Source organism: Trinickia caryophylli (assembly GCF_034424545.1).
Lineage (GTDB): Bacteria > Pseudomonadota > Gammaproteobacteria > Burkholderiales > Burkholderiaceae > Trinickia > Trinickia caryophylli.
On sequence record NZ_CP139970.1, the window covers coordinates 4,115,349 to 4,173,019 of the forward strand.

The following is a 57,671-nucleotide window of genomic DNA, read 5'->3' on the forward strand; positions in this document are numbered from 1 at the left end:
GATTTCGAATTCCTCAGGTTCATGAAGCCCGTGCGCCCGCACAACGTGAGCCGGTTGCCCGCGCTCGCCTCGGGGCGCACGCTGATGTCGATCTACGAGCTCGATATTGCCTGTGCGCCGGCAGGAACCGGTCCCGACGCATGGCAGCGTTTCGCGCTGTTTCACGCCGAGCACACGCGCGTGCTCGGCGCCCGGATCGCGCCGTTTCTCGAGGCCTATGCGTTCGAGTACCTGACGAAAGATGTCGATACGAACGAACGGGCCGAGGCCGCGAGCGCACGGCTTGCCGCTATCGTCGACACCGAACTGGCTTTCTGGAACGAAACGTTCGCGCGCCTCGTCGCCAACGACTACCTCGAGGAAGGGCTGCGCTTCATCATGGTGCAGCGGTGGTCGCTCGCGGTTTCGAAGCGGCGCGCACTGGCGCGCGCGGCGGCGAGCGGCTTTTTCGATTTTCTGCCCCCGCTGGAGCGTCCCACGCTGCATACCGACACACCCGGCGATGCGTTACTCGAACGGGTGGCGGCGATGGCCGGCGTGACTGGGCGTCAGCACGCGTACTGGCAGTTCTATCTGCCTACGAGCGTGGCGAAGTGCAATCTGCTCTATGCACTCGGGCGGCGTCCCGATCGTGCGTTCGGGCTCGTGGGCGCCGCGTTCGGCGCGCAGGCCGAATGGCTCGCGTTCGGCCTCGCGCTCGAGCGCGCCTGCCCGCATCTGCAGCCGGCTGGCCGGGCACCCGGCGATGCCGAGGCGTTGAAGAGCGCGCTCGTCGCGCGCTGCACGACAGCGCTGTGGCGGCTGGCCGAGCATGTCGGTGCAGCCGCGTATGGGCAGAGCGTGCAGGGCATCGTCGCGGCCGAGCGCCTCGCGGAGCGAGCGCGCTGGGACCTCGGCGAGCAACTGCGGTGGCTCTCGTCGATTCGCCATTATGTCGCGTTCGCGCATCGCATCAGCTCGCGCATCGATGCCGAATATCCCGACATCGACCGCGAGACGTTCGTCGAGCCGATGGAGATGTGTTCGACGACACACGTGCACAACGATCATCGCCTGGTGACGATCGAGGCGGGCGACATGCTCTTTTGGGGCAATGTCGGCATGCGGCTCGAGATGCACGTGGGCGACAAGGTGTTGATCCCCGATGGCCGTCTGCACGGTTCGACCGTGACTTCGTCGGAGTGTACGTATCATCAGCCGATCATCCCGAACGAATGGGTGGACGCGCTCGTTGCCGAGCTCGATCAGGCGGCGACAGCCTGACGCTCACCGGGTCATGCCCGTTATTCGAGGCGCCACATGAAAGACATCGATACGAAAGGCGTCGCTTCCCCACGACAACAGCACCGACGTTCCCGGCCGGGAGGCACGGGAAAGCCCGCGCGCGCGTCGCGCTCAACCGTGGAACAGGAAGCGAATGATGGAAGCAGGCAATGGAGGCATGTTCGGCGAGCCCTCGGGCGGCAGCGCGAAGGGCCGGCCGTTCGTGGCGGACAACTGGCGCAGCCGTGTCATCGAGGGGCATGCGACCGGTCCGGCCGCATCGATTCCCGAGTGGCTGGCCGCATCGTATGCGACGTTGCGCACGCACGTGCTCGATCCGGCGTATCCGTGCTTTTTCGGCACGATGGCCGAGCGGCGCGGCGAAATGTTCTACTCGTTCGTAAACGGCAAGGACACGCGCGGTCTCCCGGCAACGATGCAAACCTTCGCTGCGCTCGCGTCGCAGCCGCAGTACCGCAGAAACAATCTGGCTGTCTTCTTCGAGCCCGATGCGGTGCCCCTCGCGCACGACGAATACCGCGCGTTTTTCTGGCGGATACTGCAGCAGTTGCACGACGTGGACCCGGATCCTCAGGCCGACGAGCAGCCGGAACCCTCCGACGAGGCTTGGGAGTTCTCGTACTCGGGCGTGCAAATGTTCGTCGTGTGCGCATGTCCCTCGTTTCGTGCCCGGCACAGTCGCAACCTCGGGCCCGGCATGGTGCTGCTCTTTCAGCCGCGTTCCGTCTTCGTCGATACGATCACGAACAAGGTCATCGGCCGCGAGGCGCGCATCGAAGTGCGCAAGCGCCTCGATACCTGGGACGACATTCCCGCGCACCCCGATCTGGGTTTTTACGGCGATCCGGGCAATCTCGAATGGAAGCAGTATTTTCTCGACGACGCGAACATGCCCGCGGGCGATCGGTGTCCCTTTCTCAAGCGAAAGGGGCGGATGCAGACCGAAGCGTCAGTGCAAGGCGCGGCCCAGGCGGTGCCGCCATCTGCTGGCGCGCCGCGCACGCGCTTCGAAGAACCGCATTTTGCGCACGAGCGGGGTCGCGAACACGGACACCCGTCCGAGCGGGCGCAGGCGCTTGCGCCGCACGCCGGCGAAGGGGGCGCATGAGTTCGGCAAGCTGCGCGGGCTGTTCGTGCACGAGGCCGGGCTGGCTGCCATGAAACCGTCGCCTCGTCTGGTTCGCGCTCCACTTGTCATCAAAGGAAATACATGTCCTTACTTTTGCATCTGGTAAGAAAATCTCGTTGGGCCTTGGCCGCCGCGCTCGCAGCGAGTGTCGCCGGCGGCCTCGGTAACGCGGCGCTGCTTGCGCTCGTGAATCAGGCGCTCGGCGCGTCGGCCGACGCGCTCGCGCGACTCGGCTGGCAGTTCCTTGCGGTGGGCGTCGTCGTGCTCGCGATGCGCACGCTGGCCCAGTCGCTTTTCATGTGGCTCGGCCAGAAGGCGAAAGCGACGCTGCGCATGCGCACGATCCGGCGTATCGGCGAGGCGTCGTATCCGCACCTGGAGAAGCAGGGCGCGGCGAAGTCGCTCGCGGTGCTCACGCAGGACCTCGACACGATCGTCGTGTTCTTCGTGAGCCTGCCCGCGCTGGCGATGCAAAGCGCCGTGATCGTCGGCTGCCTCATCTATCTCGGCTATCTGTCGTGGCCGATCCTGGCCGTGGCCGTCGTCTCGATCGTGCTCGGCATGGCCGGCTTTCGCTATGCGCATACGCGCGCGATGTTTCATCTGCGCACCTCGCGCAAGCGCGAGGACGATCTCGTCAAGCACTTCCGCGCGCTTTTCGACGGCGCGAAGGAGCTCAAGCTGCATCGCGAGCGCAAGCGGGCGTTCATCGAGAACAAGCTCGAGACCAATGTCGAAGCGGTCCGCGTTCAGCGCACGCGCGGGTACATGCTCTATGCGGCGGCCTCGAGCTGGGGCAATTTCATTCTGTTTGCGTTCATCGGCCTCACGCTTTTCGTGTTCGCGCGCTACATCCAGGTCGACCCGCACGTGATGTCGGGCTACGCGATCGTGTTCGTCTATATGATCATGCCGATCGAGGCCGTGCTATCGGCCATCCCGAACCTCAGTTCCGCGCGCGTCGCGCTCGAGCGTATCGAGCAGGTCAACGCGGAGCTGCCGCCCGAGAAGACGCTCGAACCCGCTACCGTCCACGCGTTTTCGACGATCGCGCTCGAAGGCGCCACGCACCGGTACTTCCGCGAAAAGGAAAACGAGGTCTTCACGCTCGGGCCGATCGACCTGAGCTTCCGGCCCGGCGAGGTGGTTTTTCTCATCGGTGGCAACGGCAGCGGCAAGACGACGCTCGCCAAGATGCTCGTCGGCCTCTACGCGCCGGAAAGCGGCCGCGTGTTGCTGGACGGCAAGCCGGTGGACGAAGCGCATCGCGATCGCTACCGTCAGCAGTTTTCAGTCGTGTTCAGCGATTTCTTCCTGTTCGACGACCTGCTGGGGCTGCCTTCAACCGGCCTCGATGCGCTTGCGCAGCAGCTGCTCGTCGAATTGCATCTCGACCACAAGGTCAGCGTCAAGGACGGCGTTTTCTCCACGCTGGCGCTTTCGCAGGGCCAGCGCAAACGGCTTGCGCTGCTCGTGGCATACCTCGAAGACCGGCCTTTTTACGTCTTCGACGAATGGGCGGCCGACCAGGATCCGCTTTTCAAGGACGTGTTCTATCGGCGCCTGCTGCCTGAACTGAAGGCGAAGGGCAAAACAGTCCTCGTCATCACGCACGACGACCGCTATTTCTCGCTCGCCGACCGCTTCGTCAAGCTCGATTTCGGCCATATCGTCGAAGAAGGGCCGGGCGCCGCCATCGCGCATGCGGCGCCCGCATCCCGCGGCGCGGGCACTCCCCACCTCGGAATCTCCGCATCATGAACGCGAATCCATTCGTCGTCCCCGCGCAGCAAACCTTCGGCGATCCGATGTACGAACTGAGCGGTGTGTCGTTCGCCGCAGGCGATCGCGTCCTCCTGCATCCGCTCACGATGACGCTGCCCGCCAGCCGCGTGTGCGGCCTCATCGGCCACAACGGCTCCGGGAAGTCGACGTTGCTCAAGCTGCTCGCGCGGCAGCAGGCGGCAAGTTCGGGCTCGCTTTCGTTCGAGGGACGTCCGCTCGACGAGTGGGACAACCGCGCGTTCGCACGGCGGGTGGCCTACCTGCCGCAGCAGCAGCCCGGGGCCAACGGGATGACCGTACGCGAACTCGTCGCGCTGGGCCGCTACCCCTGGCACGGCGCGCTCGGCCGTTTCACGGACGACGATCGGGCGAAGGTGGAAGAGGCGATGGCGCTGACGGACATGGCGCGCTTCCCCGATCTGCCTGTCGATAATCTCTCGGGCGGTGAGCGGCAGCGCGCCTGGATCGCGATGCTCGTCGCGCAGGATAGCCAGTGCCTGCTGCTCGACGAGCCGATCTCGGCACTCGACATCGCCCATCAGATCGAGGTGCTCGCACTCGTGCGCGATCTGAGCCGGCAGCGCGGGCTCGGTGTCGTCGTCGTGCTGCACGACGTCAACATGGCCGCGCGCTTTTGCGACGACCTCATCGCGCTCAAGGGCGGCAGGCTGCTCGCGAGCGGGCCCGCGCAGGATCTCATCGAAGAAGCGACGCTCGCCGAGATCTACGGCGTGCCGATGGGCATCGTCGCGCACCCGCGCGGCGGCGCGCCCATCAGCTTCGCCTACTGACGCAAGACCGGCCGGCGCCCGTCGAAGGCGCCGCGCCATCGGTACGCAGGCGTTCTCGAGAAACGCCGCGCTTTTCCCCGCAATGAAGACGTAGTGCCGCTGCCCTGCCCGACAGGCGCGGGCGGCGGCACGAGTTCGCGTTCGTTTCGCCGTGCTCGCCCGCGCGGCGGACTCGGCGCGACGCGCGCCAGGTACGACCCATGGCGTAATCGAATGGCGTAATCGAGGAGGAAAGGATGACTGTGACCGATGAGCGGCGGTGCGACCGCGCCGCGGCGAATACCGACGATGCACAGTCCGGCGAGCGAGCGTTCGGCACGCGGCAGCCGGCCGGGCACGATCTCGTCTCGGCATTGAGCAGCCGTGTGGAGCAGGACCCGGAGCAGGTGGCGGTGCGCTTTCTCGCCGATGGCGAAGCGGACGCGCGCGAGTTGACTTACGCGGCGCTCGACGCCGGCGCGCGCCGCCTCGCGGCCGTGCTGCGCCGGCATGGCGGCGCCGGCGATCGCGTCTTGCTGATGCTGCCGAGCGGGCTCGACTATGTGGTGTCGTTCTTCGCGTGCCAGTACGCGGGCATGATCGCGGTGCCTGCCTATCCGCCCGAGGCACAGCACAGCGCGCACATCGAGCGGCTGCGGCGCATGACATGGGATTGCGCGGCGCGCATCGCGGTGCTGGACGCGTCGTCGCGCGCGGGGCTGGCTGCCGTCGTAGCCGGCAACGGACTCGGGGATGCGGTGCTCGTCGATGCGTCCGCGCGAGACATCGAGCCGGGCGAGGGGTTTTGCGTCGAGTGCGTGGAGCCCGATGCCATTGCGTTTCTCCAGTACACCTCGGGTTCGACTTCGTCACCGAAAGGCGTGATGGTCGGGCATGCGAACCTGTGCGCGAACGTGGCCGTGATGGCGCGCGCGATGGACTGCCGCCGCGGCGACCGCATGTTCTCCTGGCTGCCGCTCTATCACGACATGGGCTTGATTGCCGGAGTGCTGATGCCGGTGCTCTGCGGGTTTCCAGTGACGCTTGCTTCGCCGCTGCATTTTCTCGAGCGCCCGTCGCGCTGGCTCACAGGCGTGGCGAAAGAGCGCGCAACGCACACAGGCGGCCCCGACTTCGCGTTTCGCCTCTGTGTGGACCGCGTGCGCGACGCGCAACTCGCGGGGCTCGATCTCTCTTCGCTGCGCGTGGCGTTTTGCGGATCGGAGCCCATCCGCCAGGCGACGTTCGATCGTTTTGTCGAGCGCTTTGCACCGCATGGCCTCGATCGGCACGCCATGTACCCGTGCTATGGGCTTGCCGAAGCGACGTTGTTCGTTGCGGGCGTCGGGGCGGGCGCCGGTGCGCCCGAGCGGCGCTTTTCGGCGTCGGCACTGGCGCGCGCCGTGCCGCAGGCGTTGCCGCCGCTCGGTGTGGCCGATGGCAAGGCCGTGGTCGCCTGCGGGGAGCCGGCGCAGGATCATGCGTTCGCCATTGTCGGGCCCGACACGTGCGAGCGGCTGCCCGACGGCTGCGTCGGCGAAATCTGGTGCAGCGGTGCGAGCATCGCTCATGGCTATTGGCGCAACGATCAGGCGACGGCTGCTGCGTTCGTCGATGGCGTTTCCGGCTCGCCGGGGCTCGCGGGCCGATGGCTGCGCACGGGCGACCTCGGTTTCGTGCAGGGCGGCCAGCTCTTTGTGTGCGGGCGGCGCAAGGACATGATCGTGTTGCGCGGCGAAAACGTCTATCCGCAGGATCTGGAGGGCGTGCTGGCCGAGCGCGTCGAGTGGCTGCGGCGCGGCCGTATTGCCGCGTTCCCGGTCGAAGGCGCCGATGGGGCGGAGATGATCGGCGTGGCTGCGGAAGTGCCTCGCGGGCGGGCCCGGCGGATCGCGCATCAGGCCGTTTTCGCGGCGGTTGCGGGTGCCGTCGGTGAAACGTTCGGCTACGAGGTGGGCCTGATCCTGCTGCTCGAGCCCGGCGATCTGCCGCGCACGTCGAGCGGCAAGCTTCAGCGCAGTGCCTGCCTGGAAGCGTGGCGCAGCGAGGTGCTGACACCGTTTGCCGTGTACGACGCGCGTGGTGCCGCGGCCCGTGAGGGCGAAGCGACCGCCGTCGCGTTCACGCCGACCTCGCGCGCCATCGCCGAGATCTGGTGTGACGTGCTCGACGTGCCGCTGCCCGGGCCGTCCGACGATTTCTTCGCGCTCGGCGGCCGGTCGCTGCTTGCCTTGAAGGTGGCCTCGCGGTTGCGGGAGCGGTTCGCGCGAGAGGTGCCGCTCGGCTTGATGTTCAGCTACCCGACGCCCGCGAGCCTTGGCGCCGCGCTCGATGCGCGATGGGCCGCGCCGTTGCGCGACGGCGCGCGCACGCCGGGGCCCGAGCTTGCGTGCCGCGGTGCCCGCGAGGCGCCGCTCGCGTTGCCGCAGGAGCGGCTGTGGATACTGTGGCGGCTCGATCCGGACAGCCCGGCTTACAACGTACCGGTGACGCTCTCGTTCGACGGGCCGCTCGATCCCGATGCGGCGCGCGCGGCGATAGACGCACTCGTGCGGCGGCACGAAGCGCTGCGTACGCGTTTCGTCGAGATCGACGATGTGCCGCATCAGGTGATCGTGCCGCGCGAGCAGGCGGCCTCGGCATGGCACTGGACCGCCGTCCGGTTGCACGGCGCGGGCCGCGAAGCGCTTGACGCCGCGCTGCGCGAACACACGCGTGCGCCATTCGATCTCGTGCGCGGTCCGCTCTTGCGCGCCACGTTGTTCGCGCTTTCGCCGCAGTCTCATCTTCTGCACTTCGCGATCCACCATATCGCGGTCGACGGCTGGTCGGTCGACATCCTGCTGCGCGAGTTCGCCGCGGCCTACAGGGCGGCGCGGCGTGGCGAGGTGCCGGCATTTCCAGCGTTGCCGGTGCAGTACGCCGACTACGCGGCGTGGCAGCGCGAGCGTTTTGCGGGCGGTGGCCGCGCGGCGCTCGATGCGCAACTCGATTATTGGCGGGAGCGCCTTGCCGGTTACGACAAACCCATCGATTTGCCGACTGAGCATGAGCGCGGGGCGCCTTATGATCCGCGTGCCGTGCGTATGCGCGTGCGCATTCCAGCGATGCTTGCCGAGCGCCTCGAAGCGCTTGCGCGCGCCGAGCGCGCGACGCTCTTCATGGTGCTGCTCGCGGCGTATTACGCGCTGCTTTATCGCTACAGCCGAGCGCGCGACATCGTCGTTGCCGTGCCGGTGGCCGGGCGGGACAGAGTCGAGACCGAGGATCTCGTCGGCTTCTTCGTGAACACGCTGCCCATGCGCGCATCGGTGAAAGGCTCGCAGCCGTTCGCGACGCTGCTGCGCGCGGTGCGCGACGACAGCATCGACGCCCAGGCAAACGCCGATGTGCCGTTCGACCGGCTCGTGGCCGCGCGGCACGCGCATCGGCACACCGGCGTTACGCCGGGCGTGAGCCCGCTCGCGCAGATCAAGTTCGTGCTGCACGACGAATTCGCCACGGCGCTCGAGCTCGACGGCGTGCGCGGCTCGCTTCTCGATGCGGACGCGAGCGCCATCGAGGCGCGCTTCGAACTTGCCCTCGATGTCCTGCGACTCGGTGAGCAGGGGCTCGACTGCGTGTTTGCCTATGCGGCGGCACTCTACGACGAGGCGTTCGTCGCGCAGTTTGCGCGGCACTACGTGGCGCTGCTCGAGGAGGCCGCTGCCGCGCCCGGGCGCGCGATCGGCGAATTCGATCTGGACGACGAAGCGGCCGCGGAGGCACCGCCTCTTGCCGGCACATCCATCCATTAGGAACTGGGCGCTATGCAAGCCAATCATTTCGATATCGACTACCTGCCGGCACGCGTTGCCCGGTTCGCCGCGACGCGGCCCGATGCGATCGCCGTCGTGGATCGCGACGGACCGCTGACGTGGCAGGACCTGTGGGCATGGTCCGAGCGTCTTGCCGCAATGCTCGCCGAGCGGACGCGGCCAGGCGATCGCGTGGCCATTGTGTCCGCGCGCAATGCCGCGTTTGTGGCGAGCGTGCTCGCCATATGGCGCCTGCGCGGCTGTTATGTGCCGCTCGATGCGGCGCAGCCTGCGGCGCGTCTGCGCTGGCAGGCGCAGGACTGTGGCGCGCGCGTCGTCGTTGCGACGGGTGCGGGCCCGGCGCAATGGCTTCCGGAGGGCGTGGCGCTCGTCGATCCCGATGCGTCGCGTTGCGCGGACGCGACCTTCGGCACGAGTATGAAGGCGCCGCCGTCTCCACGCGGCGATGAGCTTGTCTGGCCGGCCTACGTCATCTATACCTCGGGCTCGACCGGCCGGCCCAAGGGCGTCGTGCTGAACCATGCAGCGCTTGCCGCCTATCTGCGCGGAGTTGCCGGACGGCTGCCCGACGATATTGCCAGCGCGGCCTGGATTTCCACGCCTGCCGCGGACCTGGGCCATACGTCGCTCTTCGGGGCGCTCTGGCACGGCTGGACGCTCCACGCGATCGACGCGGAGGTGGCCGGCGATCCCGACGCGTTCGCCGCATACATGGACACGCACGCGGTCGATCTGCTGAAGATCGTGCCGAGCCATCTCGATGCGCTGATGCAGGGCCGCTCGCCCGCAGCCGCGTTGCCCCGCCGGTGCCTTGTCGTGGGCGGTGAGCCGATGCCGGCACGTCTCGCGACGCAGGTCGAGCGGCTGCGGCCAAACTGTGTCCTGATGAATCATTACGGGCCGACCGAGACGGCGGTGGGTGTCCTTGCGCGCACGGGCGACGTGGGGCGCGCGAGCACGCTGCCGCTCGGCACGCCGCTCGCACATGTCGATGCGCGCATCGTCGACGAGGACGGCAATGCCGCACCCAGGGGCGTGGCCGGCGAGCTTTGTATCGGCGGCGCGAGCGTGGCCAGCGGTTACCTGAACCGGCCTTCGTTGACCGCGGAGCGGTTCGTGCCCGACGCGGCGGGGCATGGCGCGCGGCTCTATCGCACGGGAGACCGAAGCCGCCGCCTGCCGGGCGGCGAGTTCGCCTTTCTGGGTCGCCTCGACGATCAGGTGAAGATCCGCGGTTTTCGCGTCGAGCCCGAGGAAGTCGCGGCGCGGCTGCGTACCGAGGATGGCGTGCGAGACGCGATCGTCGTCGCGCGAGCGGACGAAGAGGGCGCGCCGCTCAAGCTTGCCGCCTATCTGACATCGGCCGTGCCGCTGGACGTCGATGCGATTCGGGCGCGGCTCGCCGCGCATCTGCCCGATTACATGGTGCCGGCGTCGCTGCGGGTGCTCGCGTCGCTGCCTTTGACGGCGAACGGCAAAATCGACCGCGCCGCGCTGCCTGCGCCCGATCGCGCCGCGGGGCAAAAGCGGACCGCGCGCGTCGAAGCGCGCAGCGACGCGGAACGCACGCTCGCCGGGATCTGGCAGCAGGTGCTCAAGCGCGACGACATCAGCGTATCGGACAACTTCTTCGAGATCGGCGGCGATTCGATATTGAGCCTGCAGATCATCGCGAAAGCGCGTCGCGCGGGGCTCAAGCTCACGCCGAAGCTGATGTTCGACTATCCGACGATCGAAGCGGCCGCGCGCGTGGCGGTTGCGTCGGGCGCCGGTGCGTTGGGCGCGGATGTGCCTGCGGCGCCTGTCGTTTCGCCGCAGGCGGCTTCGACACAGGGCCGCAGCGGGTCCGCCGACGGGAAGGCACGGGCCACGGCCGCGTCCGCCGACGAAGCCAGGGCGGCGGAGGAAGCGCTGTGGTTCGCGCAGGCAGGCGTGACGCGCGAAACGGCGGAAGCCGTTTATCCGGCCACACCGATGCAGCAAGGGCTCCTCTTTCACGGCATGCTCGACGGCGAACCGGGTCTCTACGTTTCGCAGTTGCGCCTGACGATTGCCGACTTGCGCGTCGAGATCATGCGGCGCGCGTGGGACGTCGTGATCGCCCGCCATGCCGTGCTGCGCACGCGGTTCGTCCGCCCCCCTGGCGCCGAGCCCCTGCAGGTGGTCCAGCGGCAGGTAGTGCTGCCGTTCGATGTTCATCCGCCGTTCGCAGTGCCGCCGAGCGCCGGCCCGGATGCTGGCCCGGATGCCGGGGACGCCGCCTTCGAAGCCGCTCGCCGTTCCATTGCCGCACGGGGCTTCGATCTCGACGCGGCGCCGCTCATGCGCGTCGACATATTCGCCCGGGCCGATGGCGCACGCGATCTGCTGTGGACTCACCACCACGCGTTGACCGATGGCTGGAGCACTGCGCAAGTCGCATCCGAGGTGCTGCGCACATACGCCGCGCTCGTTGCGGGCAGCGGATTCGACGTGACGCCGGGGCCGCGCTTTGCTCGCTATGTGCACTGGCTGCGGCGGCAGCCCGTGGCGAGCGCGCTATGGCAGGAGCGGCTCGCGGCACTCGGGACGTCCGCGCGCCTCGCCGATGCGCTCGGCAGCGGTGCGTTCTTCGAGCGCGTGTCGGAGCGCGCGGGCTTGGCCAACGATGCAGACGACACGAAGCGCCTCGTGCGCGAAATCGATGCGGCCGGCTATGTGCGCGCGCAATGCGCGGCACGACGCGCGCAAGTGACGCTCAATACGCTCGTGCAAGGGGCATGGGCGCTCGTACTCGCCCATTTTTCGGGGCGGGCCCAGGTCGCCTTCGGCACGACGGTGTCGGGGCGGCCAGCGGAACTGGCCGAGGTGCAGTCCACAGTCGGCCTTTTCATCAACAGCTTGCCGCTCGCGGTCGAGGCGGACCCCGCAGCGCCCGTGGCTGGATGGCTGGCCGCGCTGCAGCGCAGCCATGCGGCGTTGCGCGAACTCGAACATACGCCGCTCGCCTCACTGCAGCAGTGGGCGGGCGCAAGCGGCGGTGCGCTGTTCGACAGCCTGCTGGTGTTCGAGAACTATCCGCTCGACGAAGCATTCCGTGGCGAACGAGCGGCGCTCGGCTTGCGGGCGATCGATGCTTACAGCCGCACTCATTTACCGCTCACGCTCGTCGTCGCGCCGCGCCATGGTATGGGCGTCGATGCCGGTTCGGGCGGATCGGGGGCCGACGCGCTCCGGCTGGAATGGCACTGGCGCACGGGGCGCGTATCGGCCGACGGAGTTGCGAGGCTCGCTGCACATTTCGAGCGCGTGCTGGACCGGCTTGTCGGGCTGATTGAGAAGAACGGCGATGCGCGGTTGCGCGATGTCGCGCGCGACGAAGCACCCGCGGCCGAACCCGGCGCCACGGCGGTGTTGCCGGTTCCTTTCGAGCCCGTGACCGCACGCATCGACGCGCAAGCGAGCGCCCGCCCAAATGCGGTCGCGATCGCCTTTACGGGCGACGATGGCACGCGCACCGCATTGACCTACCTCGAACTGGCCACATGGTCGGCGCGCATTGCACACGCCTGCGGACCGGCGCTTGCGCATGGCGGCGAACGCCGCATCGGCGTGGCGATGACGCGCACGCCCGCGCTCGTTGCCGCGATCCTCGGCGTGCTGCGCGCCGGCGCGGCCTACGTGCCGCTCGATCCCGCCTATCCCGACGACCGGTTGCGCGACATCGCGCTCGACGCGGGTCTCGATGCGCTCATCACCGAGCCGTCGGCAGCATCGCGGTTCACCGCGATGCTGCCGTGGCTGCCCGTCATCGACGCCAACGCGCTGCGTGTCGCGGCCGGGCCATCGGTGATAGCGGCGGCGAAGGTGCCGCTGCCACGCGTGCACGCGGAGCAACTGGCCTATGTGATTTATACGTCGGGCTCGACGGGGCGTCCCAAGGGCGTGGGTGTGACGCACGGGAACGTGGCGCGGCTGTTCGATGCGACGCGGGCGCGCTTCGGCTTCGACGAGCGCGACGTGTGGACGCTTTTTCACTCGTACGCGTTCGACTTCTCGGTGTGGGAGCTGTTCGGTGCGCTCGTGCATGGCGGACGCCTCGTGATCGTGCCGCACTGGACGGCACGCGAGCCTTCGGCCTTGCACGCGCTGCTGGTGCGGGAAGGGGTGACGGTGCTGAACCAGACGCCGTCGGCGTTCGTGCAGCTCGCGCAGGTGGACGGCGAGTACGAGCTGAAGACGCTGCGCGCGGTGATTTTCGGCGGCGAGCGGCTGGAGCCGGCATCGATCGCGCGCTGGGCGGAGGGTGCACGGGCCAAGGGGGTGCTGCCGGCGCTCGTGAACATGTACGGGATCACGGAGACGACGGTCCACGTGACGTACCGGGAGCTGGACGAAGCGGCGTTGAGGGCGGGGCGCAGCGTGATCGGCGCGCCGCTGGCGGACCTGACGCTGCAGGTGCTGGACGGGGATCTGAACCGGGTGCCGGTGGGGGCGGTGGGCGAGCTGTGCGTGGGGGGAGCGGGTTTGGCGCGCGGGTATCTGGGGCGGCCGGGACTGACGGCGGAGCGGTTCGTGCCGGATCCGGGCGGTGCGCCGGGTGCGCGGCTGTACCGGTCGGGGGATCTGGCGCGGCGTTTGCCGGATGGGGATCTCGAATACCTGGGCCGCAACGACGATCAGGTGAAGATCCGAGGATTCCGGATCGAGTTGGGCGAGATTCAGGCGGCGCTGTTGGCGCACGAGTCGGTGCGCGAGGCGGCGGTGGTGGTGGCGGGTGGAGCCGTTGGCGAAGGGGGGGCGGGCGATCGGCGGCTGGTGGCGTACGTGGTGCCGCAAGGGGGCGCGGGCCGATCGAACACAGAATCGGACGCAGAATCGGACGCAGAATCGGACGCGGGGAGATGGCAGGCCTGGCTGAGCCAGCGCTTGCCGGCGTACATGGTGCCCACGTCATACGTCGAGTTGGAGCGTTTGCCGCTCACACCGAACGGCAAGCTCGACCGTCGGGCGCTGCCGGCGCCCGAAACGGCAAAAGCGGCGAATGCGGCCGCGTCTTCACGGGCGTCCTTCGTTGCCCCGCGCGACGAGACGGAGGCCCGCGTCGCCGCGATCTGGCAAGAAGTGCTCGGCGTGGAGCGCGTTGGCGCACGCGACGATTTTTTCCGGCTTGGCGGCCATTCGCTGCTGGCCGTACGCGCCATTTCCGCCGTGCATGCGGCGTTCGGCGAAGCCCCCCCGCTAAGGGCATTGTTCGAACATCCGACGCTTGCGGATTTCGCGGCCATTGTGCGCGGCGCGCCAGCGATGGCGCCAGGCCGTTCGCCAAGCGATGGCCGCGAAGATCGTTCGCGCGAGCAGGCCATCGAATTCGCGCCCGGCGAGCCGATGCCGTTGTCCGCATCGCAGGAAAGCCTCTGGTTCATGTGGAAGCTCGATCCGCGCAGCACCGCCTACCACGTGAGCGGGGCTTTGCGCTTCGACGGGCATCTCGATACCGACGCGCTGCGCGCCGCTTTCGCCGCCCTGAGCGTTCGTCATCCGGCGCTGCGCATGCGCTTCGGGGAGACGGCCGGCGTACCGTATCAACGTGTGGACACGGAAAGCCGTGCCGACATTCGCCCGCTCGATTTGAGGCCGGCGCATAACATGGACGAAGCTGCGCTCGCCGCCCGTCTGGTCGAACTTGCGCGCGTGCCGTTCGATCTCGTTGCCGAGCCGCCGGTGCGGGCAACGCTCGTTTGCCTGACCGACGAGTGCCACGTGTTGCATCTCGTGCTGCATCACATCCTCGGTGACGATTGGTCGGTGGGCCTGCTGTTCGCCGATTTTTCCCGGCTATATCGGGCGTTCGCCGCAGGTGAGGGGCAGGCCGAAGCATCCTTCGATGCCGCCGCGGCATGGGCTGCCTATCGCGATGTGCTCAATGCGCGTGCTGCATACCTGACGCCGGCGCGCGAGGCGGCGCAACTTGCGTGGTGGCGCACCGAACTCGCGACCGATGCTCACACGGCCCCCTTGCTTGCCCTGCCGTTCGACCGAGTGCGCGGCAACGCGCGGCGTGCACCCGGTGCCCGGCTCGGCATGCGCGTGCCGGCAGCGAACACCCGAGCGCTGCGCGCGCTTGCGGACAAACGCCAAGCCACGCTCTTCATGACGATGCTCGCCGCGTTCGATGCGCTGCTCTATCGCTACACGGGGCAGCGCGACATTCGGATCGGCGTGCCGCTTGCGGGCCGCGACCAGCCGGGGGCGGAGGCCGTCGCTGGATTCTTCGTCAACACGGTGGTGATCAGAACGGCCCCGCACGGCGCGATGCGCGTCGGAGAACTGATCGACGCGGTGCGCGAGCGGCTTCTCGGCGCACATGCGAATCAGGACGTGCCGTTCGCACGCGTGGTGAAGGCCGTGCAGCCCGAGCGCGATCTTGCCCATACGCCGCTTTTTCAGGTGCTCGTCAACCAGCAGCAGCGCCATGACATCGGTGCCTCGTTCGGCGATGCGGTGCGTGTGACGGTGCAGCCGACGGGCAACGGGGAAGCGCAGTTCGATCTGATGCTCAACATCGCCGAGACCGCCGATTCGGCGCTCGATCTCACATTCACCTATGCTGCCGACGTATTCGATGCCTCTACGATCGAGCGGCTTGCGCGTAATTTCACGGGATTGCTTGGGCAGTGGGGCGAGGATGACGCGAGGCCGCTCGCCATGCTCGATCTTGCCGAAATTCGCGACGAAGCGCCGCCGCGCCCCGAGGCTTGCTGGCACGAGCCGATGAACGTCGCCGCTCGCGTGGCGATGCAGGCGGCGCGACGCGGCGATGCCATTGCCCTTGTCGATGGCGCACAGCGCGTCACCTACGCCCAACTGGATGCATGGTCCCGTGCGATCGCTGCCGAACTCCTGCGGCGCGGCGCCAAAGCGGAAACCCGCGTCGGCGTGGCGATGCAACGCTCTGCCGGACTCGTCGCCGCGCTCTTGGGCGTGCTGCGGGCCGGCGCGACGTATGTGCCGCTCGATCCGTCGTATCCGCACGAGCGGCTTTCGCACATCGTCGACGATGCGCGGCTCGGCCCCATCGTCGCCGATACCGAGAGCCTGAAGCAGCACGAGTCGCTTTTCGCGTGGAGGCCTGTGATCGACGTGGGGGCCTTGCGCGACGTTTATTCCGACGCGGCGGCGGAGGTGCCGCTGCCGCGCGTGCACGCGGAGCAACTGGCGTATGTGATTTATACGTCGGGCTCGACGGGGCGGCCCAAGGGCGTAGGGGTGACGCACGGGAACGTGGCGCGGTTGTTCGATGCGACGCGGGAGCGTTTCGGCTTCGACGAGCGCGACGTGTGGACGCTTTTTCACTCGTACGCGTTCGACTTCTCGGTGTGGGAGCTGTTCGGTGCGCTCGTGCATGGCGGACGCCTCGTGATCGTGCCGCACTGGACGGCACGCGAGCCTTCGGCCTTGCACGCGCTGCTGGTGCGGGAAGGGGTGACGGTGCTGAACCAGACGCCGTCGGCGTTCGTGCAGCTCGCGCAGGTGGACGGCGAGTACGAGCTGAAGACGCTGCGCGCGGTGATTTTCGGCGGCGAGCGGCTGGAGCCGGCATCGATCGCGCGCTGGGCGGAGGGTGCACGGGCCAAGGGGGTGCTGCCGGCGCTCGTGAACATGTACGGGATCACGGAGACGACGGTCCACGTGACGTACCGGGAGCTGGACGAAGCGGCGTTGAGGGCGGGGCGCAGCGTGATCGGCGCGCCGCTGGCGGACCTGACGCTGCAGGTGCTGGACGGGGATCTGAACCGGGCGCCGGTGGGGGCGGTGGGCGAGCTGTGCGTGGGGGGAGCGGGTTTGGCGCGCGGGTATCTGGGGCGGCCGGGACTGACGGCGGAGCGGTTCGTACCGGATCCGGGCGGTGCGCCGGGTGCGCGGCTGTACCGGTCGGGGGATCTGGCGCGGCGTTTGCCGGATGGGGATCTCGAATACCTGGGCCGCAACGACGATCAGGTGAAGATCCGAGGATTCCGGATCGAGCTGGGCGAGATTCAGGCGGCGCTGTTGGCGCACGAGTCGGTGCGCGAGGCGGCGGTGGTGGTGGCGGGCGGAGCCGTTGGCGAAGGGGGAGCGGGCGAGCGGCGGCTGGTGGCGTACGTGGTGCCGCAAGGGGGCGTGGGCCAATCGAACACAGAATCGAACACAGAACCGGACGCAGAATCGGACGCGGGGAGATGGCAGGCCTGGCTGAGCCAGCGCTTGCCGGCGCACATGGTGCCCACGTCATACGTCGAGTTGGAGCGTTTGCCGCTCACACCGAACGGCAAGCTCGACCGCCGGGCGCTGCCGGCGCCCGAAACGGTGCGCGCGGCGGCCGCCGTCGGGGCATCGAGCGCGGACGAGCAAGCGTTGCTGACGGTGTGGCGCAGCGTGCTTCGTCGCGACGATCTCGGGGTGACCGACAACTTCTTCGTCGTCGGGGGCGATTCGATCCTGAGCCTGCAAATCGTTGCCAAGGCGCGCGATGCCGGCTTGCATCTGACGCCGCGCATGGTATTCGAGACACCGACGATCGAAAGCCTCGCGCGCGCGGCGCGCGCAGGCGCGCAGGCCATGGAGCGGGAGCAAGGGCAGCCGGCCGGTGCTGGCGGCTTCGACTCGGCGGACCTCTGGCGCGCGCTTGGCCTCGCACCTGAACACATCGAGGATGTTTATCCAGCTACGCCACTGCAAAGCGGGCTGCTTTACCACTCGCTCGCGGCGGAGCCGGGGCAGCATGCATACCTGAACCAGATGCGCGTGACGTTCGCGGGAGAGATCGACTGCGACGCGATGCGCGCGGCGTGGCAGGCGGCACTCGAGCGGCACGCGATCTTGCGCACGCGCTTCGCCTGGGCGCATGGCGGCGCGGCGATGCAGATCGTCCACAGGCGGCTCGCATTGCCGTTCGAGACTTACGACTGGACTGAGGCAGGCGATTACGATGCCCGTCTTGCCGCGTGGCGTGAACACGATCTCGAGCTGGGCATGGCGCTCGATACGGCGCCGCTGATGCGCGTGGCGCTATTCCTGCGCGACGCGCGTACGGCCGATCTGGTCTGGACTCACCATCACGTGCTGCTCGATGGCTGGAGCGTGGCCCTGCTCGTCGGCGAGATTCTGAGGGACTATCGTGCGCGCTCCTCGGTGGGATCGGAGAGAGCGGGCGAATCTGCGAACGCCGCGACGTTCGACGTGCCGCCGCCGTACCGGCGATACGCCGACTGGATTCGCACGGCGGCCAGCGATCCTGGAACGGAATCCTGGTGGCGCGGGCGCATTGCGCAGGCGCTCGGCTCGGACGATGCCGCCACGCTGATGCCGAGCCTTCCGGCGCAAACCGGAAGCGAACCGGGCGCGCATGCGCGGCGGCAGGTCCTGGACGCGGCGTTGAGCGTGCGTTTGCAGGAGACGGCGCGCCGTCACGCAGTCACGCTCAATACGCTGATGCAAGCGGGCTGGGCCGTGCTGCTCGCACGCCACGGGCATCGGCGCCGCGTCGCATACGGCACCACGTTCGCGGGGCGGCCGGCGCATTTGCCGGGCATCGAGCGGATGCTCGGGCTTTTCATCAACACGTTGCCGGTGTGGGTGGAGGTGGACGCAGGCGCGGACGTTGGCGTATGGCTGCGCGAACTGCAAGGCGCGTTCGCGACGTTGCGGCAATACGAACACACGCCGCTCGCGCAGGTGCAGCAGTGGGCGGGGCGTAGCGGCAATGCGCTTTTCGACAGCCTCGTCGTGTTCGAGAACTATCCGGTGGATGGGGCGCGCGATGGTAGCGGCGGGCTCGAAATCCAATCCGTCGAATCGGTCGATCCAACGCATTACCCGCTCGCGCTCGCGATCATCCCTCGTGCGCAGACGCTCGCGCTCGAATGGGCGTGGGATGGTGGGCGCATGGACCGGCCAACGGTGGAGCGATTGGCCCGGCAATACGAGGCGGTGCTGGGGCAGTTGGCGGAGGACGGCGCGCGGCGCGTGGGGGAGTTGAAGCTGCCGGGCGAGGCGGGGCCGCATGCCGATGCGCCCATGGTGCGGTACCCGTTCGAATCGCTGGGCGCGGCGCTGGTGGCCCAGGCGCGGCGCACGCCGGATGGGGTGGCGGTGCGCTGCGAGGACCGCGCGCTCAGCTACGGGCAATTGGAAGCGTGGTCGGCGTCGGTGGCATGGGAGCTGTCGTCGCGCGGGGTGGGCGCGGAGCAGCGGGTGGGGCTGTGTGTGCGGCGCGGGCCGGAGTTGATCGCGGCGCTGTTGGGGGTGATCCGTTCGGGCGCGGCGTTCGTGCCGCTGGACCCGGAGTATCCGGCGGCGCGGCTCGAGCAGATGATCGAGGATGCGGGCATCGAGCGAGTGGTGGCCGATGCGCACAGCGTGAAGCGGATGGGGCAGGTGCTTGCCGGCTGTGAGGTGGTGGACGTGGGGCAGGCGTTCGACGCTGCTGCCGATGTTGATGCCGATGTAGCGGATGCGGCGGATGCAGTGGCGGCCGGGGCGGGTGCAAGGCGGCGCACCGCACAGGGCTTCGCGGCGGCGGTGCACCCCGAGCAACTGGCGTACGTGCTGTACACGTCGGGCTCGACGGGTCGCCCGAAGGGCGTGGCGGTGAGCCACGGGTCGCTGTGGACACACCTGTGCGACTTTCTGTCGACGTACGGCATTGTCGAGGCCGACACGGTGCTGCACTCGTCGACGATCAACTTCGACGTGGCGCTGCACGAGACGCTGCCTGCGCTGCTGGTGGGCGCGACGGTGGAGATGCGCGGCGAGCAGCCGTGGGACCTGCAAAGCCTGAGCGATCGGCTGGTGAGGCGGCGGGTGACGTTCGCGCGGATTCCGACGGCGCTGTGGCAGCAGTGGCAGCGGCATGCGCCGGCGCGCGAGACGCTGAGTTTGAGGCAGGTGACGGTGGGCGGGGAGGCGTTGCCGGGCGATGCATTGGCGCGGTGGCGGCAGGGGCCGTTGTCGGACATCCGGCTGGACAACCTGTACGGACCGACGGAGACGACGATCGCGGCGCTGTACCGCCAGACCCAGGCGTCGGACGGGCAGGAGGTGACGGTGCCGATCGGGCGGCCGTACCCGGGGCGCACGGCGCGGGTGGTGGATGCGTTCGGCGACGAGGCGCCGGTGGGCGGGCTGGGCGAGCTGTGCATCGGCGGGCCGACGGTGGCGCGTGGGTACCTGGGCCGAGCGGGGCTGACGGCGGAGCGGTTCGTGCCGGACGAGCGTGGCGAGCCGGGGGCGCGGCAGTACCGAAGCGGGGATTTGTGCCGCATGCGGGAGGACGGCACGGTGGCGTTCCTGGGTCGGCTGGACCAGCAGGTGAAGCTGCGTGGGCAGCGCATCGAGTTGGGGGAGATCGAGGCGGTGCTGCGTCGGTGCGAGGGGGTGCGCGAGGCGGCGGTGATCGTGGCGGGCGAGGGGGAGAAGCGCCGGTTGGCGGCGTACGTGTCCGGGCAGGTGGAGGAGGCGGCGGTGCAGGCGGAGTTGGAGAGCCGGCTGCCGGGGTACATGGTGCCGTCGTCGTTGACGGTGCTGGAGAGGCTGCCGTGGATGCCGAACGGCAAGCTGGACAAGGCGTCGCTGCCGGGGCCGCGGGAGGGGAGTCGGGAGCGGGTGGAGGCGTCGAACGAGACGGAGGCGGTGCTGCTGTCGATCTGGTCGGCGGTGCTGGGTCGCGACGATCTGGGGGTGACGGAGAACTTCTTCGAGGCGGGTGGGGATTCGATCCAAAGCCTGCAGATCATAGCGAAGGCGAGGCAGGCGGGGCTGAAGCTCACGCCGCGGCAGGTGTTCGAGCATCCGACGGTGGCGGCGCTGGCGCAGCGAGCGCAGCGGCTGGCGCCGCAGGCGGAGGAAGCGGTGGAGGAGGAGGGCGAGGCGCTGCCGCTGACGCCGATTCAGCAGTTGTTCTTCGAGCGCTACCCGCAAGGGGAGTCGCACTGGAACCAGTCGGTGCTGTTGAAGGTGCGGGGGCGGTTGGAGGTGAAGGCGCTGGAGGCGGCGGTGGTCTCGCTGAGCGCGCGGCACGATGCGCTGCGGCTGAAGTTCGAGAGACAGGGCGAGGGCTGGAAGCAGGTGGCGCGCGGGGTGGGGGAAGCCCGGGCTCGGGCGCAGACGGAAGCCCCAACGCAAGCCTCAACGCAAGCCCCACGCCCAACCACAGCGGGGCTGGTTCGCCACGAGCGGTTGTCGTCGCTATCGGAGCTGGAAGGGGCGTGCGAGCGGATCCAGTCGAGCCTGGACATCGAGCGCGGCCCGATCTGGCGCGTGGGCTACTTCGAGGCGCCGGAGGGAGAGACGCGGCTGCTGATCGCGATTCACCATCTGTCGGTGGACGGGGTGTCGTGGCGGGTGCTGCTGGAGGAACTGCAGACGGCGTACGAGCAGGCCGAACGGGGCGAGGCGGTAGTGCTGCCGGCGGGCTCGACGCCCTGGCGCGCGTGGGTACGCGCGCTCACGCGCTATGCCGGTTCCGAGCAGGTGCGATCGGAAGCATCGTGGTGGGAGCGCGCACTTTGCGCGCTCGATTCCGCAGTCGAGCTTCCGTTCCGGCCGGCGGTGGGCACGCGCATGGCGCAAAGCACGACGATCGACTGGACGCTCGATGCTGCCCGCACGCGCGAGCTGCTGCAAAATGCATCACGCGCCTATCGCACGCGTGTGGACGAATTGCTGCTCACCGCGCTCGCCCGCTCGCTCGGTCGCTGGAGCGGGGCGACCGAGATCCCGGTCGAACTCGAGGGCCACGGGCGGGAGGACGTGATTGACGGCGTGGACCTGAGCAGGACAGTCGGATGGTTCACCACACGCTTTCCCGTGGCGCTGCCGGCCGCATCGGCAGAGCTTGCCGATGCGCTCGTCGCCGTGAAGACCCGCGTGCGGGCGGTGCCGTGCAAGGGATTGCATTGGGGCCTGCTCGAAGCGAGCCGCACGCGTCGTCGTCCGGCGGTCAGCTTCAACTACCTGGGCCGCTTCGACCAGTCGCTCGACTCCGATTCGCGTTTCACGTTCAGTGCCGAGGCGGCGGGTGCGACGCATGGCGAGGGCGCGCGGCTCGACTACGCGCTCGATCTCAACGGCATTGTCACGGGCGACACCTTGCTGGTGCGCTGGCGTTTCGATCCGGCGAGAATCGGCCGAGACACCGTCGAGGATCTCATCGTCGACTTCGATCGCGAGGTCAGCGCGTTGATTGCGCATTGCGTTGCCGCGCCGGCGGGCGCGACAGCATCGGACTTCCCGCTTTCGGGCCTCGATGACAGCCAACTGCGTGCGCTCGGCCTGCAGCTCGGCAGCGTTGCCGATATCTACCCGGCCACACCGTTGCAACAGGGTCTGCTTTACCACAGCGAGCTCGAGCACGGACAGGGCGTCTACGTGAACCAGCTTCAACTGACGCTCGCGGGCCCCTTCGATGCGGCAGCGCTGCGAGCCGCGTGGCAGGCCGCGATCGCGCGGCACGATGCGCTGCGTACGCGTTTCGTCTGGCATCCTGATGGAACGGCTCTGCAGATCGTCGAGCGCGAGGCCGCGCTGCCGTTTGTCGTGCACGACTGGCGCAACATGAGCAACGCGGGTTCGGCCGAGTACGATGCCCGCCTCGCAGCATGGCGCGAGGGCGACCTCTCGGCAGGGATCGATCCATCGCGCGCGCCACTCATGCGGGTCAACGTTTTCCTTCGTCCCGACGGACGATTCGATCTCGTTCGCACCCATCATCACGTGCTTACGGATGGCTGGAGCGGCGCGCGGCTCCTGACGGAAGTCTTCGGCGATTACGAGCGCGCGCTCGGTGCAAGACGCGCGCAGGCTCGTGTAACGAGCGTGCCGCCGCCGTACCGCCGGTATGTGGAATGGCTGGCGAAGCAACCCGATCCGCGCGATTGGTGGATGGAAAAGCTCGCGTCGCTCGACGATCCAGGCACGCTCACGGCGAGCCTCGGCTCGCCGCGCGACGCGGGTTCGAGCGACCCGCAAAAACTCGTGATGCGGCTCGACGCCGAACTCGATCAACGCCTGCGCCGCGCGGCACAGCGCTACCGCGTGACGCTCAATACGCTGATGCAAGGCGCATGGGCGGTACTGCTCGCGCGCCTGAGCGGAAAACGGTCTGTCGCATTCGGCGTCACGGTATCGGGCCGCCCCGCCTCGCTCGACGGAGCCGACGAGATGTTCGGCCTGTTCATCAACAGCTTGCCCGTATTCGTGCGCGTGCCCGGTGATGCCGCGCTTGCGCAGTGGCTCGGCGAGGTTCAGGCCTGGAACACGCAGATGCGCGAAGTCGAGCACACGCCGCTGGCTGCGCTGCAGCAGTGGGCGGGCCGCAGCGGCGATGCTCTGTTCGACAGCCTCATCGTCTTCGAAAACTACCCTGTCGCATCGCGTGCGTCGGGCGAGGAGGCAGGCGTGTTGCGCGTGGAGCGGGTCGATGCCCTCGAGCGAACGCACTATCCGCTGACGCTGACGATCTTGCCGGCGAGGCAGCTCGAATTGCATTGGGGCTGGGACAACCGGCGTTTCGACCGTGTCCGCATAGCAGCGTTGGAGCAGCAGTATCGGTCGCTGCTCGATGCGCTCGCCGACGAAGGCGAGCATGCGGCGCGATTCGTCGGCGAACTGGCGGCTCGGCGTGGCGCGACGCGCGCCGAGGCGTTGCCCGCCCCGATCCTGCGCGCGTGCCACGAACGGTTTGCCGCGCAAGCGGCACGCGTGCCGGAGCGCATCGCGGTGCGCCAGCGCGGCGAGGCGTTCGACTATGCCACGCTCGAGCGCTGGGCTGCCGCGATCGATGCCCGGCTGCGCGAAAGCGGCGTTGCCCGTGAAGAGCGCGTCGGCGTCTGCATGCGCCGCACGCCCGCGTTGATTGCGAGCATGCTCGGCGTATGGCGCAGCGGCGCTGTTTATGTGCCGCTCGATCCATCGTTTCCGGCCGAGCGTTTGCGTTTCATGCTCGACGATGCGGGCATTGCGCGTGTCATCGCCGACGAAGAGGGCCTGACGCGCCTCGACGGCGGGCTCGACGGCCGAATCGTCATCGGGGCCGGGGAAGCCGCGCCGACGAATGATGTCGCGCCGCCCGCGCGCTGGGTGGATGCGGCACAGCTCGCCTATGTCATCTACACATCGGGGTCGACGGGGCGGCCCAAGGGGGTTGCCGTGTCGCACGGCGCGCTCGCCCGATTGCTCGCGAGCGTGGGTATCGTGCCGGGGCTCACGGAGGACGACGTGCTGCTCTCGGTGACGACCGCGTCGTTCGACATTTCACTGCTGGAGTTCTGCCTGCCCCTCACGAAAGGTGCCTGCATCGAGCTTGCCGATGCGGCGACGGCCGGCAACGGCGCGGCCCTTGCGGCGCTCATCGATGCGAGCCGGGCGACGGTGGTGCAGGCGACGCCGAGCGGCTGGCGCCTCCTGCTCGAGGCGGGCTGGCGCGGGCCCGCGCACGGACCCTTCGCGGGCCTGGCAGGCGGGGAGCCGTTGCCGCCCGACCTGGCCGCCCAACTGATGCAGCGCGGAGTTTCGCTCTGGAATCTCTATGGCCCGACGGAAACGACGATCTGGTCGAGCTGCGCGCGCGTGTCGCCTCATGAGTCAGTCACGATCGGCCGCGCGCTTCATGCGAACGCGCTGCGCATCGTCGATGCGAGCGGCGCACTCACGCCGCAAGGCGGCATGGGCGAACTGTGCATCGGTGGCGACAATCTCGCGCGCGGCTATCTCGGCCGGCCGGGGCTGACTGCGGAGCGCTTCGTGCCCGATCCGTGGGGCGCACCGGGGGCGCGGATCTATCGAACCGGCGATCTCGTGCGCGAGCGTCCCGACGGCGAAGTCGAATGCCTTGGCCGTATCGATCAGCAAGTGAAGCTGCGCGGCTACCGCATCGAGCTCGGAGAGATCGAGGCGGCGCTGCGCGAAGGCCACGGTGTGCTCGATGCGGCCGTGGCGCTTGTGCCCGGTGCCGGCGAAGCCGAGCCGCGGCTCGTCGGCTATGTGGTCGCGGGCGCCGGGCACACGGTGCCCGCGCAATGGCGTGCCGCGCTGCGCGCGCGTCTGCCCGCCTACATGGTGCCGGCTGCCGTGCACGTCGTCGAGGCGCTGCCGCGTACCGCGAACGGCAAGCTCGACCGCAATGCGCTTGCGCGCTTCGGCGACGCCGGTTCGGGCGAAGCCTCCTGGGTCGAACCGTCGGGTGAGATGCAGGTGCTCGTGGCCCAGGTCTTCGGCGAGGTGCTGGGTGCGGCACGCGTCGGGGCGGACGACGACTTCTTCGCGATCGGCGGGCACTCGCTCGCGGCCGTGCGCACGATTGCCCGGCTTTCCGAGCGGCTCGGCCGCAAGGTTGCGCTCGCAACGCTGTTCGACGCGCCCACGCCGGCGCGGCTCGCCGCGACGCTCGGCGGGGATGGCAGCGCAGCAGGCCGCGACGAGGCGCGGCGCGACAAAGCGGATGATGCGTTGCAGGCGCTCGACGGGCTGTTCGATGACCTCGATTGATTCTTTCGACTCTTTCGATTCTTTTGATTCTTCTGACTCCTGGGGCACGACGGACGACATGTCGACCACGATCAAGAACGATGCGCCGGCCGGCGCGGCGAGCCAGGCACTGGCGATTTCGCTCAAGTACGCAGCACTACCGGCCGAGCGGCGCCGCCGATTTCGCGAGAGGGCACGCGAGCAGGGTATCGATCCATCGCGCTTGCCCATCGTGCCGCTGTTGCGGGATGGGGGCGAACGGGCGGACGAGGGGCTCGCTTATCCGCTTTCCGCCGCGCAGCAGCGGCTTTGGTTCTTGTGGAATCTGGACCCGTCGAACCCCGCCTATCATCTTTCGCGCGCGCTCCGGTTGACGGGCCAGCTCGACGTGCGGGCGTTGCGACGCGCTTTCGATCAGCTCGTGTCGCGGCATGGCGCGTTGCGCGCGCGCTTCGTGGAGCAAGGCGGCGTTCCGTTCCAGCGGATCGCGAACGAAGCGCGCTACGGCTGGCGCGAGCGCGTGCTCGACGATGGCGCGGCGCTCGCCGAAACATTGCGTGCCGCCGCGCGCGAGCCGTTCGACCTGACGGCGGGGCCGCTCCTGCGCGTCGAGCTTATCGCGCTCGGTGCCGGGCTTCATGTGCTGCACATCGTCACGCATCACATCGTCTCCGATGGTTGGTCGCAGTCGTTGCTCGTTCGCGAATTGGCCGCATTGTATGGTGCGGGGCTCGAAGGCGAAGACGCCGGGCTTCGCCGGTCGTTACCTCCCGTCGGGATGCATTTCGGCGACGTGACGGCATGGCAGGACGAGTGGCTTGACGGCGTTGCCGACGAAGCGCTTGCGTACTGGACGGCGCGGCTCGGCATCGAGCGGCCGGCGCTCGAACTTCCTTTCGATCGTCCGCGGCCGGCCGTGCGCGGTGCCGACGGCGGCCGCTGCAGCGTGGAGGTGGGCGCCACGCTTGGCGCAGCGCTGCGGGCGCTTGCGCGCCGGCGCGGCACGACACTTTTCACACTGATGCTGGGCGTCTATGCGGCGCTGCTTTACCGGTATGGCGGGCAAACCTGCATACGCATCGGCGTGCCGTCGGCCGGCAGGCAGCGGCGCGAGACCGAGCCGCTGATCGGCTACTTCGTGAATACGCTCGTCATCGAGGCGGACGTCTCGGGCGCCATGCCGTTCGACGTCTTGCTCGCTTCTTTGCACGCGCGCGTGCTCGAAGCCCAGGAGCATCAGAGCGTGTCGTTCGGGCGCGTGCTCGACGCACTTCACATCGAGCGCGATCTGGGCCGTTCGCCGTTGTTCCAGGTCATGTTCAATCTCGAACAGGCGACGAGCGAGGCATCGGTGGCCATGCCAGGGCTCGTCGTCCACGCCGAGAGCAGCGGCACCGGCACGGCGCGTTTCGACCTCGTGTTGAACGTGGTCGACGACGGACAAGGGCTCAGGCTGATGTTCAATTTCGCGACGGACGTGTTCAACCAGTCGACGGTGGAGCGATTGGCCCGGCAATACGAGGCGGTACTGGGGCAGTTGGCGGAGGACGGCGCGCGGCGCGTGGGGGAGTTGAAGCTGCCGGGCGAGGCGGGGCCGCATGCCGATGCGCCCATGGTGCGGTACCCGTTCGAATCGCTGGGCGCGGCGCTGGTGGCCCAGGCGCGGCGCACGCCGGATGGGGTGGCGGTGCGCTGCGAGGAGCGCGCGCTCAGCTACGGGCAATTGGAAGCGTGGTCGGCGTCGGTGGCATGGGAGCTGTCGTCGCGCGGGGTGGGTGCGGAGCAGCGGGTGGGGCTGTGTGTGCGACGCGGGCCGGAGTTGATCGCGGCGCTGTTGGGGGTGATCCGTTCGGGCGCGGCGTTCGTACCGCTGGACCCGGAGTATCCGGCGGCGCGGCTCGAGCAGATGATCGAGGATGCGGGCATCGAGCGAGTGGTGGCCGATGCGCACAGCGTGAAGCGGATGGGGCAGGTGCTTGCCGGCTGTGAGGTGGTGGAGGTGGGGCAGGCGTTCGACGCTGATGTCGATGTTGATGCTGCTTCCACTGCCGCTGTTGGCGTCGATGCCGATGCCGATGTAGCGGAAGCGGCGGATGCGGTGGCGGCCGGGGCGGGTGCAAGGCGGCGCACCGCATCGGGCTTCGCGGCGGCGGTGCACCCCGAGCAACTGGCGTACGTGCTGTACACGTCGGGCTCGACGGGTCGCCCGAAGGGCGTGGCGGTGAGCCACGGGTCGCTGTGGACACACCTGTGCGACTTTCTGTCGACGTACGGCATTGTCGAGGCCGACACGGTGCTGCACTCGTCGACGATCAACTTCGACGTGGCGCTGCACGAGACGCTGCCGGCGCTGCTGGTGGGCGCGACGGTGGAGATGCGCGGCGAGCAGCCGTGGGACCTGCAAAGCCTGAGCGATCGGCTGGTGAGGCGGCGGGTGACGTTCGCGCGGATTCCGACGGCGCTGTGGCAGCAGTGGCAGCGGCATGCGCCGGCGCGCGAGACGCTGAGTTTGAGGCAGGTGACGGTGGGCGGGGAGGCGTTGCCGGGCGATGCATTGGCGCGGTGGCGGCAGGGTCCGTTGTCGGACATCCGGCTGGACAACCTGTACGGACCGACGGAGACGACGATCGCGGCGCTGTACCGCCAGACCCAGGCGTCGGACGGGCAGGAGGTGACGGTGCCGATCGGGCGGCCGTACCCGGGGCGCACGGCGCGGGTGGTGGATGCGTTCGGCGACGAGGCGCCGGTGGGCGGGCTGGGCGAGCTGTGCATCGGCGGGCCGACGGTGGCGCGTGGGTACCTGGGCCGAGCGGGGCTGACGGCGGAGCGGTTCGTGCCGGACGAGCGTGGCGAGCCGGGGGCGCGGCAGTACCGAAGCGGGGATTTGTGCCGCATGCGGGAGGACGGCACGGTGGCGTTCCTGGGTCGGCTGGACCAGCAGGTGAAGCTGCGTGGGCAGCGCATCGAGTTGGGGGAGATCGAGGCGGTGCTGCGTCGGTGCGAGGGAGTGCGCGAGGCGGCGGTGATCGTGGCGGGCGAGGGGGAGAAGCGCCGGCTGGCGGCGTACGTGTCCGGGCAGGTGGAGGAGGCGGCGGTGCAGGCGGAGTTGGAGAGCCGGCTGCCGGGGTACATGGTGCCGTCGTCGTTGACGGTGCTGGAGAGGCTGCCGTGGATGCCGAACGGCAAGCTGGACAAGGCGTCGCTGCCGGGGCCGCGGGAGGGGAGTCGGGAGCGGGTGGAGGCGTCGAACGAGACGGAGGCGGTGCTGCTGTCGATCTGGTCGGCGGTGCTGGGTCGCGACGATCTGGGGGTGACGGAGAACTTCTTCGAGGCGGGTGGGGATTCGATCCAAAGCCTGCAGATCATAGCGAAGGCGAGGCAGGCGGGGCTGAAGCTCACGCCGCGGCAGGTGTTCGAGCATCCGACGGTGGCGGCGCTGGCGCAGCGAGCGCAGCGGCTGGCGCCGCAGGCGGAGGAAGCGGTGGAGGAGGAGGGCGAGGCGCTGCCGCTGACGCCGATTCAGCAGTTGTTCTTCGAGCGCTACCCGCAAGGGGAGTCGCACTGGAACCAGTCGGTGCTGTTGAAGGTGCGGGGGCGGTTGGAGGTGAAGGCGCTGGAGGCGGCGGTGGTCTCGCTGAGCGCGCGGCACGATGCGCTGCGGCTGAGGTTCGAGAGACAGGGCGAGGGCTGGAAGCAGGTGGCGCGCGGGGTGGGGGAAGCCGGCGCTCGGGCGCAGACGGAAGCCCCAGCGGAAGCCCCAGCGGAAGCCCCACGCCCAACCACAGCGGGGCTGGTTCGCCACGAGCGGTTGTCGTCGCTATCGGAACTGGAAGGGGCGTGCGAGCGGATCCAATCGAGCCTGGACATCGAGCGCGGCCCGATCTGGCGCGTGGGCTACTTCGAGGCGCCGGAGGGAGAGACGCGGCTGCTGATCGCGATTCACCATCTGTCGGTGGACGGGGTGTCGTGGCGGGTGCTGCTGGAGGAACTGCAGACGGCATACGAGCAGGCCGAACGGGGCGAGGCGGTGGTGCTGCCGGCGGGCTCGACGCCCTGGCGCGCGTGGGTACGCGCGCTCATGCGCTATGCGCGGTCCTCCGAACTCACGCACGAACTGGCGTGGTGGCAAACCGCGCTCGACGCGCCGGCGCTGCGTGCCGGTCCGCTTTTTCCGGCCCGATCGCCGCGTCCGCAGCCGCAAAAAACATTGCGCACGAATCTTTCTGCCGATCTCACGGCGGCGCTGCTGCGCGAAGCGCCTCGTGCGTACCGTCTGCGCGTCGACCAGGTGCTGCTCGCCGCGCTGGCCCGTGCCGTGTGCGATGTCGCCGTGCGCGACGAGGTGCTGATCGAGCTGGAAGGCCATGGCCGTGAGGACCTCATCGAAGGCGTCGACCTGAGCCGCACGATCGGATGGTTCACGACGCAGTATCCGCTCGCGGTGCCGGGCGCCTGCGCCTCGCCGGCCGACGCACTGCGGCGTGTGCACGAACGTCTTGCGACGGTACCCCGGCGAGGGTTCGGCTGGGGGCTGCTGAGCCGATGCGCGGACGAGCCGGCCCGGGCGGCGCTCGATGCCCTGCCGGTGCCGGAGATCGGGTTCAATTATCTCGGCCGCTTCGAGCAGACGTTTCGCGCGACCGCGCGCTTCAGCTTCGCGAGCGAACCCTCGGGCGCGACGATCGCCGAGCACGCGCGCATGCCCGATCGCGCGCTCGACATCAACGGCTGGGTAGCCGGCGATTCGCTCTCGCTCAGTTGGGGTTACGCGCCGCAATTCGTCAGCGACATGCTGGCCGAGCGCATCGTGGCCGCCTTCGAGCGAACGCTTTCCGAGTTGCTCGATCATTTGAGCGTGGCGCAGACGCCGTCTCTCGACGCGGCCGACGCCAAGGTCAAGCTGCCGGCGGTTCCCGCCACCCTCGAAGCGCAGGCGGTGCGCGACGACGTGGCCGCGAGCTGGGCGGCGCGCGCCGTCTATGAGGCCGCATTGCCGGCGCCTTCGGCTCATGCACTCGCGAGCTGGTTCGCACGCCGACGTGCGGCGATCTCCTCCAACGCGGCGCAGCCCGTCGTGCCGGCACAATCGGACCTCCTGCTGCCGGCCGTCCCGCTCAATGCGCTGGGGGCGCCCGTGACGCTCTTCGGACTGCCTCCGGGCTACGGGATGGTGGGGGAATACCGCTCGCTGGCGCAGGCGCTCAATGGACGCGTCACGCTCATCGCGCTGCAGGCGCCCGCCTTGCGCGGCGCGCCGTGGCATGGCGGAACCTTCGAGGCGCTGGCCGAGTACTTCGCCGGCTGCATCGACGCACTGCAGCCGGGCGGGGAATGCGCGCTCATCGGCTGGTCGTTCGGCGGTCGGCTCGCGGTGGCGATCGCCGAGCATTTCGAGCGTCGAGGCCGGCGCCTTTCGTTCGTCGGGATCGTCGATACGGCCACGTCCTGGGACGACGGCCCGGAGCCGCCGGCCGCCGCGCACGACGCCCAAGGTGCGTTCGACGAGACGGCGGTGACGCACGCCGGACCATCGCTGCTGAGTGCGGCGTTCGCGGCCGATGCGATGCATGCCGCACTGATGGCCCGCCACACGCTGCCTCGCATCGCTGCCGACCTGCACGTCTGGCGCGCGTTGCGCACGAGGCATACGCGGCGCCGGATGGACTGGGAGCGGCACACGGCCGGGCAAGTGGGCTGGTTCGACGTCGACGCGACTCATACAAGCATCGTTCACCACCCCGCACTGAGCGCGCAGATTCTGCGCGCGCTGGGCGCAGACCGGGCGCGATAACGAAGCGCCATGCCTACAAACCGCTGACATCGGAGATTTCATTGATTTAATGAGAGTGATTTGCGTTTACATTCTTATTTGATTTTGAGAATATTTCGCGACTATCAAGATCGCGGACATCGAACGGGGATCGACGAGTAATGGAACCAGGAAGAAACGAGCAGGGCTCGCGGGCATCGGCCGGGCGCGAAGCGCACCATCGTCCGCGGCTGCGGCCTATTTGCGCGGCGCTGATGCTGGCCACGGCTGCTGCCGGCGCGCAGGCGCAGGGCGAGGGGGCGGCCACCGCCGAGGCATCGTCCGACGCGAAAGTGCTGCCGGCCGTGACCGTGCGGGCGCAGTCGTTGCAGGCGCCGGACGGTCCGGGCGTGGGCTATGTCGCCAAGCGCTCGAAGACGGGTACGAAGACCGATTCGGATCTGCTGACGAACCCGCAGAGCGTGTCCGTGATCACGCGCCAGCAGATGGACGACCAAGGCGCGCAAACCGTCGATCAGGCGCTGCGCTACACCCCCGGCGTCTATACGCAGGATGGCACCGATATCCGCTTCGACCAGATCTACGGGCGCGGTTTCGCGCTCGACTCGTACCTTGACGGGCTGCGCCTTTACCAATCGCCGCGCTTCGCCACGCCGCGCATCGATCCTTACTTCATCGAGCGAATGGAGGTGCTGCACGGCCCGGCATCGGTGCTGTACGGCCAAGGCAGTCCGGGCGGCCTCGTGAGCTACGTGAGCAAGCTGCCGACCGAGACGCCTTATCACGAAGTGATGATGCAGATCGGCAACCACGGCAACTACCAGCTCGGCTTCGATTTCAGCGGTCCCGTCGACAAGGACGGCAAGGTCCTCTATCGGATCACGGGGCTTGGCCGCACCTCCGAAACGCAGGTGAGCGAGATCAAGGACCAGCGTATCGCCATCCAGCCGTCGGTCACGATCCGCCCTGACCGTAACACGACGTTCACGCTGCAAGGCAGCTTCCAGCGCGATCCGAACGGGGGGCTCTTCAATCCCGTGCCGGCGGGCGCCACGCTCTTTTACAACCCGAACGGCCGTCTCGGGCCCGATCGATACTTCGGCGATCCCGACCGGGACGGCATGCATCGCACGCAATACTGGTTCGGCTATCAGTTCGAGCATGCGTTCAACGACACGTTCAGCGTGTCGCAGCATGTGCGCTACCTGCATATCGACGATCACTACTACCAGACCTCGGTCACGAGCGCGCTCGCGGCCAACCGGCGCACCGTGTCGATGTGGGCGAACGTCGACAACGAGCATTACACGCAGTTCGAAGTCGATACGCACGCCCAGGCAAAATTCGCGACCGGCAGCGTGGCGCACACGGTGCTTTTCGGCGTCGACTATCAGCGTTCCATGCTGGGCGACACCGAAGGAAACGGGGTGGTCGGCACGGTCGATCTCTACAACCCGAACTTCGCGGCGCTGCCCACTCAGCAGGCGAATACCCGGCTCGATTATTCGTTGAGCCAGGTCGGCGTCTACGCGCAGGACGAGGCGCGCTGGCGCAAATGGGTACTGACGTTCGGCATACGCGAGGATTGGACGGGCGGCAACCAGCAGACGCGGTCGCTGACGACCGGCAGCTCCACGATCTATCACTCGAACAACCATGCGTTCACGTGGCGGGCAGGCCTTGCCTATCAGTTCGACAGCGGTATTGCGCCGTACGTGAGCTACGCGAAGTCGTTCCAGCCCGTGCTCGGCGCTACCTATGCGGGCGCGCCATTCTCGCCGACGACGGGCAAGCAGTTCGAAGTAGGCGTGCGCTATCAGCCGCACTGGTTCGACGGCTACTTCTCGCTTGCCGCCTTCAACCTGACGCAGAACAACGTCTCGGTGGTCGATCCGGCGCACGCGGGCTTCGTCGTTCAGACGGGCCAGATCCGCTCGCGCGGGATCGAGTTCGAAGCCCATGCGAACGTGACCGAAGAGCTGAAGCTCGTGGCTTCGTACGCGTTCATCAATCAGGTCGTAACGGCGAGCACCGCCTCGACGGGCAACTACGGCAAGCGTCCGACGATCGCCCCGCGCAACACGGCGGCGCTTTGGGCCGACTACACGTTCCATCGCGGGCCGCTGCGCAACTTCGGGCTCAGCTCGGGCGTGCGCTACATGAGCAGCTCGGCCGGCGATGCGGCCAACACGTTTACGGTGCCTGGGCGCGTGCTCTTCGATGTCGGCGCGCATTACGACATCCAGAACTGGCGTCTGTCGCTCAACGTGGCCAACCTCTTCAATCGCGAGTACATCTCGTACTGCACGTCGTCGTCGGTGTGCTATTGGGGGGCTACGCGTACCGTGCTCGGAACGGCGCGTTACCAGTGGTGATGGAGCGCTCGGAGTTCGTCGCGGCGCACGGCGCCGATGCGCCGGCTGGGCCGTCTTCTTCGATGGCGCCGGCCGGCGCCGGCTTCAGTCGCCGCAGGCGCGAAGCGCTCGTGCGGCTGGCTGCAACCGCCGCGGCGCTCGCCACGCCCGCGGCTGCCGGGTGGGCGCGCGCCGCCGGGCTCGCTTCGCCCGGCAGCGACGCCGCGCCGGCCCGATCCTACGGCGCCTCGCCCATCGCTTCGCCGCAGCGAATCGTCGTGCTCGACTGGCCGCTCACCGAAGTGGTCCTGTCGATCGGTGTGGTGCCGGTGGGCGTTTCCCGGCCGCCGTGGTACAGAATGCTCGCTGGCGATCCTCCGCTGCCGGCTGCCGTCGTCGATACGGGGCTACTCTATCAGCCGAACTTCGAAGTGATCGCGGCGCTCGAGCCCGATCTGATCGTCGTGACGCCGTGGCACGCACCGCTCATGGGCCTGTTGCAGCGGATCGCGCCGACTTGCGTCGTGCCGCTTTTCGCGCCGGGCCGCGATGTCTATGCGGCCGTGCGCGCCGGTACGCACGAGCTGGCGCAGCGGCTCGGCCGGACTGCTGCGGCCGATGCGCTCGTCGCGCGCGCCGATGCGAGCGTGCGGGAAGCCTCGCGGCGGCTGGCGGGATTTCGCGCGACGCGGCGGCCCGTCTATCTGCTGCATCCGGTGGACGACCGCCATCTCTCCGTATTCGGTCGCAACAGCCTTTTCGGCGGCGTGCTGGCACAGCTCGGTATCGAGAACGCATGGCAGGGCACCGCCGATGCGCAAGGTGCGGCCAGCGCGGATCTCGCGTCGCTCGCCCGCAATGCGGATGCCGAAGCCGTCGTCATCGGGTTGCCGCCCGGACTCGCGGCACAGCTCGCCCAAAGCCCGCTCTGGCGGGCACTGCCGTTCGTGCGGCACGGCCGGGTGCGGCAGATCGCGCCGCTGCCGGCCCTCGGCGGCCTCGTGACGTCCATGCGCTTTGCAAGCGGTCTCGCGCAGGCCCTACAGGGAGTCACTACTTGAACCGTTCCACGACGGCCATGGGCGCGAGCGGCACGCCGCGCGCCTGGTACTTCGCCACGCTGCTCGTAATTGCCGCGGTCGCGCTCGGCGTCCACACGCTGTCGGCGCAATTGCCCCTTGCTCAGTGGCCCGGGATCGTCTTCGCTGGCGACGGTGCGTCACTGGCGCAACTCGTAGCCCGCTACGGCTGGCTGCCGCGCCTTTTCGTCTCGCTGATCGCGGGCGCCTCGCTGTCGCTTGCCGGCGTCGTTTTCCAGCAGGTGCTGCGCAACCCGCTCGCCGAGCCGTTGACGCTCGGAGTCTCGGCCGGCGCTTACCTCGCGCTCACGGTGGCGTCCATCGTCGTACCGGCGCTCGCGTTCGACGTGCGCTTCGCCATTGCGTTCGGCGGGTCCGCGCTCGCCATGCTGACGACAGTGGCACTGACATGGCGCAAGGGCTTTGCCGCGGTGTCGGTCGTGCTCGCGGGCATGATCGTGAATCTCTATTGCGGCGCGCTTTCCGTGCTGCTCACGATCGTCTTCGAGCGTTCGCTCACCTCGGTTTTCATCTGGGGCGGCGGGTCGCTCGTGCAAGGCGGCTGGAGTACCGTCAACTGGCTCGCGCCGCGCGCGCTCGCGTGCGGCGTCGGCGCAGCACTGCTCGTTCGGCCGCTTACGTTGTTTTCGCTCGACGATCGCAGCGCACGGCAACTGGGCCTTTCGATCGCCTGGGCGCGTTTCGCGGCGCTCGGCATTGCCGTGTTGACGAGCGCGTTCGTGACGAGCGCCGTCGGCGTCATCGGCTTCATCGGACTCGGCGGGCCCGCGCTCGCGCGCGCGATGGGCGCGCGCACGCTGCGCGAACAGTTGCTCTGGGCGCCGTTCGCGGGCGCGATGCTGCTCACGCTCGCCGATCAGATCGTGCAGTGCCTGCCGGGGTTGCTCGGCGAAGTGTTGCCCACGGGGGCCGTGACCGGACTGCTCGGCGGCCCGTTGCTGCTCTGGATGCTGTATCGCCTGCGCGTGCACGGGCCGCGTCCGGCGTCCGCCGAGAGCGAGCCGAAGCGTCGCTCGACACGCGCGGCCGCGTTGATGCTCGGCGGCCTGTTGGCGATCGCCGTCGTGGCCTCCTTGCGATTTTCCATGTCGATGCATGGTTGGGAATGGAGCAGCGCTGCGCAATGGGCACACGTTGCGTTTTGGCGCGTCCCGCGGCTTGTCGCTTCGCTCGGGGCGGGCGTGATGGTCGCGCTCGCGGGCACGCTGTTGCAGCGGGTGACGGGCAACCCGATGGCGAGCCCGGACCTGCTCGGCGTGAGCGGCGGGGCGATGCTCGGCATGCTCGTGGCGGCGGTGGCGGTCGGCCCGTCCACGCCGGCGTTGCTCGCGGGCGCGGCGGCGGGCGCCGCGATTTGCCTGGTCGCGCTCTTCGCGCTCGGCCGGCGCAGCGGTTTCGCGCCCGAGCATCTGTTGCTGGCGGGCATTGCGATCAGCGCCCTGTCGCAATCGGTCGTGGTGCTGGCCACCGCCAGCGGCGGGGCCTACGCCAGCGTATTGCGCGCCATGCTGTACGGCTCGACGTACGCCGTTTTGCCGACGACGGCTATCGCCGTCACCGCGAGTGCGGTTCTCGGGACCATTGCAGCATTCCTGGGGGCGCGATGGCTCGATATCCTGCCGCTCGGCGCGAACGTCTCCGACGCCCTCGGCGTGCGCACGCGCGACGTCCGGCTCCTGCTGCTCGCCATCGCGGCGGGCCTGACCGCGGGCGCTACGGTCGTGATCGGGCCGATGTCGTTCGTCGGACTCATGGCACCGCATCTGGCTCGCCTCATGGGATTCTCGCGGGCCCGCGCGCAGATGCTCGTCGCCGCGCTCCTCGGCGCGCTGCTGATGGTGCTTTCGGACTGGCTCGGCCGCAACGTCGTGTTTCCTCAGCAGATGCCGGCCGGCATTCTCGCGACCCTCATCGGCGGCCCCTATTTGATGTGGCTGCTGCGGCGCCATTGAGGCTGCGTTGCCGCCAGGTTGCCCAAGGCAACACCGGCGTCCCGCGTCGCTCGAGGCAGCGCGAATCATGCACGCATCAGGCACGCATCATGCACGCATCAAGCACGTTCTTCGATCGCGCCCGACACTTCGCTGCCGTGGTGGCGGCGTGTGTCGGCGCGCATGCCGGTGACCCCGGCGTGTCCGGCAATGCAGGGAGCCGAGCCCGGCAGCGGCCTGCGGGCCGTTTCGCGCAGCGTCAGCACGGAGACGATCCCGATCGCGGATGCCCCCATCAGGTAATAGGCCGGCGTCATCAGGTTGCCGGTGCGATCGATCAGCCACGCGGTGACGAGGGGCGTCGTCCCGCCAAAAAGCGACACGGAAACATTGAACCCGATGGCGAGTGCGCTGTAACGGATCCGCGTGGGAAAGAGCGCCGGCAACGCAGCCGGCATCGCACCCGTGAACGTCGAAAGCAGCGCGCCGAGAATCAGCATGCCACCGAACACCGGCACTACCGACGCCGTGCGGATCAGTTGCAGTGCCGGAATCGACAAGAGCAGAAAGCCCACGCAGCCGAGCAGCAATACCGGTTTGCGTCCGATTTCATCGGACAGATGCCCCGCGAAGAGCGTCATCGGCATCATCAATACCATCACGAGCAGCACGAGAAAGAGGCCATGTGCTTCGTTGAAGCGGAGCGTGGCCGAGAGATAGCTCGGCAGATACGACAGCGCCATATAGTCGGCCACGTTGAAGATCAGCACGAGGCCCACGCACTGGAGCATGGGTTTTTTCTGCCGCGCGAGCAACTCGACGAAGCCTTGCTTTGGCCGTGACCGCTCTTCCGCTTCGCGGGCCAGTGCTTCCTTTTGGAAGGCGGGCGTTTCCTCCAGCTTCGTCCGGATATATAGGCCGACGAGCCCGAGCGGGCCCGCAACGAAAAACGGCACGCGCCAGCCCCATGAGAGCAGTGCGTCTTGAGGCAGCAGCGCCGTGAGCGCCGCGACCGTGCCCGCGCCGAGCACATAACCGATCAGCGTGCCGAATTCGAGAAAGCTGCCGGCGAAACCGCGACGGCGATCCGTCGCGAACTCGGCGATGAACGTGGCCGCGCCGCCATACTCGCCGCCGGTCGAGAATCCCTGTACGAGTCGGGCGACGAGCAGCAAGGCCGGCGCGAGCACGCCGATTCGCTCGTAGCTCGGGATCAGGCCGATCGCGAACGTACCCGAGGCCATCAGGATCATCGTCATGGCGAGCACGCGCTGGCGGCCGATCTTGTCGCCGAGCGGGCCGAATACCATGCCGCCGATCGGGCGCACCAGAAACGCGGCGGCGAACGTGCCGAACGTGGCAATCAACTGCGCCGAGGGGCTGCTCGACGGAAAGAACACTTTGCCGAGGGTGACGGCGATATAGCTATATACGCCGAAGTCGAACCACTCCATGGCGTTACCGAGCGCCATCGCACCGACAGCGCGCTTGAGAAGCGTGCTGTCGACGATGGTGACGTCGGCCGCGCGGGTGCGCGAAATGGAAGACGGGTTGTGACTTGCGATGCTCTTGTGCGAACGAGGCAATCGATACTCTCCTGAAGTTGCACGGCGAAGCGCCAGAGTGGGAAAGGCACCGGGTCGGACCTGCAAATGAGCCGGCGTGCGGGGCAGCAGAGGGCGGGGGGAGGATGCCGTGCCGCGCGGCGCGGACGGCGGGAGATCGCCGACGATGGAGGCCGGCGTGCCCTGCTGAGCGAAATCGTTCGGCGCAAGTTTACCGATGCACGGCGCAAAAGGCTACCTTTGGCGCGCCCGGACACCAGTCGCGGACCGCAACGGCGTAATCGGGGAGCAATGAACGGACGGCGAAAGGCCCGCGCGCTTGCGGCGCCGCTTTTCACGCGCGAGACTGGCGAACGCCGGACTGGGCGCCGCCCCGGCGTTCGCTCCGATGGCCCCGGGGGGCGTCGGCACACCCGGATCGCGGGGAGCGCGTATCGGACGATTCACTTATGCAAAATGGACGCGGATGGCGGAAATAGAAAAGAACGCGTCTCTATTCGTACATCGGCACGATTTCCGGAAGACAAGAATAGAGGGGTCGGCAGCCATGGTCTGGCGCCGCTGAAAGCCAGACCAGGCGGGTCTTTGCACTCGACACAGCTATCCCCAATCGTCACGGACGCCCTATGTCGAATACTCAGGATTTCTTCTCGCAGCCCTTGGCGCAGCGCGACGCGCCGGTCAAGAGCGCCATTCTCAAAGAGCTCGAGCGGCAGCAGTCGCAGGTGGAGCTGATCGCGTCGGAAAACATTGTTTCGCGCGCGGTGCTCGAAGCGCAGGGCTCGGTGCTGACCAACAAGTATGCCGAGGGCTATCCGGGCAAACGTTACTACGGCGGCTGCGAGTTCGCCGACGAAGTCGAATCGCTCGCGATCGAGCGCATCAAGCGGCTCTTCAATGCCGGATTCGCGAACGTGCAGCCGCATTCGGGGGCACAGGCGAACGGATCCGTCATGCTGGCGCTGGCCAAGCCGGGCGATACGGTGCTCGGCATGTCGCTCGACGCGGGCGGTCATCTGACGCACGGCGCGAAACCGGCGCTGTCCGGCAAATGGTTCAACTCGGTGCAGTACGGCGTGAGCCGCGACACGATGCTGATCGACTACGATCAGGTCGAGGAACTCGCGCAGCAACACAAGCCGAGCCTCATCATCGCCGGCTTCTCCGCCTATCCGCGCAAGCTCGATTTCGCGCGCTTTCGCGCGATCGCCGACAGCGTGGGCGCCAGGCTCATGGTCGACATGGCCCATATCGCCGGCGTGATCGCGGCGGGGCGGCATTCGAATCCGGTCGAGCATGCGCACGTCGTCACCTCGACCACGCACAAGACGCTGCGCGGCCCGCGCGGCGGGTTCGTGCTGACCAACGACGAAGACATCGCTAAGAAGATCAACTCGGCCGTCTTCCCGGGCCTGCAAGGCGGCCCGCTGATGCACGTGATCGCGGGCAAGGCCGTGGCCTTCGGCGAGGCCCTCGAAGACGGCTTCAAGACCTACATCGACAACGTGCTGGCCAACGCGCGGGCACTCGGCGAAGTGCTCAAGGACGGCGGTGTCGATCTCGTGACGGGCGGCACGGACAACCACTTGCTGCTCGTCGATCTGCGGCCGAAGGGGCTGAAAGGCACGCAGGTCGAGCAGGCGCTCGAGCGGGCCGGGATCACCTGCAACAAGAACGGCATCCCTTTCGACACCGAAAAGCCGACGGTCACGTCGGGCATTCGTCTCGGCACGCCCGCTGCAACCACGCGCGGCTTCGGCGTGAGCGAGTTCCGAGAAGTGGGGCGCCTGATTCTCGACGTGTTCGATGCGCTGCGCACCCACCCCGAGGGCGACCACGCTACCGAGCAGCGCGTACGCCGCGAGATCTTCGCGCTTTGCGAGCGCTTTCCGATTTACTGACCCGACCGACCACGCGCGCTGGAGCGATCAATGAGCACACTGCATCAGGACAGCATCATCATCGACGGCCTGAACATCTCGAAGTTCGAGCGGTCGGTGTTCGAAGACATGCGAAAGGGCGGCATCACGGCCGCGAACTGCACGGTCTCCGTCTGGGAAAACTTCACGAAGACCGTCGACAACATCGGGCTGATGAAAAAGCAGATTCGCGATAACGGCGAACTGCTCACGCTCGTGCGCACGACCGACGACATCCTGCGTGCAAAGAAGGAAGGCAAGACCGGCATCATTCTCGGATTCCAGAACGCGCATGCGTTCGAGGACAACCTCGGCTATATCGAAGCGTTCGCCGACATGGGCGTGCGTGTCGTCCAGCTTTGCTACAACACGCAGAACCTCGTGGGTACGGGCTGCTACGAGCGCGATGGCGGGCTTTCCGATTTCGGACGCGAAGTGATCACAGAGATGAACCGGGTCGGGATCATGGTCGACCTGTCGCATGTGGGTGGCAACACGTCTTCCGAGGCCATCGCCTTTTCGAAGAAGCCCGTTTGTTACTCCCATTGCCTGCCCTCGGGCCTCAAGGCGCACCCGCGCAACAAGAGCGACGAACAGCTCAAGGAGGTCGCCGATGCAGGCGGCTTCGTCGGCGTGACGATGTTCGCGCCGTTCCTGAAGCGCGGCATCGACGCCACCGTCGAAGACTACATCGAAGCGATCGACTACGTCGTCAATCTGATCGGCGAAGACGCCGTGGGCATCGGCACCGACTTCACGCAGGGCTACAGCGTGGACTTCTTCGACATGCTCACGCACGACAAGGGCCGCTACCGGCGCCTCACGAATTTCGGCAAGGTGGTCAACCCGGAGGGGATTCGCACGATCGGCGAGTTTCCGAACCTGACCGCGGCCATGGAACGCGCCGGATGGAAGGCGTCGCGCATCCGCAAGATCATGGGCGAGAACTGGGTGCGTGTGTTCAAGGACGTCTGGGGCGCGTGAGCCACGCCCGAGCCATATCCGAGAGCCTGCGCATAGAAGGCATAGAACGACAACGAGCCGCGCGACGATACGCGCGGCAGGTCCCCCCCACGGAGAAATCACCATGCAACCGCAACTGCCGATCGACGTCGACCCCGATACCGGCGTCTGGACCACGGACGCATTGCCCATGCTCTACGTGCCGCGGCATTTCTTCACGAACAACCATGTAGCCGTCGAAGAGGCGCTGGGCCTGGAGGCGTATGCCGAGATTCTTTACAAAGCCGGCTACAAGTCCGCGTATCACTGGTGCGACAAGGAAGCGAAGCTGCACGGCATCGGCGGGATGGCGGTCTTCGAGCACTACCTGAAGCGCCTGTCGCAGCGTGGCTGGGGGCTCTTTTCGATTCGCGAAGCGGATCCGTCCACGGCGCGCGCACGCATCGAGCTGCGCCATTCGTCGTTCGTGCTCGCGCAGCCCGGCAAGGAAGGCAAGCTGTGCTACATGTTCGCGGGGTGGTTCGCAGGCGCGATGGACTGGGTCAACGATACGACGCCGCAAGGCAAGGGCGCGCCGCGCGCCCAATCGAAGGAAGTGCAGTGCGCAGCCGAGCACCACGATTACTGCGTCTTCGAGGTTTCGCCGATCGCTCACTGACGGCCGCCGATATTCGCCACACGAGACATACGAACGCCAGAGGTCGTCTGCGATGCGCTACCCCCATTTGTTCAAGCCCCTTCAGCTCAATCAGCTGACGCTGCGCAACCGCATCGTCAGTACCGCGCATGCGGAAGTCTATGCCGAGCCGGGCGGTCTGCCGGGTGACCGCTACATTCGCTATTACGAAGAGAAGGCAAAGGGCGGCGTGGGCCTGGCCGTGTGCGGCGGCTCGAGCCCCGTGTCGGTCGACAGCCCGCAGGGCTGGTGGAAATCGGTGAATCTGTCGACCGACAAGATCATCGACCCGTTGTCGCGCCTGGCCGAAGCCATGCATCGTCACGGCGCGAAGATCATGATCCAGGCGACGCACATGGGGCGCCGCTCGGCGTTTCACGGCGAGCACTGGCCGCATCTGATGTCGCCGTCGGGCGTGCGCGAGCCGGTGCACCGCGGCAACGCGAAGATCATCGAAGTGGAGGAGATCCGCCGCATCATTGCCGATTTCGCCGCCGCGGCGAAGCGCGTGAAGGAAGCGGGGATGGACGGCATCGAGATCTCGGCCGCGCACCAGCATCTCATCGATCAATTCTGGAGCCCGCGCACGAACTTTCGCACCGACGAGTGGGGCGGCAGCCTGGAGAACCGGCTGCGCTTCGGCGTGGAGGTGCTCAAAGCGGTGCGCGAGGCCGTGGGCCGCGATTTCTGCGTCGGCCTGCGGATGTGCGGCGACGAATTTCACGAGGACGGTCTGGATCACGAACAACTGAAGGAGATCGCGCAGGCGATGTCCGAGACGGGCCTCATCGATTATCTGGGCGTGATCGGCTCCGGGGCCGATACGCACAACACGCTCGCGAACTGCATGCCGCCGATGGCGCTGCCGCCCGAGCCTTTCGTGCACCTCGCGGCCGGCATCAAGTCGGTCGTCAAGATTCCGGTCATGCACGCTCAAAGCATCCGTGATGCGGGGCAGGCCGAGCGACTGCTCGCGAACGGCATGATCGACCTCGTCGGCATGACGCGTGCGCAGATCGCCGATCCGCACATGGTCATCAAGATCCGCGACGGCCGCGAAGACGAAATCAAGCAGTGCGTGGGCGCAAACTACTGCATCGATCGCCAGTACAACGGCCTCGACGTTCTTTGCGTGCAGAACGCGGCAACCTCGCGCGAGGCGACGATGCCGCACGTCATCGAGAAGTCGCGCGGCCCGAAGCGCAAGGTGGTGGTGGTCGGTGCGGGCCCCGCGGGCCTCGAGGCGGCGCGCGTCGCGCGCTCGCGCGGCCATGACGTCGTGCTGTTCGAGAAGAACGCCGAGGTGGGCGGCCAGATCATGCTGGCCGCGAAGGCGCCGCAGCGCGAACAGATGGCCGGTATCGTCCGCTGGTTCGACATGGAGACGAAGCGCCTCGGCGTCGACCGGCGCCTCGGCGTTGCCGCCGACGAAAAGGCGATCATGGCGGAAAAGCCGGATATCGTCGTCCTCGCAACGGGAGGGCGCGCATTCTCCGATCAGGTGCCCGGCTGGGGCGTGGCCGACGGGCTTGCCGTCAGCTCGTGGGATGTGCTTTCGGGCCGGGTCGAGCCGAAGGGCAACGTGCTCGTCTACGACGGCGTCAGCACCCATGCGGGCGCGGGCGTGGCCGACTTCATCGCGAGCCGTGGCTCGAAGGTCGAGATCGTGACGCCCGACGTCAAGGTGGCCGACGATTGCGGCGGCACGACGTTCCCGATCTTCTATCGGCGCCTTTACGCGCAGGGCGTGATCCATACGCCGAACTACTGGCTCGATCGCGTCTACGAGGAAGACGGCAAGAGGATCGCTGTCCTGCGCAACGAGTACACGGAAGAGATCGAGGAGCGTGCCGTCGATCAGGTCGTGATCGAAAACGGCTCGACGCCGAACGACGCGCTCTACTGGAAGCTCAAGCCGGAATCGGTGAACCGCGGGCAGGTGGACGTGCACAAGCTCTTCGCGGCCGAGCCGCAGCCGTGCCTCTCCGAAACCCTCGGCAATGGCCGCTTCCTGCTGTTCCGGGTGGGCGACTGCATCTCGATGCACAACATCCATGGCGCGATCTACGACGCGCTGCGCCTCGTGAAGGATTTCTGACGATGAATCCGGCCTTTCTGATCACCGCGTTGCTGTGGCTGTCAGTGGCGGGCCTCGCCTTCGCCGTGGCGAAGCGCTCGTCGTACTGGCGTCTCGGGCGGGCGACCGCACCCGGTGCTTTCGGCATGTCGAATCTGTTCGCCATTCCGAAACGCTACTTCGTCGATCTGCATCACGTCGTCGCGAGAGATCCCTACATCGCGAAGACGCACGTGGCCACGGCCGGGGGCGCCATTGCGGCGCTGGCGCTCGTGTTCGTCAACTATGGGCTGGCGGTGTATTCGCCGCTGCTCGACAAGCTGATTTTCCTGGCCGCGCTCGCGATGTTGGTCGGGGCCGTCTTCGTCTGGCGCCGCCGTCACGCGAAGAACGTGCCTGCGCGGCTCTCGCGCGGCCCCTGGAACACGCTGCCCTGGCTGCTCGGCTCGTTTGCGCTCGGCCTCGTGCTGTTCACGCTCGTGCCGGCCGCGACGATGTCGGGCGCGTTCGCTGTGCTTTGCGCCGTGCTGATCGGCGCAGGGGCGTTCGCAATGACGTTCGGCGCCGCGAAGGGCGGGCCGATGAAGCATGCGGTCGCCGGCCTGCTGCATCTCGCCTTTCATCCGCGCCAGGAGCGCTTTGCGGCCGCGCGCGATACCGGCGCCCGCACGGGCACGGCCACGCCGCCGACGGCGCTCAAGCCGGCCGACGTCGAGCACGACGAGTATGGCGTCGCCAAGCCCGTCGAGTTCCGCTGGAATCAGTTGCTGAGCTTCGACGCCTGCGTACAGTGCGGCAAGTGCGAGGCGGCGTGCCCCGCGTTCGCGTCGGGCCAGCCGCTCAATCCGAAGAAACTCATTCAGGATCTCGTCGTCGGCATGGCCGGCGGCACCGACGCGGCGTATGCGGGCAGCCCGACGCCCGGCATTCCCGTCGGCCGGCATGGCGGCGAGCCGAACGGTCCGATCGTCTCGGGTCTCGTCGAAGCGCAGACGCTCTGGTCCTGCACGACCTGCCGCGCCTGCGTGCAGGAGTGCCCGATGCTGATCGAGCACGTCGATGCGATCGTCGACATGCGCCGCAACCAGACACTCGTGCACGGAACGGTGCCCGGCAAGGGCCCCGAGGTGCTCGCGAATCTGCGCGAAACGGGCACGGCCGGCGGCTACGACAAGGCGGCGCGCTACGACTGGTCGGTGGATCTGAACGCGCCCGTCGCACAACCGGGCAAGGCGGTCGATGTGCTGGTGGTAGCCGGCGAGGGCGCGTTCGACATGCGCTACCAGCGCACGCTGCGCGCGCTCGTCAAGGTGCTCAACAAGGCCGGGGTGGACTACGCGGTGCTCGGCGGCGAGGAGACGGATACGGGCGACGTGGCGCGCCGTCTCGGCGACGAGGCAACGTTTCAGCGCATGGCCCGACAGATGATGGGCACGCTGTCCGCCCTGAGCTTCAAGCGCATCGTCACAGCCGATCCGCACGTGATGCACAGCCTGCGCAACGAGTACCGCGCCCTCGGCGGCCGTTACGAGGTGCTTCACCATACGACGTTCCTTGCGGAACTGGCCGCGATGGGCCGCATCGCGCCGAAGGCCGTCGAGGCGCTGCGCGAGAAGCGCACGACCTATCACGATCCGTGCTACCTGGGCCGCTATAACGGGGAGACCGACACGCCGCGCAACCTGCTCAAGACGATCGGCATTCAGGTGGTGGAGATGGAGCGCCACGGCATGCGTGGCCGATGCTGCGGCGGGGGAGGCGGCGCGCCGCTCACCGATATTCCCGGCAAGCAGCGCATTCCGGATATCCGCATAGCCGATGCGCGCGCGATCGGCGCCGAGGTGGTGGCCGTCGCGTGTCCGAACTGCACGGCGATGCTGGAGGGCGTGGTCGGCCCGCGTCCCGACGTTCTCGACGTGGCCGAACTTGTGGCCGCCTCGCTGGAGTGAATCGATGAGCACGATAAAACGAATCGATCCGCGCCGTCCGTTCGTCGTCACGGCAGCGGGTATCAAGCGCATCACGCTCGGTGAGATCGGTGAGATCGGCAACGCCGACGATGCGGGCATGGCGCACTCGTATGCGCAAGGTCATGCGGCGGCAGCGAAGCCGCGCCGGTTGACCGGCGCGTGCCGGCATCTCGCGCTCGTCGTCGCGCACAGCGAGCGCGGCTCGCTCGACGAACACACGCGTCAGACGATCGCCGCCGCCGCGTTGCTGGCCGATGCCGAGACCGGGGTCGCCTTGCTCGTCTTCGGCGAACTGAAGGACGACGCGGCGGCGCTCGGCGTCGACAGATTGATCGAACTGGCCGAGTTCGACCGTCGTATGTTCGCGCCGGAAAGCGAACTGCAGGCGCTGCTCGCCTGCGCGTCGGCGCTCTCGCCCACGCGCGTGTTCATGCCCGACAACGCGACCGGGGACGGCGATCTCGGCCGTCGTTACGCAGCCGCCGTGGGCGCGAGCGCGGCGACCCACGTTGTCGAGATCGATGCGCGGCATGTGAGTGCCTACGTGTATGCGAAGCGCGCGTTCGCGAAGCGGGCGCTGCCCGACGTGATTCTGCTCGCGCAGAATGCCGTCGAGGCGAAGCTGCCCTTCGTCGGGGCAGGCGAGCGTCTCGCCGCGGATTTCGTGCGGCCTGCGAGTCACGCCGCGCAGCGCTGCCGGGATCTGGGCATCGAGGAGATCGATGCCGCACAAGTGGCGCTCGAGGAAGCCGATTTCATCGTCTCGGCCGGCAACGGCGTAACCGATGTCGCGGCGTTCGAACGGCTCGCGGGTGCGTTCGGCGCGGCCATCGGCGCGAGCCGTGTCGCCGTGGACAATGGCCACTTCACGCGCGACAAGCAGGTCGGCGCGACGGGAAAGACGGTTGAGGCGAGCGTCTACATCGCGTTCGGCATTTCGGGCGCGGTGCAGCATTTGCAAGGTATCAAGGATTGCCGGCACGTGATCGCGGTGAACCTCGACGGCAGTGCGCCGATCGCCAAGCGAGCGAACCTGACCGTCGTCGGCGATGCGCAGGCAACGATCGCCGCCCTGATCGACGCGGTGCAGGCCGCCCGCTCGACACGCGGGCAAACGTCACAGGTTGCCGAGGTACCCCATCTCGCAGGAGTTGCCGCATGAACAGCCCCCCCCGCTTGCAGCGTATCGCCGTGCTTGTCTCGACAGGGCGGCATCCCGTCAGCGGTGCGCCGCGCTACAGCCGAAACGATGCGGCGGCGCTCGAAATCGGCCGGGACCTTGCCGAGCGGCAGGGCGCCCGGCTGGAGGTGATTCATGCCGGTGACGCCCGGGACCCGGCGGTGGCGGAATATCTGGCGCTCGGCGCGAGGCAAGTCGATGTGATCGCCTGCGGCGAGGGCGACGATGCGGCCGCCATGCTGGCCGCGCGCGTGCAAGGTTACGACCTCGTATTGACCGGAACGCGGGCCGAGGGTGCATTCGACAGCGGCATGCTGCCGTACCGTGTGGCCGCCGCGCTCGGCTATCCGCTCGTCTGTGCCGCGGTCGACGTCGGTACCGACGCGGCAGCGGGCCGCGCCCAGGTTCGTCAGTTCCTGCCCAAGGGCTTGCGGCGGCGCGTCGAGGTGGTATTGCCCGCGGTCATCGCCGTGCATCCGCTCGCGAGTGCCACGCCACGCTACGCATACGCGCGCCTGCGCGCGGGGGCGGTGCAGCCAGTACAAGCCGAGCGCCGTGCGGATGCGGACGCGGACGCGACGGCGTGGACGGTCGGCCCGATCGAGCGCAAGCCCGTGAAACTGGTGGCCGCCGAGAAGCGCTCGGGGCACGCCCGGATGCTTTCGGCGACGACGACCGAGAGCCGCGGCGGACAACTCGTCACCGAGGGTGGCCCGGTCGAAAAAGCGCAGACGATTCTTGCCTATTTGCGCGAACACCAGCTCATCGACTATTGAGCGGCTGACGGCGGCGCGCCGAAGCGAAAACTCGACGCCGTGAGTCCGCCCATGAAATCGGTCTGGTGATAGGTGGTCGCGCCAGCCTCGTGCCATGCAGCGCCCACGACGACCATGAGCGGAAGCAGATGGTCCTCACGCGGGTGCGCGAGGCGCGCGCACGGCGCGTCCTGCCATGCGAGGAGGCGCTGGGCACGCTCGTCGGGCGACGCGTGAACCAGCGTTTGCTGCAGCCACGCGTCGAATTTCCGGGACGGCTCGTATCCGCTCGTGCCACGCATGATCCGCAGATTGTGAAAGCTGAGGCCGCTGCCGAGGATCAGTACGCCTTCGTCGCGCAGCGGCGCCAACGCCCGGCCGGCCTCGAGATGCAACATGGGATCGAGCCCGGTGTCGAGAGACAGTTGAACCACGGGAATGCTTTCGTCCGGATAAAGCGGCTTTATCACGCTGAAGGTGCCATGATCGAAGCCGCGTGCCGGATCCGGCCGGGCATCGATGCCGCCCGCGCGGAGCAGATCCTGTACGCGCCGCGCAAGCTCCGGCGAGCCGGGAGCGCCGTACCGGATGTGATAGAGATACTCGGGAAAGCCGTAATAGTCGTAGACCATCCCCGGGTTCGCGCCCGACGAGACGGCAAAGCCCGTTTCTTCCCAGTGGCCTGAAATCACGAGCACCGCTTTGGGCGCATCGCCGAGTTCGGCGCGCATTTCGGCCAACGATCGTTCGAGTTCGGCGAAATTGTTGCGAAACTCGCCGGTCATGTAGGGCCACGGGCCGCCGCCGTGGCTGATGAAATAAGTTGGAAGCCTGGATTCGGTCACTTTTCGGTCCACCTGTGCGTTCCGGTTGGCAAGGCGCTGCGCTTCTCGAAGCGCCGGCACGGGCCGGCCTGTGTGTACGCAGCCTGTTTCCGGAAGCATCGCGGTTTTCTGCGGGTTGATCAACGCGCGTTGAGTTGATGCGTCGTTTCGTATATGTTGACGAACCATGGATACGATGACGAGCTTGCGCGTGTTTTGCACGGTGGCCGAATTGAAGAGCTTCTCCGCCGCGGCGAAGCGGCTGGATCTCTCCACGGCGATGGTGAGCAAACATGTGATTCATCTGGAAGGGCGTGTCGGCAACCGGTTGCTGAACCGGACGAGCCGCCACGTGAGTCTGACCGAGGCCGGCGCGCTTTATTTCAACCAGGCGAAGCAGGCGCTCGAAGGGCTCGACGAAGTCGAGGCGGCCATCAGCAACGTCACGATGACGCCGCGGGGCACCCTCAAGCTCAGCGCGCCGGTGTGGGTGGCCAGCACCCGCTTCATCCGGAAGCTGGCCGAATATAACCGGCGCTATCCCGATGTCTGCCTGGATATGGATCTGAGCGGGCGCATCGTGAATCTCGTCGACGAGGGATTCGATCTGGCCTTGCGCGCCATGACCAGCGACCGGCTCGATCCCGGCCTCGTGGCGCGCCCACTGATGCCGATCGAGTTTTGTCTCATGGCGTCGCCCGAGTATCTGAAGCGTACCGGTCGCCCGAAAAGCGTTGCCGACCTCAATGGCCATGCATTGCTGCGCTACAGCGCAATGGGCGGCACCAGCGGCATGACGCTCGACACGCAGGAGGGCCGGCAGACCGTGACCTTCCGCACCGTGATGCAAAGCGAGAACGAAACGATCCTGCATCTGGCGGCGCTCGAAGGCATGGGCCTCGTCTTTCTGCCGACATGGATGGCTCAGCCCGATGTGGCGGCAGGGCGGCTACAGATGGTGTTGCCCGAGACGCTGAAGATCGACACGATGCTCCACGCCGTCTATCCGAGCCGGAAGTTCCTGTCCGCCAAGGTCCGCACGTTCGTGGACTTTCTCGCTTCGCAGGCGCCGTCGGACGTCGGCGCCTGATCGGGCCCGAGCGTCAGGACGGCCTTGTTTTCGCGTTTCCGGCGCCGGCACGTTCCGCAAAACGCTCGACGATGACACCGCGCAGCCACGAGAGCCCCACGTCCGCTTCGCTTCGTCGATGCCAGAAGCAATGCGTTTCCAGTTCGGGAAGCCGCAGTGGCGGACGAACGAAGCGCAGCCCCATCGGTTCGCAAAACTGCTCGGCAAGTTTGTAGGGAACCGTTGCGACGCGGTCCGAATTCGCGACGATGAAAAGCGCGGTAAGAAAACTCGACACCTGATCGTGCGATGCAATGCGAATGCCGGCTTTCTCCAGGCGTTGCTCGATATCGACATACGGGCTCGCGGGATTAGCCACGAGCACGTGCCTTGCTTCGCGGAAGGCGGCGAGCGAGGTGGGCGGCTGCGAGGCGAACGGGTGGCCCGCCCGGAACACGCTTACGCAGTGCTGCTTGAAGAGGCGCGCGTGCAGCAGCCCGCCGGCCAGATCGTCGTGAGGGCCGAGCGCAAGATCGATGCGGCCTTCCTGCAGGCCGTCGCGCAACGCGGCGCCACTCGCATAGGACGCCTCGATGTGCACATGAGGCGCGTGCTGCGAACAATAGGCGAGCAGCTTCGGCAGAAAGTACACCTCGCCCACGTCGGTGACGGCAATGACGAAACGGCGCGAGTCGACGGCCGGGTCGAATGTTTCACGGCGGTCCAGCGCGGCCTGCAACAGCGCCATGCCGTGATCGATGTCCTGCGCGATCAGCGCCGCGAGCCGCGTGGGCTGCATCGTGTGTCCCGAGCGCACGAGCAGCGGATCGTCCAGCGTCGCGCGCAGCCGCGCCAGCGCATTGCTCGCGGCCGGTTGCGACATGTTCAGGCGCCGTGCCGTGGCCGAAATATTGCGCGTTTCCATGATGTCCTTGAATACGACCAGTAAATTGAGGTCGATGTCCCGGAGCTTGCGGGTGCTCATGAGATTATTCACATAGTGAATGGATGGTATTCATTGTATCTCGTTGCCGTGATAGTCCGCGGCGACGACAATCTGCTCCATGCAGTGCCGGGGCTGACAATGCGATCGCCATGAATTGCCCTGGCCGCGCAATCAGGAGGGGACAACCAATGGCTCATCAGGAAACGCAGCGCCGCTATCTGACCGGCTTCGCCAACGAATGGGCAACCGAAGCACTGCCCGATGCTTTGCCGGTCGGGCGCAACTCGCCGCAGCGCGCGCCTTACGGTCTTTACGCCGAGCAACTGTCCGGCACGGCTTTCACTGCGCCGCGTCACAGCAACCGCCGCTCGTGGCTGTACCGGATCCGTCCCGCTGCCATGCACGAGCCTTTCGCGCCGCTGCCGGGCAAGCGATGGCTGAGCCGTTTCGACGAAGTGCCGCCGACGCCGAATCAATTGCGCTGGGATCCCCAGCCGTATCCCGATGTGCCGGCCGACTTCGTCGACGGCATGATCACGATGGCCGGCAACGGTGGACCGGAGGCGGGCGCTGGAGCGGGCATCCACATCTACGCGGCCAATCGTTCGATGACGGACCGCTTTTTCTATAACGCCGATGGCGAGCTGCTGATCGTGCCGCAGGAGGGGCGCCTTTTCATTGCCACCGAACTGGGCGCGCTCGAAGTCGAGCCTCAGGAAATTGCCGTGATACCGCGCGGCGTGCGCTTTCGCGTCGAACTGCCCGACGCGAAAGCGCGCGGCTATGTGTGCGAGAACTACGGTGCGCTTTTCAAGTTGCCGGATCTCGGCGTCATTGGTTCGAACGGGCTTGCCAACCCGCGCGACTTCGAGGCGCCGGTGGCGCGCTACGAGGACGTCGAGGGCGATTTCGAGTTGATCGCGAAATTCCAGGGCAACTTCTGGCGCGCGAAAATCGGCCATTCGCCGCTCGACGTGGTGGCCTGGCACGGCAACTACGCGCCGTACAAATACGATCTGCGCCGCTTCAATACGATCGGCTCGATCAGCTACGACCATCCGGATCCGTCGATCTTTCTCGTGCTCCAGGCGCCGAGCGATACGCCGGGCGTCGATACGATCGACTTCGTCATTTTCCCGCCGCGCTGGCTCGCGGCCGAGAACACGTTCCGCCCACCCTGGTTCCATCGCAACATCGCCAGCGAATTCATGGGCCTCGTTCATGGCGCGTACGACGCAAAGGCCGAGGGCTTCGTGCCGGGCGGCGCGAGCCTGCACAACTGCATGTCGGGCCACGGTCCCGATGCCGAGACCTTCGAGAAAGCCAGCGCGTCGGATACGACGAAGCCGCACGCGATCCGCGACACGATGGCTTTCATGTTCGAGACGCCGGCCGTGCTGCGGCCGACGCGCTTCGCGCTCGAATCGGCTCAGTTGCAGCACGAGTACTACCGGTGCTGGCAGGGCCTGGCGAAGCACTTCAACCCGTCGAAGGCCTGATGGCCAACGCCGCTGACATCCGGTTTGCACTCGCAAAGGCAAATCGCCTCACGTGAAGGAACAGATGCATGTCGATGCTCAACGAAACTCACGACCCGCAACTGCAAAGCTGGGTACCCTCGGCCAACACGACCGACAGTGACTTCCCGATTCAGAATCTGCCGTTCGCGGTGTTTCGCCGCAAGGGCACGCAGGAGGCGTTTCGTGGCGGCGTGGCGATCGGCGATCGTATCGTCGATCTCGGTGTTGCGGCAGGATGCTTCGACGGGCTCGCCGCTCAGGCAGCGAAGGCGGGCGCGGGCAGCAGCCTCAACGTACTGATGGCGCTGGGTCAGCCGGCGTGGTCGGCACTGCGTCTCGCGCTGTCGCGGGCACTGCGCGAAGGCGCGCCGCAGCGCGCCGCGCTCGTCGATACGCTCGTCGCGCAAAGCGACGCCGAATACGGTGTGCCTGCGCGCATCGGCGATTACACCGATTTCTATACGTCGATTCACCATGCGACGAACATCGGCCGGCTCTTTCGACCCGACAATCCGCTGATGCCGAATTACAAGTGGGTGCCGATCGGCTATCACGGCCGTGCCTCGTCGATCGGCGTTTCGGGGCAGACATTCGCGCGTCCGGTCGGGCAAACCTGCCCGCCGGGTGCCGACACGCCGTCGGTGGGGCCCAGCAGGCGGCTCGATTACGAACTCGAGCTGGCCGTCTACATCGGGACAGGAAACGACTTGGGCACACCGATTCCGATCGATGTGGCGGAGTCGCACGTATTCGGCATCAGCCTGCTCAACGACTGGTCCGCGCGCGATATTCAGGCCTGGGAGTATCAGCCGCTCGGGCCGTTTCTTTCCAAGAACTTTGCGACGACGGTTTCTCCGTGGATCGTCATGCTGGAAGCCCTTGCGCCGTACCGCGTGCCGTTTGTGCGCCCGCAAGGCGATCCGCAGCCGCTGGCGTACCTCGATTCGGCGCAGCAGCGCGAGCGGGGCGGCTTCGATATCGAACTCGAGCTCGGCATCGAGACGGCGAAGATGCGTGCCGCGGGGCAGACCGCCTCGCGTGTATCGCGCACGAACTATCGTCATGCGTACTGGACGGTTGCGCAAATGGTCGCGCATCACACGGTGAACGGCTGCAACCTGCAGCCCGGAGACCTGTTCGGCACGGGCACGCTCTCGGGCCCGACGCTCGATCAGGCAGGCGCCCTGATCGAGACGACGAGCGGCGGCAAACATCCGTTCGCGCTTGCCAACGGCGAAACGCGCACGTTCCTGGAAGATGGCGATGCGGTCGTGATTCGCGGCTGGTGCGAGAAACCGGGCGTGGCGAGAATCGGCTTCGGCGAGTGCCGGGGTTCGATCGTACCGGCACGGGAAGCGGCATGAAGCTTTACAGCTATTTCCGCAGTTCGGCGTCGTATCGCGTGCGCATCGCGCTCAATCTGAAAGGGCTGCCATACGACTATATGCCCGTGCATCTGCTGCGCGACGGCGGCGAGCAGCTTGCACCCGCCTACCGGGCGCTCCATTCCGACGGGCTGGTGCCGACGCTCGTTGATGGCGGCGAGCCGATCCAGCAGTCGCTCGCGATCGTCGAATATCTCGACGAGACGCATCCCGAGCCGCCGCTGCTGCCGCGGGGCCCGGCCGCGCGCGCCTATGTGCGTGCGCTCGCGCTGCAGGTGGCGTGCGAGATCCATCCGCTCGACAATCTGCGTGTGCTCAAGTACCTGACGGGCGCACTCGGCGTAAGCGAGGAGGGCAAGACGGCGTGGTACCGGCACTGGGTGGAGACCGGCTTCGCATCGCTCGAAGAGCGGCTCGCGAACGATGTGCGCAGGGGCATGTTTTGCCATGGCGATCAACCTACGCTCGCCGATCTATGCCTGATTCCGCAGGTGTTCAATGCACAGCGCTTTCAGATTGATATGCAGCCTTACCCGACGATCATGCGGATCCACGATGCTGCGATGACGCTTGACGCTTTCGTGCGAGCTTCGCCGGGCCGGCAGCCCGACGCGCAGTAGGCGCGCGGCGCGCTTCGTTCGCAGACCCTCGATGGTCCTGAGCGTTGACCGGTCGGCCTTGCGTGAGATCGCCGCGCGTGCCTGTACCGAAGGCTTCACGCAACAGTCGATGCCGGCAGTGCCAAATTGGAACGCCGGCGGCTTGCGGATGGCGAAGCCGATCCACGCGATTGGAACTCCTCTGGCGGGACAATTTATCGCTATTTTTTTCTCTGGCCCATTGATTGCGATCAAGCCGCGTCGATGATCCGCTGACCGACGCCACGAGGTTGATTCAAATCAAAGCAACCGCCGATCGATCTCGCGAAGCTGTGTGGCGAGGAGGTTGCAAGCATGCAATGGGATACCACCCGCTATCCGGTGTCGATGCGCAACATGGAACCGTGGATCCGCGATAAGGCAATCGAGATTGCCAATGCGCTGCTCCGGGAAGGTGTTGCCGAAGACAGCGCGATTCGCATCGCCATCGCACAGGCGAAGCGTTGGGCCGCGAGGTCGATACGGCGGGATAGGTGCGATGAGGCGCTCGCGCCGATGAAGCGTCCATCGCGCGTCCGAGGCGATGCCCATTCTCGAAAAGCGCCATTCGGAGCGAATTCCTGATGACAGGACGCGAACCCCTGTTTGCAAAATCGCCCGAATTCCCGAACGATCCGCAGGAGGTCGATTACCTGCTGATCGGCGGCGGAATTGCCGGCGCCACGGCGGCCCATACGCTTCGCAGCGAGGGCGCGCAGGGACGCATCTTGATGCTCTGTGCGGAAAACGTTGCGCCCTACAACCGACCGGCGCTGGTCAGGCGCTTTCTCGGAGCCGGACTCGAGCCCCAGGGCTTCGCATGCTATCCAGCGTCGTCCTACGCCAGCAATAACATCGAACTGCGGCTCGGTTGCAAGGTCGAGCGGATAGTGCCCGCCGACCGGCTCGTGGAGATCGAGCAAGGGCCCGCGCTCCACTATCGAAAATTGCTGATCGCGACCGGCAGTGAGCCGAGGCGGCTCGACGTACCCAATGCCGCGCTGGCGGGGATCCACAGTCTTCATGACGTCGCGGATGCGGCTACGCTACGCCGATCGGCAAAGACGGCACGGCGCGCGGTGATCGTCGGAGCGAGTTTCGTCGGCCTCGAAGCCGCCGAGTGGCTGGTCGGTCTCGGGATCGAGGTGACGATGCTGGAGAGCGCCAATGGGGCTTTCCCAGCCCTGCGCGCGCAACAGTTGTCTGATCTGTTCTACGAACGATGTGCTGCCCGCGGCGTGACGATTCGTCTCGAGACGAGCGTCGCTCGCTTTGACGGAGACGAACGGGTAGAGCGCGTCGTCACGACGGCGGGCGATGCGGTTGAATGCGATCTCGTCCTGATAGCCATCGGCGTGACGCCTCGCATGGGTTTGGTTCGTGACAGCGGCATCGAGACGGGAGACGGCATCGTTGTCGACGCATTCCTGCAGACGAGCGTGCCCGACGTGTTCGCGGCAGGCGACGTGGCGCGCTTCGAAGACAACGTGCTGGGTATGCAGCGCCGTATCGAGCATTGGGACAATGCGGTCAGGCAGGGGAGAATTGCCGCGAAGAACATGCTGGGCCAGCGCATGCCGTATCGCGAGGTCTCGATGTACTACGGCGACATATTCGGCGTGGGCTTCAATCTGCTCGGCGCGGACGATGACGCTTCGGAGGTTGTCGCGCGCGGCAGGTTCGGCGGCGAAAGCTACGCTCTTCTCTACGTAAAAGGCGACGCGCTGCGCGGTTGCTTCTCGGTCGCGCGTCCGGCCGAGGAAACGCACGCGGCCGAGATGCTGATCCGCTACCGGACGAGCCTCGCGCCGTATCGAGCAAGGCTTGCCGATCCCGATTTCGAGCTGGCGTCGATCCCATCGCAAACGGTATTGATTCTGCAGGGCGGCGGGGCGCTAGGTGCTTTCGAATGCGGCGTCGTGCGGGCGTTGGAGGAGCATGACGTGGTACCAGACGTCGTCTCGGCCGTGTCGATCGGCGCATTCAACGGAGCGATCATTGCGAGCCATCCTGGCGCGGCCACGCAAGCGCTATCCGCCTTCTGGCGCGAATTGACCATTCATTTGCCGCGTATGCCGGCGCAGGTCTATACAGATGCTCTGCTCGCTTCGTATGTCCTGTGTTTCGGCGTGCCCAACTTTTGCGTGCCTCGCTGGGTGCGGATGCCGCTGTCGCCACTCGCCTACCTTGGCTGGAGCTCGAGTCTTTACGACACGGGCCCGGCCATCGAATTGATCGAGCGCTATGTCGATTTTGCGCGCCTGAAAACAAGTCCGATACGCTTGCTCGTGAGTGCCGTCGACGTGAGCAGCGGCGAGTTGAAGATATTCGACAGTTACGTGGACGAACTGACGCCCCAGCACCTGTTGGCGAGCGGCAGCTTGCCGCCGAGCTTTCCGTGGACCTGCGTCGACGGCCACGCTTACTGGGACGGCGGCATCGTCAGCAATTCGCCGCTCGATCTCGTGGTCGAGCGTTGTGGGTCGATGGGCCGTCACGCATACATCGTCGATCTTTTCTCGGGTCCGCGGCCATTGCCATCAAACCTGCTTGCGGCCGTGATGCGGCGCGACGAAATCGTGTACACGGACCGGGTGCGCAATGACATGCGCGTGAAAGAGTACGCTGACGATGCGACCGCATTCGTTGCGGAGCTTGTTCGCCTGCTCGGTGAGGACGAGGCGCGCAAGCTCAGGCAGCATCCGCTGTATGTTCGTCTGATGGCCGGCGCCTCCCCGACCCGGATCACGCGCATCGCATTGGATAACGGTAAAGTCGGGCCCGCATTCACGAAAGACTATGATTTTTCGGATGCGACGGTGCGGCGCCTCCAGGATGAGGGCTATAGGACGGCTCTGGCTGCACTTGGCGCAGGGGGGGCGAAGGCACGAGAGGCGGCTGGTGCACCGATGGCCGAGGTGTCAGCATCGGCGGGCCGGTAGCGACGGTTCGCTTGCGCCCGCCCGAGACGTGCCCGAGCGGTTCACTGCATGCTTGGCCGGCAGCTGGGCAAAATCGGATGCCTAGCAAGCGTTTGGCAGTGTTTAGTCGGTCGAATGGCCGGCGCCGTTGCCTTAAACGCGCGTGCACCTTACACTATCCATTGACGGATATGGTACGAAATGCGTTAAATGGGGGCGGTGATGAGCTTACGAGCGTGTGATGTGGTGCCGATTAGCGAAGCGCGTGCACGGCTAACGGAGTTGGCCGACGAAGTCGTAGGCGGTGCAGAGAAGGTTCTTACCAAAAACGGAACGTCCTTTGTTGCGCTCGTCGATGCCAAGAAGCTCGACTACTACCACGCGCTGGAGATTGAGCACGCGAACCTCGTGCTGCTCGATGAGGCGGAAGCAGGCTTGCGCGAGTTGCTGGACGGGCAGGTGGTCGGCAACGATGAGTTGCTGCGGGCGTTGACAACGTCGACGAAGCTGTGACGGCCCGGGCAGTCGTCGAGGCGGCGCCCAACTTCCTTGCGACGCTCGATGAAGCGCGACGTTTCCTTGTCGAGCAGGATGTGGACACGGCCGCGGCGCACTATGCGCGGCTCCAGGCGGAGCTCGTTGAGATGGTTCAGATGCTCGGTTGGTCGCCGGGGTGCGGTCGTCATGCGCGGTTCTTGGCGGCATGCTCGGCCCAGGCGAGGTTGCGCTTGGCACGCGTGCAACGTCTTGCGGCCGAAGCCGCGTTGCCCGATCTGCGTGAATTTGTACTAGGGCAGTACGTGGTGCTCTATGCGCACTCATCGGAGCGCGTCGCGC

Annotated in this window: 29 protein-coding genes (2 of these 29 cut by a window edge); 26 read left to right on the top strand and 3 right to left on the bottom strand. The window is 67.3% G+C overall.

Annotation, left to right across the window (positions count from 1 at the left end; translation table 11 throughout):
• The 10 genes from U0034_RS18620 to fhuB form a co-directional block, all read left to right on the top strand.
• On the top strand, window positions 1-1,263 hold the 3' portion of the coding sequence (locus tag U0034_RS18620; RefSeq protein WP_085229609.1) for a cupin domain-containing protein. Its footprint begins 174 nt before the window's first position; only the last 1,263 of its 1,437 coding nucleotides appear in the window; the start codon falls outside the window, past its left edge; the stop codon is at window positions 1,261-1,263.
• A gap of 157 nt (window positions 1,264-1,420) precedes the next feature.
• Window positions 1,421-2,392, top strand: a complete 972-nt coding sequence (locus tag U0034_RS18625; RefSeq protein ID WP_085229610.1) for a YqcI/YcgG family protein — start codon at window positions 1,421-1,423, stop codon at window positions 2,390-2,392.
• Window positions 2,393-2,494: 102 nt separating this feature from the next.
• Window positions 2,495-4,174 (top strand): cyclic peptide export ABC transporter, encoded by a 1,680-nt coding sequence (locus U0034_RS18630; protein WP_085229583.1) that lies wholly within the window; start codon window positions 2,495-2,497, stop codon window positions 4,172-4,174.
• On the top strand, window positions 4,171-4,989 hold the full coding sequence (locus U0034_RS18635; RefSeq protein ID WP_085229584.1) for an ATP-binding cassette domain-containing protein: 819 nt from the start codon (window positions 4,171-4,173) through the stop codon (window positions 4,987-4,989). The genes U0034_RS18630 and U0034_RS18635 overlap by 4 nt, the downstream gene beginning before the upstream one ends.
• Window positions 4,990-5,225: 236 nt before the next feature.
• Complete coding sequence (locus tag U0034_RS18640) at window positions 5,226-8,765, top strand: condensation domain-containing protein (RefSeq protein WP_085229585.1); 3,540 nt, start codon at window positions 5,226-5,228, stop codon at window positions 8,763-8,765.
• A 12-nt stretch (window positions 8,766-8,777) separates the two neighbouring features.
• Window positions 8,778-25,292, top strand: coding sequence for a non-ribosomal peptide synthetase (locus U0034_RS18645; protein WP_327197023.1), 16,515 nt, complete (start codon window positions 8,778-8,780; stop codon window positions 25,290-25,292).
• A gap of 58 nt (window positions 25,293-25,350) precedes the next feature.
• Window positions 25,351-31,062, top strand: a complete 5,712-nt coding sequence (locus tag U0034_RS18650) for a non-ribosomal peptide synthetase (RefSeq protein WP_102623138.1) — start codon at window positions 25,351-25,353, stop codon at window positions 31,060-31,062.
• 233 nt (window positions 31,063-31,295) lie between these two features.
• Complete coding sequence (locus U0034_RS18655; RefSeq protein WP_233212116.1) at window positions 31,296-33,416, top strand: TonB-dependent siderophore receptor; 2,121 nt, start codon at window positions 31,296-31,298, stop codon at window positions 33,414-33,416.
• On the top strand, window positions 33,416-34,456 hold the full coding sequence (locus tag U0034_RS18660; RefSeq protein WP_233212115.1) for an ABC transporter substrate-binding protein: 1,041 nt from the start codon (window positions 33,416-33,418) through the stop codon (window positions 34,454-34,456). The genes U0034_RS18655 and U0034_RS18660 overlap by 1 nt, the downstream gene beginning before the upstream one ends.
• Window positions 34,453-36,447 carry a Fe(3+)-hydroxamate ABC transporter permease FhuB gene (fhuB, locus tag U0034_RS18665; protein ID WP_085230794.1) on the top strand — a complete coding sequence of 665 codons (1,995 nt, stop codon included), beginning with the start codon at window positions 34,453-34,455 and terminating at the stop codon, window positions 36,445-36,447. The genes U0034_RS18660 and fhuB overlap by 4 nt, the downstream gene beginning before the upstream one ends.
• A 98-nt stretch (window positions 36,448-36,545) precedes the next feature.
• Here fhuB and proP read toward each other — a convergent pair whose 3' ends face one another.
• Window positions 36,546-37,991, bottom strand: a complete 1,446-nt coding sequence (proP, locus tag U0034_RS18670; RefSeq protein ID WP_102623136.1) for a glycine betaine/L-proline transporter ProP — start codon at window positions 37,989-37,991, stop codon at window positions 36,546-36,548.
• Between the two features lie 626 nt (window positions 37,992-38,617).
• Here proP and U0034_RS18675 point away from each other — a divergent pair.
• The 7 genes from U0034_RS18675 to U0034_RS18705 all read left to right on the top strand — a co-directional run bounded on the left by U0034_RS18675 (window position 38,618) and on the right by U0034_RS18705 (window position 47,552).
• On the top strand, window positions 38,618-39,892 hold the full coding sequence (locus tag U0034_RS18675) for a serine hydroxymethyltransferase (protein ID WP_085230792.1): 1,275 nt from the start codon (window positions 38,618-38,620) through the stop codon (window positions 39,890-39,892).
• Between the two features lie 30 nt (window positions 39,893-39,922).
• On the top strand, window positions 39,923-40,894 hold the full coding sequence (locus tag U0034_RS18680) for a dipeptidase (protein WP_085230791.1): 972 nt from the start codon (window positions 39,923-39,925) through the stop codon (window positions 40,892-40,894).
• 103 nt (window positions 40,895-40,997) lie between these two features.
• Window positions 40,998-41,531 carry a DUF5943 domain-containing protein gene (locus tag U0034_RS18685; RefSeq protein ID WP_085230790.1) on the top strand — a complete coding sequence of 178 codons (534 nt, stop codon included), beginning with the start codon at window positions 40,998-41,000 and terminating at the stop codon, window positions 41,529-41,531.
• Between the two features lie 52 nt (window positions 41,532-41,583).
• The gene (locus U0034_RS18690; RefSeq protein ID WP_085230789.1) at window positions 41,584-43,647 is read left to right on the top strand and encodes an NADH:flavin oxidoreductase; all 2,064 of its coding nucleotides are present in this window, start codon (window positions 41,584-41,586) and stop codon (window positions 43,645-43,647) included.
• A gap of 2 nt (window positions 43,648-43,649) precedes the next feature.
• Window positions 43,650-45,575, top strand: a complete 1,926-nt coding sequence (locus U0034_RS18695) for a (Fe-S)-binding protein (protein WP_085230788.1) — start codon at window positions 43,650-43,652, stop codon at window positions 45,573-45,575.
• Window positions 45,576-45,579: 4 nt separating this feature from the next.
• Complete coding sequence (locus U0034_RS18700) at window positions 45,580-46,758, top strand: electron transfer flavoprotein subunit alpha/FixB family protein (RefSeq protein WP_085230787.1); 1,179 nt, start codon at window positions 45,580-45,582, stop codon at window positions 46,756-46,758.
• On the top strand, window positions 46,755-47,552 hold the full coding sequence (locus U0034_RS18705) for a drug:proton antiporter (RefSeq protein ID WP_085230786.1): 798 nt from the start codon (window positions 46,755-46,757) through the stop codon (window positions 47,550-47,552). The genes U0034_RS18700 and U0034_RS18705 overlap by 4 nt, the downstream gene beginning before the upstream one ends.
• On the opposite strand, the gene U0034_RS18710 is transcribed toward U0034_RS18705, so the two are convergent.
• Window positions 47,546-48,376, bottom strand: a complete 831-nt coding sequence (locus U0034_RS18710; RefSeq protein ID WP_233212114.1) for a DODA-type extradiol aromatic ring-opening family dioxygenase — start codon at window positions 48,374-48,376, stop codon at window positions 47,546-47,548. The two genes, U0034_RS18705 and U0034_RS18710, sit on opposite strands and share 7 nt — an antisense overlap.
• 166 nt (window positions 48,377-48,542) lie before the next feature.
• On the opposite strand from U0034_RS18710, the gene U0034_RS18715 reads away from it, so the two are divergent.
• Window positions 48,543-49,445 carry a LysR family transcriptional regulator gene (locus tag U0034_RS18715; protein WP_085230785.1) on the top strand — a complete coding sequence of 301 codons (903 nt, stop codon included), beginning with the start codon at window positions 48,543-48,545 and terminating at the stop codon, window positions 49,443-49,445.
• A 13-nt stretch (window positions 49,446-49,458) separates the two neighbouring features.
• Here U0034_RS18715 and U0034_RS18720 read toward each other — a convergent pair whose 3' ends face one another.
• Complete coding sequence (locus tag U0034_RS18720; RefSeq protein ID WP_085230784.1) at window positions 49,459-50,409, bottom strand: LysR family transcriptional regulator; 951 nt, start codon at window positions 50,407-50,409, stop codon at window positions 49,459-49,461.
• 149 nt (window positions 50,410-50,558) lie between these two features.
• On the opposite strand from U0034_RS18720, the gene hmgA reads away from it, so the two are divergent.
• The 8 genes from hmgA to U0034_RS18760 all read left to right on the top strand — a co-directional run.
• Window positions 50,559-51,869, top strand: a complete 1,311-nt coding sequence (gene hmgA / locus U0034_RS18725; protein WP_085230783.1) for a homogentisate 1,2-dioxygenase — start codon at window positions 50,559-50,561, stop codon at window positions 51,867-51,869.
• Window positions 51,870-51,937: 68 nt separating this feature from the next.
• Window positions 51,938-53,254, top strand: a complete 1,317-nt coding sequence (gene fahA / locus U0034_RS18730; RefSeq protein WP_085230782.1) for a fumarylacetoacetase — start codon at window positions 51,938-51,940, stop codon at window positions 53,252-53,254.
• Window positions 53,251-53,895: a maleylacetoacetate isomerase gene (gene maiA, locus U0034_RS18735; protein WP_085230781.1), complete on the top strand. Its 645-nt coding sequence runs from the start codon at window positions 53,251-53,253 to the stop codon at window positions 53,893-53,895. The genes fahA and maiA overlap by 4 nt, the downstream gene beginning before the upstream one ends.
• Window positions 53,896-53,926: 31 nt before the next feature.
• Window positions 53,927-54,142 carry a hypothetical protein gene (locus U0034_RS18740; RefSeq protein WP_085230780.1) on the top strand — a complete coding sequence of 72 codons (216 nt, stop codon included), beginning with the start codon at window positions 53,927-53,929 and terminating at the stop codon, window positions 54,140-54,142.
• 86 nt (window positions 54,143-54,228) lie between these two features.
• The gene (locus U0034_RS18745) at window positions 54,229-54,498 is read left to right on the top strand and encodes a DUF2188 domain-containing protein (RefSeq protein ID WP_085230779.1); all 270 of its coding nucleotides are present in this window, start codon (window positions 54,229-54,231) and stop codon (window positions 54,496-54,498) included.
• Window positions 54,498-56,855 (top strand): FAD-dependent oxidoreductase, encoded by a 2,358-nt coding sequence (locus tag U0034_RS18750; protein WP_085230778.1) that lies wholly within the window; start codon window positions 54,498-54,500, stop codon window positions 56,853-56,855. Before U0034_RS18745 ends, U0034_RS18750 begins: the two co-directional genes overlap by 1 nt.
• Before the next feature lie 261 nt (window positions 56,856-57,116).
• Window positions 57,117-57,347: a type II toxin-antitoxin system Phd/YefM family antitoxin gene (locus U0034_RS18755; RefSeq protein WP_233212113.1), complete on the top strand. Its 231-nt coding sequence runs from the start codon at window positions 57,117-57,119 to the stop codon at window positions 57,345-57,347.
• Window positions 57,344-57,671: the 5' portion of a type II toxin-antitoxin system RelE/ParE family toxin gene (locus U0034_RS18760; protein ID WP_085230777.1), read on the top strand. The gene runs 44 nt beyond the window's last position; 328 of the gene's 372 nt are visible here — the first part of the coding sequence; its start codon is at window positions 57,344-57,346; the stop codon falls past the right edge of the window. The genes U0034_RS18755 and U0034_RS18760 overlap by 4 nt, the downstream gene beginning before the upstream one ends.

What these genes read in the sequence shown, in the direction of transcription:
- U0034_RS18625 (WP_085229610.1), top strand. Translation starts at nt 1,421, where the DNA reads ATGGAAGCAGGCAATGGAGGCATGTTCGGCGAGCCCTCGGGCGGCAGC.
- U0034_RS18630 (WP_085229583.1), top strand. Translation starts at nt 2,495, where the DNA reads ATGTCCTTACTTTTGCATCTGGTAAGAAAATCTCGTTGGGCCTTGGCC.
- U0034_RS18635 (WP_085229584.1), top strand. Translation starts at nt 4,171, where the DNA reads ATGAACGCGAATCCATTCGTCGTCCCCGCGCAGCAAACCTTCGGCGAT.
- U0034_RS18640 (WP_085229585.1), top strand. Translation starts at nt 5,226, where the DNA reads ATGACTGTGACCGATGAGCGGCGGTGCGACCGCGCCGCGGCGAATACC.
- U0034_RS18645 (WP_327197023.1), top strand. Translation starts at nt 8,778, where the DNA reads ATGCAAGCCAATCATTTCGATATCGACTACCTGCCGGCACGCGTTGCC.
- U0034_RS18650 (WP_102623138.1), top strand. Translation starts at nt 25,351, where the DNA reads ATGTCGACCACGATCAAGAACGATGCGCCGGCCGGCGCGGCGAGCCAG.
- U0034_RS18655 (WP_233212116.1), top strand. Translation starts at nt 31,296, where the DNA reads ATGCTGGCCACGGCTGCTGCCGGCGCGCAGGCGCAGGGCGAGGGGGCG.
- U0034_RS18660 (WP_233212115.1), top strand. Translation starts at nt 33,416, where the DNA reads ATGGAGCGCTCGGAGTTCGTCGCGGCGCACGGCGCCGATGCGCCGGCT.
- U0034_RS18675 (WP_085230792.1), top strand. Translation starts at nt 38,618, where the DNA reads ATGTCGAATACTCAGGATTTCTTCTCGCAGCCCTTGGCGCAGCGCGAC.
- U0034_RS18680 (WP_085230791.1), top strand. Translation starts at nt 39,923, where the DNA reads ATGAGCACACTGCATCAGGACAGCATCATCATCGACGGCCTGAACATC.
- U0034_RS18685 (WP_085230790.1), top strand. Translation starts at nt 40,998, where the DNA reads ATGCAACCGCAACTGCCGATCGACGTCGACCCCGATACCGGCGTCTGG.
- U0034_RS18690 (WP_085230789.1), top strand. Translation starts at nt 41,584, where the DNA reads ATGCGCTACCCCCATTTGTTCAAGCCCCTTCAGCTCAATCAGCTGACG.
- U0034_RS18695 (WP_085230788.1), top strand. Translation starts at nt 43,650, where the DNA reads ATGAATCCGGCCTTTCTGATCACCGCGTTGCTGTGGCTGTCAGTGGCG.
- U0034_RS18700 (WP_085230787.1), top strand. Translation starts at nt 45,580, where the DNA reads ATGAGCACGATAAAACGAATCGATCCGCGCCGTCCGTTCGTCGTCACG.
- U0034_RS18705 (WP_085230786.1), top strand. Translation starts at nt 46,755, where the DNA reads ATGAACAGCCCCCCCCGCTTGCAGCGTATCGCCGTGCTTGTCTCGACA.
- U0034_RS18715 (WP_085230785.1), top strand. Translation starts at nt 48,543, where the DNA reads ATGGATACGATGACGAGCTTGCGCGTGTTTTGCACGGTGGCCGAATTG.
- U0034_RS18720 (WP_085230784.1), bottom strand. Translation starts at nt 50,409, where the DNA reads ATGAGCACCCGCAAGCTCCGGGACATCGACCTCAATTTACTGGTCGTA.
- hmgA (WP_085230783.1), top strand. Translation starts at nt 50,559, where the DNA reads ATGGCTCATCAGGAAACGCAGCGCCGCTATCTGACCGGCTTCGCCAAC.
- fahA (WP_085230782.1), top strand. Translation starts at nt 51,938, where the DNA reads ATGTCGATGCTCAACGAAACTCACGACCCGCAACTGCAAAGCTGGGTA.
- maiA (WP_085230781.1), top strand. Translation starts at nt 53,251, where the DNA reads ATGAAGCTTTACAGCTATTTCCGCAGTTCGGCGTCGTATCGCGTGCGC.
- U0034_RS18740 (WP_085230780.1), top strand. Translation starts at nt 53,927, where the DNA reads ATGGTCCTGAGCGTTGACCGGTCGGCCTTGCGTGAGATCGCCGCGCGT.
- U0034_RS18745 (WP_085230779.1), top strand. Translation starts at nt 54,229, where the DNA reads ATGCAATGGGATACCACCCGCTATCCGGTGTCGATGCGCAACATGGAA.
- U0034_RS18750 (WP_085230778.1), top strand. Translation starts at nt 54,498, where the DNA reads ATGACAGGACGCGAACCCCTGTTTGCAAAATCGCCCGAATTCCCGAAC.